At 37.7% G+C, this 57,671-nt stretch carries 51 protein-coding genes and 3 tRNA genes (1 of these 54 running past the window's edge); 7 read left to right on the top strand and 47 right to left on the bottom strand.

The window, feature by feature from the left end; genetic code table 11:
* Positions 1-570, top strand: partial view of a glycoside hydrolase family 28 protein gene (locus KEM10_RS17940; RefSeq protein WP_212217539.1) — the final stretch only. Its footprint begins 822 nt before the window's first position; the window shows 570 of its 1,392 coding nt (coding positions 823-1,392); its start codon lies beyond the left edge, outside the window; the stop codon is at positions 568-570.
* A 338-nt stretch (positions 571-908) separates the two neighbouring features.
* Positions 909-1,232 (top strand): hypothetical protein, encoded by a 324-nt coding sequence (locus KEM10_RS17935; RefSeq protein ID WP_212217536.1) that lies wholly within the window; start codon positions 909-911, stop codon positions 1,230-1,232.
* A gap of 188 nt (positions 1,233-1,420) precedes the next feature.
* On the opposite strand, the gene KEM10_RS17930 is transcribed toward KEM10_RS17935, so the two are convergent.
* The 16 genes from KEM10_RS17930 to nuoE all read right to left on the bottom strand — a co-directional run bounded on the left by KEM10_RS17930 (position 1,421) and on the right by nuoE (position 17,128).
* The gene (locus tag KEM10_RS17930) at positions 1,421-1,897 is read right to left on the bottom strand and encodes an NADH-quinone oxidoreductase subunit NuoE family protein (RefSeq protein ID WP_212217533.1); all 477 of its coding nucleotides are present in this window, start codon (positions 1,895-1,897) and stop codon (positions 1,421-1,423) included.
* 104 nt (positions 1,898-2,001) lie between these two features.
* Positions 2,002-3,768: an NADH-dependent [FeFe] hydrogenase, group A6 gene (locus KEM10_RS17925; RefSeq protein WP_212217530.1), complete on the bottom strand. Its 1,767-nt coding sequence runs from the start codon at positions 3,766-3,768 to the stop codon at positions 2,002-2,004.
* A gap of 36 nt (positions 3,769-3,804) precedes the next feature.
* A complete protein-coding gene (locus tag KEM10_RS17920) occupies positions 3,805-5,598 on the bottom strand; it encodes an NADH-quinone oxidoreductase subunit NuoF (protein WP_212217527.1) in 1,794 nt (597 codons plus the stop codon).
* Between the two features lie 12 nt (positions 5,599-5,610).
* Entirely contained in the window at positions 5,611-6,018 is a 408-nt protein-coding gene (locus tag KEM10_RS17915; protein WP_212217525.1) for a (2Fe-2S) ferredoxin domain-containing protein, read from the bottom strand.
* Positions 6,019-6,095: 77 nt separating this feature from the next.
* On the bottom strand, positions 6,096-6,638 hold the full coding sequence (locus KEM10_RS17910) for a sensor histidine kinase (protein WP_212217522.1): 543 nt from the start codon (positions 6,636-6,638) through the stop codon (positions 6,096-6,098).
* Positions 6,635-7,378, bottom strand: a complete 744-nt coding sequence (locus KEM10_RS17905) for a PHP domain-containing protein (RefSeq protein WP_212217519.1) — start codon at positions 7,376-7,378, stop codon at positions 6,635-6,637. Before KEM10_RS17905 ends, KEM10_RS17910 begins: the two co-directional genes overlap by 4 nt.
* A gap of 1 nt (position 7,379) precedes the next feature.
* Complete coding sequence (locus tag KEM10_RS17900; protein WP_212217517.1) at positions 7,380-7,715, bottom strand: DRTGG domain-containing protein; 336 nt, start codon at positions 7,713-7,715, stop codon at positions 7,380-7,382.
* A complete protein-coding gene (locus tag KEM10_RS17895) occupies positions 7,702-9,084 on the bottom strand; it encodes a [Fe-Fe] hydrogenase large subunit C-terminal domain-containing protein (protein WP_212217514.1) in 1,383 nt (460 codons plus the stop codon). Before KEM10_RS17895 ends, KEM10_RS17900 begins: the two co-directional genes overlap by 14 nt.
* Positions 9,085-9,093: 9 nt before the next feature.
* Positions 9,094-9,510: an ATP-binding protein gene (locus KEM10_RS17890; protein ID WP_212217511.1), complete on the bottom strand. Its 417-nt coding sequence runs from the start codon at positions 9,508-9,510 to the stop codon at positions 9,094-9,096.
* A gap of 6 nt (positions 9,511-9,516) precedes the next feature.
* Positions 9,517-9,861, bottom strand: a complete 345-nt coding sequence (locus KEM10_RS17885) for a hypothetical protein (RefSeq protein WP_212217509.1) — start codon at positions 9,859-9,861, stop codon at positions 9,517-9,519.
* 252 nt (positions 9,862-10,113) lie between these two features.
* Positions 10,114-11,304 carry a SpoIIE family protein phosphatase gene (locus KEM10_RS17880; RefSeq protein ID WP_212217507.1) on the bottom strand — a complete coding sequence of 397 codons (1,191 nt, stop codon included), beginning with the start codon at positions 11,302-11,304 and terminating at the stop codon, positions 10,114-10,116.
* On the bottom strand, positions 11,288-13,147 hold the full coding sequence (locus tag KEM10_RS17875; protein WP_212217504.1) for a [Fe-Fe] hydrogenase large subunit C-terminal domain-containing protein: 1,860 nt from the start codon (positions 13,145-13,147) through the stop codon (positions 11,288-11,290). Before KEM10_RS17875 ends, KEM10_RS17880 begins: the two co-directional genes overlap by 17 nt.
* 12 nt (positions 13,148-13,159) lie before the next feature.
* A complete protein-coding gene (locus tag KEM10_RS17870; RefSeq protein WP_212217501.1) occupies positions 13,160-13,420 on the bottom strand; it encodes a (2Fe-2S) ferredoxin domain-containing protein in 261 nt (86 codons plus the stop codon).
* A gap of 219 nt (positions 13,421-13,639) precedes the next feature.
* Positions 13,640-15,430, bottom strand: a complete 1,791-nt coding sequence (locus KEM10_RS17865; RefSeq protein WP_212217499.1) for an NADH-dependent [FeFe] hydrogenase, group A6 — start codon at positions 15,428-15,430, stop codon at positions 13,640-13,642.
* A 17-nt stretch (positions 15,431-15,447) separates the two neighbouring features.
* The gene (locus tag KEM10_RS17860; RefSeq protein ID WP_212217497.1) at positions 15,448-16,629 is read right to left on the bottom strand and encodes an NADH-ubiquinone oxidoreductase-F iron-sulfur binding region domain-containing protein; all 1,182 of its coding nucleotides are present in this window, start codon (positions 16,627-16,629) and stop codon (positions 15,448-15,450) included.
* A 19-nt stretch (positions 16,630-16,648) separates the two neighbouring features.
* Entirely contained in the window at positions 16,649-17,128 is a 480-nt protein-coding gene (gene nuoE, locus KEM10_RS17855) for an NADH-quinone oxidoreductase subunit NuoE (RefSeq protein ID WP_212217494.1), read from the bottom strand.
* A gap of 263 nt (positions 17,129-17,391) precedes the next feature.
* Between nuoE and KEM10_RS17850 the strand changes: the two genes are divergently transcribed.
* Positions 17,392-18,075, top strand: a complete 684-nt coding sequence (locus KEM10_RS17850; RefSeq protein ID WP_317196690.1) for an AlbA family DNA-binding domain-containing protein — start codon at positions 17,392-17,394, stop codon at positions 18,073-18,075.
* Here the strand turns inward: KEM10_RS17850 and KEM10_RS17845 are convergent.
* The 21 genes from KEM10_RS17845 to fbaA all read right to left on the bottom strand — a co-directional run bounded on the left by KEM10_RS17845 (position 18,072) and on the right by fbaA (position 40,942).
* Positions 18,072-20,951 carry a glycoside hydrolase family 3 N-terminal domain-containing protein gene (locus KEM10_RS17845; RefSeq protein ID WP_212217491.1) on the bottom strand — a complete coding sequence of 960 codons (2,880 nt, stop codon included), beginning with the start codon at positions 20,949-20,951 and terminating at the stop codon, positions 18,072-18,074. The genes KEM10_RS17850 and KEM10_RS17845 overlap by 4 nt on opposite strands.
* 12 nt (positions 20,952-20,963) lie before the next feature.
* A complete protein-coding gene (locus KEM10_RS17840; RefSeq protein ID WP_212217489.1) occupies positions 20,964-22,130 on the bottom strand; it encodes an exo-beta-N-acetylmuramidase NamZ family protein in 1,167 nt (388 codons plus the stop codon).
* 52 nt (positions 22,131-22,182) lie between these two features.
* Positions 22,183-22,509: a DUF3467 domain-containing protein gene (locus KEM10_RS17835; RefSeq protein ID WP_212217486.1), complete on the bottom strand. Its 327-nt coding sequence runs from the start codon at positions 22,507-22,509 to the stop codon at positions 22,183-22,185.
* Between the two features lie 71 nt (positions 22,510-22,580).
* Positions 22,581-26,855, bottom strand: coding sequence for a DNA-directed RNA polymerase subunit beta' (rpoC, locus tag KEM10_RS17830; protein ID WP_212217483.1), 4,275 nt, complete (start codon positions 26,853-26,855; stop codon positions 22,581-22,583).
* Between the two features lie 77 nt (positions 26,856-26,932).
* Positions 26,933-30,742, bottom strand: coding sequence for a DNA-directed RNA polymerase subunit beta (gene rpoB, locus KEM10_RS17825; RefSeq protein ID WP_212217481.1), 3,810 nt, complete (start codon positions 30,740-30,742; stop codon positions 26,933-26,935).
* A gap of 101 nt (positions 30,743-30,843) precedes the next feature.
* Entirely contained in the window at positions 30,844-31,221 is a 378-nt protein-coding gene (rplL, locus tag KEM10_RS17820) for a 50S ribosomal protein L7/L12 (protein WP_212217479.1), read from the bottom strand.
* A gap of 33 nt (positions 31,222-31,254) precedes the next feature.
* Positions 31,255-31,773, bottom strand: a complete 519-nt coding sequence (gene rplJ, locus KEM10_RS17815) for a 50S ribosomal protein L10 (RefSeq protein ID WP_212217477.1) — start codon at positions 31,771-31,773, stop codon at positions 31,255-31,257.
* A 29-nt stretch (positions 31,774-31,802) separates the two neighbouring features.
* A complete protein-coding gene (gene rplA, locus KEM10_RS17810; protein ID WP_212217475.1) occupies positions 31,803-32,498 on the bottom strand; it encodes a 50S ribosomal protein L1 in 696 nt (231 codons plus the stop codon).
* A 19-nt stretch (positions 32,499-32,517) separates the two neighbouring features.
* Positions 32,518-32,961 (bottom strand): 50S ribosomal protein L11, encoded by a 444-nt coding sequence (gene rplK, locus KEM10_RS17805; protein WP_212217473.1) that lies wholly within the window; start codon positions 32,959-32,961, stop codon positions 32,518-32,520.
* 103 nt (positions 32,962-33,064) lie between these two features.
* A complete protein-coding gene (gene nusG, locus KEM10_RS17800; RefSeq protein WP_212217471.1) occupies positions 33,065-33,610 on the bottom strand; it encodes a transcription termination/antitermination protein NusG in 546 nt (181 codons plus the stop codon).
* A gap of 24 nt (positions 33,611-33,634) precedes the next feature.
* The gene (secE, locus tag KEM10_RS17795; RefSeq protein ID WP_212217469.1) at positions 33,635-33,829 is read right to left on the bottom strand and encodes a preprotein translocase subunit SecE; all 195 of its coding nucleotides are present in this window, start codon (positions 33,827-33,829) and stop codon (positions 33,635-33,637) included.
* Positions 33,830-33,889: 60 nt separating this feature from the next.
* Positions 33,890-33,962: transfer RNA gene (locus KEM10_RS17790), tRNA-Trp, on the bottom strand.
* A gap of 47 nt (positions 33,963-34,009) precedes the next feature.
* Complete coding sequence (tuf, locus tag KEM10_RS17785) at positions 34,010-35,197, bottom strand: elongation factor Tu (RefSeq protein WP_212217466.1); 1,188 nt, start codon at positions 35,195-35,197, stop codon at positions 34,010-34,012.
* Positions 35,198-35,313: 116 nt separating this feature from the next.
* Positions 35,314-35,386 (bottom strand) — tRNA-Gly (locus KEM10_RS17780).
* A 21-nt stretch (positions 35,387-35,407) separates the two neighbouring features.
* Positions 35,408-35,493 (bottom strand) — tRNA-Tyr (locus KEM10_RS17775).
* Between the two features lie 195 nt (positions 35,494-35,688).
* On the bottom strand, positions 35,689-35,988 hold the full coding sequence (gene hpf / locus KEM10_RS17770) for a ribosome hibernation-promoting factor, HPF/YfiA family (RefSeq protein ID WP_212217463.1): 300 nt from the start codon (positions 35,986-35,988) through the stop codon (positions 35,689-35,691).
* Between the two features lie 17 nt (positions 35,989-36,005).
* The gene (locus KEM10_RS17765) at positions 36,006-36,890 is read right to left on the bottom strand and encodes a tyrosine-type recombinase/integrase (RefSeq protein ID WP_212217460.1); all 885 of its coding nucleotides are present in this window, start codon (positions 36,888-36,890) and stop codon (positions 36,006-36,008) included.
* 80 nt (positions 36,891-36,970) lie between these two features.
* Positions 36,971-37,162 carry a 30S ribosomal protein S21 gene (gene rpsU, locus KEM10_RS17760; protein WP_212217458.1) on the bottom strand — a complete coding sequence of 64 codons (192 nt, stop codon included), beginning with the start codon at positions 37,160-37,162 and terminating at the stop codon, positions 36,971-36,973.
* A 176-nt stretch (positions 37,163-37,338) separates the two neighbouring features.
* The gene (locus tag KEM10_RS17755; RefSeq protein WP_212217456.1) at positions 37,339-38,394 is read right to left on the bottom strand and encodes a helix-hairpin-helix domain-containing protein; all 1,056 of its coding nucleotides are present in this window, start codon (positions 38,392-38,394) and stop codon (positions 37,339-37,341) included.
* A gap of 61 nt (positions 38,395-38,455) precedes the next feature.
* Positions 38,456-39,772: a sodium-dependent transporter gene (locus KEM10_RS17750; RefSeq protein ID WP_212217454.1), complete on the bottom strand. Its 1,317-nt coding sequence runs from the start codon at positions 39,770-39,772 to the stop codon at positions 38,456-38,458.
* 93 nt (positions 39,773-39,865) lie between these two features.
* Positions 39,866-40,942 (bottom strand): class II fructose-bisphosphate aldolase, encoded by a 1,077-nt coding sequence (gene fbaA / locus KEM10_RS17745; RefSeq protein ID WP_244825989.1) that lies wholly within the window; start codon positions 40,940-40,942, stop codon positions 39,866-39,868.
* 361 nt (positions 40,943-41,303) lie between these two features.
* Here fbaA and KEM10_RS17740 point away from each other — a divergent pair, with 361 nt between their 5' ends.
* A complete protein-coding gene (locus tag KEM10_RS17740) occupies positions 41,304-42,299 on the top strand; it encodes a class II fructose-bisphosphate aldolase (RefSeq protein ID WP_212217452.1) in 996 nt (331 codons plus the stop codon).
* 64 nt (positions 42,300-42,363) lie between these two features.
* On the opposite strand, the gene tamL is transcribed toward KEM10_RS17740, so the two are convergent.
* Positions 42,364-44,715 (bottom strand): translocation and assembly module lipoprotein TamL, encoded by a 2,352-nt coding sequence (gene tamL / locus KEM10_RS17735; RefSeq protein WP_317196688.1) that lies wholly within the window; start codon positions 44,713-44,715, stop codon positions 42,364-42,366.
* Positions 44,716-44,845: 130 nt separating this feature from the next.
* On the opposite strand from tamL, the gene KEM10_RS17730 reads away from it, so the two are divergent.
* On the top strand, positions 44,846-45,607 hold the full coding sequence (locus KEM10_RS17730) for a TrmH family RNA methyltransferase (RefSeq protein WP_212217450.1): 762 nt from the start codon (positions 44,846-44,848) through the stop codon (positions 45,605-45,607).
* A 317-nt stretch (positions 45,608-45,924) separates the two neighbouring features.
* On the opposite strand, the gene KEM10_RS17725 is transcribed toward KEM10_RS17730, so the two are convergent.
* From KEM10_RS17725 to purL, 5 genes are all read right to left on the bottom strand, one after another.
* The gene (locus tag KEM10_RS17725) at positions 45,925-47,502 is read right to left on the bottom strand and encodes an NAD(P)/FAD-dependent oxidoreductase (RefSeq protein ID WP_212217448.1); all 1,578 of its coding nucleotides are present in this window, start codon (positions 47,500-47,502) and stop codon (positions 45,925-45,927) included.
* Positions 47,503-47,572: 70 nt separating this feature from the next.
* Entirely contained in the window at positions 47,573-48,298 is a 726-nt protein-coding gene (porT, locus tag KEM10_RS17720) for a type IX secretion/gliding motility protein PorT/SprT (RefSeq protein WP_244825987.1), read from the bottom strand.
* Positions 48,299-48,345: 47 nt separating this feature from the next.
* Positions 48,346-49,074: a bifunctional demethylmenaquinone methyltransferase/2-methoxy-6-polyprenyl-1,4-benzoquinol methylase UbiE gene (gene ubiE, locus KEM10_RS17715; RefSeq protein WP_212217445.1), complete on the bottom strand. Its 729-nt coding sequence runs from the start codon at positions 49,072-49,074 to the stop codon at positions 48,346-48,348.
* A gap of 154 nt (positions 49,075-49,228) precedes the next feature.
* Complete coding sequence (locus tag KEM10_RS17710) at positions 49,229-49,750, bottom strand: TlpA family protein disulfide reductase (RefSeq protein WP_212217442.1); 522 nt, start codon at positions 49,748-49,750, stop codon at positions 49,229-49,231.
* A 21-nt stretch (positions 49,751-49,771) separates the two neighbouring features.
* Complete coding sequence (gene purL / locus KEM10_RS17705) at positions 49,772-51,997, bottom strand: phosphoribosylformylglycinamidine synthase subunit PurL (protein ID WP_212217438.1); 2,226 nt, start codon at positions 51,995-51,997, stop codon at positions 49,772-49,774.
* A 237-nt stretch (positions 51,998-52,234) separates the two neighbouring features.
* On the opposite strand from purL, the gene KEM10_RS17700 reads away from it, so the two are divergent.
* A complete protein-coding gene (locus tag KEM10_RS17700) occupies positions 52,235-52,993 on the top strand; it encodes an SDR family oxidoreductase (protein ID WP_212217436.1) in 759 nt (252 codons plus the stop codon).
* Positions 52,994-53,059: 66 nt separating this feature from the next.
* On the opposite strand, the gene KEM10_RS17695 is transcribed toward KEM10_RS17700, so the two are convergent.
* The 3 genes from KEM10_RS17695 to KEM10_RS17685 form a co-directional block, all read right to left on the bottom strand.
* Entirely contained in the window at positions 53,060-53,617 is a 558-nt protein-coding gene (locus KEM10_RS17695) for a hypothetical protein (protein WP_212217433.1), read from the bottom strand.
* 19 nt (positions 53,618-53,636) lie between these two features.
* Positions 53,637-54,554 (bottom strand): DUF6588 family protein, encoded by a 918-nt coding sequence (locus KEM10_RS17690; protein ID WP_212217430.1) that lies wholly within the window; start codon positions 54,552-54,554, stop codon positions 53,637-53,639.
* Positions 54,555-54,702: 148 nt separating this feature from the next.
* Positions 54,703-55,452: an NADPH-dependent oxidoreductase gene (locus tag KEM10_RS17685; RefSeq protein WP_244825985.1), complete on the bottom strand. Its 750-nt coding sequence runs from the start codon at positions 55,450-55,452 to the stop codon at positions 54,703-54,705.
* Positions 55,453-55,555: 103 nt separating this feature from the next.
* Here KEM10_RS17685 and KEM10_RS17680 point away from each other — a divergent pair, with 103 nt between their 5' ends.
* A complete protein-coding gene (locus KEM10_RS17680; protein WP_212217427.1) occupies positions 55,556-56,581 on the top strand; it encodes an alpha/beta fold hydrolase in 1,026 nt (341 codons plus the stop codon).
* A 54-nt stretch (positions 56,582-56,635) separates the two neighbouring features.
* On the opposite strand, the gene KEM10_RS17675 is transcribed toward KEM10_RS17680, so the two are convergent.
* A partial coding sequence (locus tag KEM10_RS17675; protein WP_212217424.1) for a fasciclin domain-containing protein occupies positions 56,636-57,671 on the bottom strand: 1,036 nt, incomplete at its 5' end.

The following is a 57,671-nucleotide window of genomic DNA, read 5'->3' as shown; positions in this document are numbered from 1 at the left end:
ATAAACTCCGGAGATGATGCTATTGCAATAAAATCAGGAAGGGACAATGATGCATGGAGAGTAAACCGCCCTTCAAAAAATATTGTAGTACGAAACTGCATTGCTGAAAAAGTATTGCACGGCATTGCATTTGGCAGTGAAATGTCTGGAGGAATTGAGAGTATCTATGTTGAAAATATTGCATTAAAGCATGTAAGAGGTAAAGCAATTCAGTTTAAGTCAAATAAAGACCGGGGTGGTTATATTCGCAATATATTCATTGATGGTGTTTACATTGATACTACTCGTATAGCATTGTATTTTACCAATGATTATCATAGTTATGCCGGGGGAAATTCCCCTGCTGATTATCATCACATAACTATAAAAAACCTTATTTGCAATTATGCTACCGATAATTCATTAAACATTAAAGGATTGGATGAACAACCAATTCATGATGTTTTTCTTGAGAACTTTTTAGTACTAAAAGAAAATTTAAAATCTAAGATTAATAATGTAAAAGATTTTAATTGCAAAAATGTAATTATCAGTGGAGAAGCATTAGAAAGTATTGTCAAAAAGCAATAAAACTCAAACTATAATTTTATAACCAAAACAGTCTTGATTATAAAAATGGCAGAAGTTGTAGCCTCATTAAGTATTATTAGAGTATGATAATGCAGAAAAAAGGAACCTCCAACTTCTCTCATATATGCTAATATATGCAAGTCAAAACACTAAACAACATGATACATTTAATCTGGTCAAGTATCAATTTGATAATTCTTTTATACTTTTTTTATTTGATAATTTGTTTTATTACCAAGGGTAAGAAATTCTTTAATACCCAAAGTAAAATATTTTCAATTATTTTAATAATCGTTGGTATTTTTAAAATCATATCTACAAGTATATCAGATAAATCCATGAACCAAATTGTTTTCATCTATGAACGAGACTCCATTTGTAATGTAGAAACAAAGTCACTAAAACTTGAAGACCATCTAACTCTTGATATAGAAATGTTCGCTACTTTTTGTAGAGATCAAAATAACATAAAAGCAATTGATTCATATAGTGAAATCTCTGGATTTGTAACTGGTTTTGATTGGAAATATAAATCTGCTGAAATTTATAAAAACAATACAAGTGGCAAAATAGAATTTAATGTTAACGGCTTATTGAAATGGAATATTTTTGGAATTACTATATATAATCAATCAAAGACTTTTAAGGGCTCCTTTAACTAATATCTGCGTACAATATTAGAATTAGAGCATAACTACATTAATATATTCATTACCAAACACAAAAAACCGCTCCCAAGGTAAGAAAGCGGCTTTTCTCTTCTATTTTTAACAGTCTTATTTTATCTAATAATCGACAAATAGGAACATTAGTAATCGTGTAATCAAAACTACTGACCAATAACTAACGATTACAAGTATTCTTCAATAATTCCTTTTACATCCTCTGGAGCAACACGTCCGTAAACGCGCTCACCAACCGTCACCACTGGTGCCAATCCACAGGCACCAACACAACGCAAGCAACTGATCGAGAATTTACCATCATCGGTAGTTTCACCAACTTTTACATCCAGGTGTTTTTTAAACTCATCCAATACCTTTTCGGCACCACGCACATAACAAGCAGTTCCCATACAAATGGAAATAGGATGCTTTCCTTTAGGTATCATCGAAAAGAACGAATAGAACGTAACCACACCATAAACATGAGCTACTGATACGTTCAGCTCATTAGCCACCAATTCCTGAACTTCGGCAGGCAGGTAACCAAACATTTCCTGTGCTGCATGAAGTACATTAATAAGTTCTCCTCCATCATTATCGAACTTTTTACATACTTCCTTTAGTTCATCAACTTTTGCAGCGGGTAATTTTATATTTGCCATTTTTGTTTTTTTAGTAGTGAGTAGTCAGTAGTGAGTAGTCAGTAGTGAGTACAATTGTCTTTGCAATATATACTCATTACTACGTACTCAATACTTTGTACTAATCAGATTTCAACCTTCTTTTTTTTATCGTAATAATGCGTATGCAGTAACTCATGCGATTTATGTCCACAAGGCTCACCTAAGAACTCAGCATACAATTTTTGTATAAACGGATTCTCATGTGACTTACGCAAGGTCTTTCCTTTATCCTCTTCATAAATAGCTTTCTGACGTTTTTTCAGAATTTCCATATTACCGTGATGATATGGCTGACCACCACCACCAATACATCCACCTGGGCAAGCCATTATTTCAATAGCATGAAATTGTGATTTACCTGCCTTGATGTCTTCAAGCAGTTTGCGAGCATTACCCAAACCATGTGCTATTCCAATATTGATTGGAAGACCATCAAAATCAATCGTTGCAGAACGAATACCTTCCATACCGCGCAACTCTTCAAAATCAAGGCGTTCCAATGGCTTTTTAGTATGCACCTCATAGGCAGTACGAACAGCAGCTTCGATCACACCACCCGTTGTACCAAAAATAACCGCAGCGCCGGTTGATTCACCCAGTGGATTGTCAAAATCATCTTCTTCTAAGGCCTCAAAATTAAGGTTGGCATTGCGAATCATTTGTGCCAACTCTCTTGTTGAGATAGAAATATTCACATCCGGATCGCCATCAACAGCAAACTCATCGCGCGAACACTCATATTTCTTAGCCAGACACGGCATTACCGAAACCACCACTACATCTTCACGTTTTTCCTTTAACTGATCAGCAAAATACGTTTTAGCAATAGCACCAAACATCTGTTGAGGTGATTTAGCCGTTGAAGGTATATCAATCATTTCAGGGAACTGGTGCTCGAAGAAATTCACCCAGCCCGGACAGCATGATGTAAGGATAGGTAATTTCACTTCTTTATCTCCAGCCAGATGCTTACTTAAACGGTCTAATAATTCAGTACCTTCTTCCATAATGGTAAGATCGGCAGCAAAATCGGTATCAAACACATAGTCGAACCCAAGCTTACGCAATGCTGAAACCATTTTACCAGTAACCAAAGTGCCAGCTTCCATTCCAAACTCTTCACCTAAAGCAGCTCTAACAGCTGGCGCAGTCTGAACTATCACTTTTTTCTTAGGATTTACAATGGCGTCCATCACTTTCGATGAACTATCGCGCTCGGTTAAAGCACCGGTAGGACAAACTGCTACACACTGACCGCAGAAAGTACAAGTTGAGTGATCGAGATCCATCTCGAAGGCTGGTGCCACAACCGATTCAAATCCTCGATTAATTGCTGACAACACACCTACAGTCTGCACTTCATTACAGGCTGTTTCGCAACGACGACACATTATACATTTATCCATGTCGCGAATAATAGCAGGAGACTCATCACCTTTGTAAGTACTTTTAGCACCGGTATATTTAATCTCACGAATACCCAAATTCTGAGCCAAACTCTGCAATTCACAATCACCCGACTTAGCGCATACCAAACAATCAAATGGGTGATCAGAAAGTATCAATTCCATTACGGTACGACGAGCATTTACCACTCTCACCGAGTGAGTATTCACCATCATACCCTCGGTACATTCGGTTTTACATGCCGGAGCCAGATTACGACGTCCTTCGACCTCTACAACACACACACGACATCCTCCGGGCTTATTCTCAAAATTGGTGTCTTCCAGCTTCATATGACAAAGCGTAGGCACATCCACCCCTATTGTCTTTGCCGCTTCTAAGATGGTAGTGCCTTTCTCAACAACTACCTTTTTATTATCTATGGTTAATTGAACGATATCCATTTCTTATCTTTTTCTGTTCAAAACTAATTGTGTAAATTATTGGATGCTAATAGCTCCAAACTTACATTTCTCAAAACACGCTCCACATTTAATACATGTTGTAGGGTTGATAACATGAGGTGCTTTTTTATCACCTGTAATTGCATCAACCGGACAAACACGAGAACACAATGTACAGCCCACACATTTTTCTTCGCTGATTATGTATTGCATCAACGATTTACACTGTCCGGCCGGACACTTATCTTCTTTAACGTGTGCCATGTATTCATCCCAGAAATTTTCCATGGTAGATAAAACCGGATTAGGAGAAGTCTGCCCCAAACCGCAAAGCGATGTATCTTTAATTACATTACTCAGGTTACGCAAATTACTTAAATCTTCTTCGGTTCCTTTGCCTTCTGTTATCTTATGAAGCATTTCATACAAACGCTTGTTACCGATTCTACAAGGAGCACATTTACCACATGACTCTTCCACTGTAAAATCGAGATAGAACTTAGCCATAGACACCATACAATCGTCTTCATCCATTACAATCATACCACCAGACCCCATCATAGATCCGCTGGCAATCAGGTTATCATAGTCGATTGGAATATCCAGATGCTTTTCTGTTAAACATCCGCCTGACGGTCCACCAGTTTGAACAGCTTTAAATTTTTTACCGTCTTTAATACCTCCGCCAATATCAAAAATTACTTCGCGAAGAGTAGTACCCATAGGTACTTCAATCAGTCCCACATTATTAACCTTACCGGCTAAAGCAAATACTTTAGTTCCTTTACTTTTTTCGGTTCCAATGCTGCTGAACCACTTGGCACCTTTCATTAAAATAACCGGAATATTGGCATAGGTTTCCACGTTATTTACATTGGTAGGCTTTCCTTTGTATCCACTTTCCGAAGGGAATGGAGGTTTAACCGTTGGTTCGCCTCGTAAACCTTCCATCGAGTGTATCAATGATGTTTCTTCACCACATACAAAAGCACCAGCTCCATAGCGTAACTCAACATCAAAATCAAACCCAGTACCAAATATATCTTTACCTAGCAGACCATATTCACGAGCCTGCTGAATAGCAATCTTCAATCGTGAAATTGCCAATGGGTATTCGGCACGTATATAAATTAATCCTTGATTGGCACCTGTACAATATCCATTGATAGCCATAGCTTCAAGAACTGAATGAGGATCACCTTCAAGAATAGACCGGTCCATAAAAGCACCCGGATCACCTTCATCAGCATTACAAACCACATATTTCTGGTCAGATTCTACCTTTCGGGTAATATCCCACTTTAAGCCGGTAGGGAATCCTCCTCCACCACGACCACGTAATCCTGAATCAATAATGATTCTGATAACCTCTTCAGGCTTCATCTCAGTAATAGCCATACCTAACGATGCGTATCCATCACGAGCTATGTATTCATCAATATTTTCGGGGTTGATAAAACCACAGTTTCGTAATGCAATTCGAATCTGCTTTTTATAAAAACCCATATTTTTCGACTCCGATACGTGTTTCTTCGTTTCCGGATCGGTGTATAATAATCTTTCTACCTGCCGACCTTTTACCAAGTGCTCTTTCACTATCTCCTCGGCATCATCAGGACTAACCTGTACGTAAAACGTATTGTCGGGAACCATTTTTACTACAGGACCTTTCTCGCAGAATCCGAAACATCCTGTTCTCACCACCTGAACTTCCTGTTCGAGGCCATTTTCCTCGATGACACGATTCAGATTGTATACAATCTCTTCTCCTTGTGAGGCGCGGCATCCTGTACCACCACACACAAGAACATGATTTTTATATTTTGCCATAACGTATTAATCCTAGTCTTTCTTTTTTTCGTTAACTGTCTCGTAATTTACGGGTATGATACCGTCCACCAGTTCACCTCTGATTATGTATCTTGAGATTATTTCACTGGCTTTTTTGGTATCAACATAACCAAAAACAACCGGACTGGAGTTAGGCAATGTTACTTCAATAGTAGGCTCGGCATAGCAATAGCCCATGCATCCGGTTTGGGTAACCACTGCTTCAATAGCCTGTTGATCCAATTGGTCAATCAGATGGTTCATCACTTCTTTGGCTCCTGATGCAATTCCACAGGTGGCCATCGACACTTTTACCTGAACAAGTTGATCAGGATGATCGCCTTTTTCTCTTAGCTGGACTTTGTTTGCCATCTCCTCCTTCATTTTTCGAAGATCGGCAAGGGATTTCACTTTAGTCATAGCAACTGGATATTATTATTACACATTTTTGTTTAGCTGACATGTATTTAAATAGCTCATTAGCTACAGAATACACTTTATAAGTTTACTTTTATCTCTTTTAAATTTTCATCAATCATTTCTTTTAAAAAACTTGTTACCTGTGGCATCCTGATATCCATACCATCCAACGCCTCTTTTACTTCTCTGCTATCGAGAGAAAATTCACTATCACTTTTAATATATTTAAATACCATATCCACATCCGGATTGCCTGTTATGATCATAGCCACTGTAGAAGGTAAATCTCCCATGGGCGGACGATCGATATGATTTAATCCCATCACAACCTTTACTTCTGTTCCTTTGCCCAGCTCTGAAAAGATAACTAAAGAACCTCCGGTCATTTCGGCATTTTGCTTGAATAAGGGTAATCCAAGCCCAACTTTCCGAGTTGTTCGTGAGGTAAAAAAAGGATCTGTAACCTTTTTAACCGTTTCTTCATCCATTCCGGTTCCATCATCCTCAAAAGTAAAAATGAGCCAATCCTCTTTCTCTTCAATGGTTAGCTGAACCAATTTGGCTTGCGCTCTAACTGAGTTCTGAACAATATCAGTGATATGCATTGATAAATCTCTCATACCAACTCTATTACTTTTCTATTATTCTTCTGATGAAGAGCCATTCTCACTTCCTGAAAAGAACCTTCTTCCAGTTCAAAAACAGTGTAATGTTCACCAATCGCATTCGGGAAATGTGCATCAGATGAACGAAGAATAGTTAGCTCTTTTAGTTCAGGATGCAAATCAATCATCTTATCCACTTCAGCTCTATAAGTCATACCTACGGCATCAGGTTTTAAATCAAATGGCATAAATCCCAATTGACTATAAAGACTGAAACGTCCCCTATCAACATGAGCCGGTATAAATAATCCATCAAGGCTTCTTACTTTCGCTTCTACCTCATCAATGCTCTGATCGATGGCACTAATCAACAAGCGCTTTTCTTCACCCAAAATATTTTCATCCTCGTCCACCCATACCTGATGGCCAAACATCTCAGTATCATTAGGAATATTCGGCAGAAATTGATCTAAATAATGTTGAAAGGTTTCAAGTTTTTCAAAATTTTCAAAGAACGTTAGGCAATGCACCTCTTCTTTTGTAGTAACTTCTGCTCCACAAAGCACTGCCAGACCATTTTTATTGGCTAACCTCACCACTTCTGTACATTGTAATGTAGAGTTATGATCTGTTATACCAATGATATCAATGCCTTTACTCAAAGCACTTTCCACAATCACCTTTGGACTCATCTCCAGACTTCCACAAGGAGACAAAACCGTATGAATATGCAGATCGGCTTTGAACAGTTTCATATTACTCGTGTAATATCTGATATAGCTGTCCTGATAACTCGAACGTTTCAAGATCAGAACTTAACAGCGGAATGCCTTCATCGTTACTTTGACTGATGGTACTCTCTTCAGCCTCCAAACCCTTTACAATAATTACGGCTGCTACCTCTTTCAACGATGCCACAGCCATTACATTTCGGTGTGTTTGTAAAGTAATCCATACCTGACCTTCATCGGCATTCCCCATCACATCACTTAACAAGTCTGAAGTATAGCCTCCTGTGACCTCGTTATTTAAGCCTTCCTCTCCGGCGATTACTTTTAAATTCAATTTTTTGATTATATCAGATACCTTCATTTTTTGCTCCTTTTTTATAACAATCCTTATCCAGTCGGTCTTTGCCCCATGTCTTTTCGATAATACGGATCGAATGCTGTGGATCGAGCTTCTTACTTTTTTCCATCATGCGTTGCATAAACACACAGTTTGATAGGTTGGCATCTTTTAGCACAATATCGCGTGCCAAGCCCTCGCAACTAGGCGAACCACAAGCTCCACAGTCAATACCCGGCAAAAAGCACATGATACGACGAACACGCTCCATTTTTTTAATAGCGGTAGCCATATCATTATCCAGCCCCATCATCGATCGCGGCTTAATGGAATTAATAGTCAACTTTTCTTTGATAAATTGCTGATGATCAAAACTTATTTCATTGGGCACAAGCTGCAATTCTTCCAAATGTTCTGCACGCTTTTTCATCCGTTCCACCGTAAGAAATCGGTTTTCACTAAGCAAAACTCCTCCAGCACAACTCTGATCGCAAGCTCGTAATTCCAAAAAATCAACATTGATTATTTCATCGTTCTCTACTTTATTAAGAAACTTGATAACATTATGAATTTCGTCGATAGCCAGACATCTCCCTTTCATATTGGTCGATTCTCCTTCCGTCAAGCTCCATTTTAATGCTTTGGGGCTAATAAATTCAAGGTTATAGTTATCATTATCCTTAATGTCTTTATTTCGGTTATTTAAAATATGGAATACTTTATTGTAAAGAAAATCCATATTAATTACACCATCAACCGATGAATTATCCTGACCTTCAGGTGACTTTACCGTTGCAATTTTAGATGCGCATGGTGTTACATAAAATATTCCAATCTCATCCGGATTTTTTCCTTCATCAATTAGTCTTTTACGATAATAGGTAGCCGTGCTATCAATGGGTGGCGATATGGGAAGAATATTGTTCACCAATCCGGGAAATCTTATTTGTATCAACCGAACGATAGATGGACAAAAAGTCGTAATCAAAGGTTTTTCTACTTCTGAATCATAGGCTTCCAACATAGCCTGATTAATGACATCAACGGTTGCCTCGGCCGGAATGATATGTGTAAAACCTAAACCATGCAACACTTCTATTATTTCTTCAACGTTTATCTGTTTTGAAAACTGCCCAATAAAAACTGAAGGTAATATAGCTACCCTAAATTTATAATTGAAGATATCATCAAAGTCATCCTGCTCTACATAGATAGCATCTACCGGGCACGCCTTCATACATTCGCCACAATCAATGCACCAATCCTTTCGAATAGTAGCCACACCATCCCTTATGCGGATTGCATCTGTTGGACATTCATTCATACAATGAACGCATCCAAAGCACTTGTCTTTATCGACTTTTAAAGCATGATAAAACTGTTGTTCGCTCATACCATTGTTTTATTTCTGCAAATAAGTGGTTAATTCCACCACTGTACCTTTGCCTACTGTACTTGAAATATTTAAAGAGTCAGCGTTTCGTTTCATATTAGGAAGTCCCATTCCGGCACCAAATCCCATTTCTCTCACCATAGCTGATGCTGTTGAATAACCAACCTGCATCGCTAAATCAATATCAGGTATTCCGGGACCTTCATCTTTTATTTCAATAATAATTCGTTCGGTGTCAATATCTACCCTGATATTACCTTTATAAGCATGGGCCACTACATTAACTTCACCTTCGTACAAGGCTACTACCACGCGTTTTATTACCTTGGGATCCACATTCAGCTGCTTCAGCACCTTTTTAACATTACTTGCTGCATAACCTGCCTTTGCGAAATTCCCGCCTTCCACTTCGTAGTTAAAATCCATACCTTATCAGTACACTGGATTTAATCCAGCCTGGAACAATTTTCCTATTGCATTAAACATCGAATACTTACACTCTACCAGAACCATATCATTTTCTTTGGCAACCTCAATCATTTGCTCAGTCACATGCTTATCGCGCACAAAAACAATGCAGTTCACATCAGCCATTTCTGCAGTTCTGATTACTTGCATATTGGCTAAACCGGTAATCAAAACCAGCTGCTCTGAATCGAGGGTTAAAACATCGCTCATCAGATCACTGGCAAAACCACAACATATCTCTTTGTCAATGTCGCTTTCGCCACAGACTATTTTGGCGTCTATAATTTCTGCTATCTCTTTTATTTTCATTCTTGATTACCTGTTAAATTACATTCAGAAATAACCAAATTGATTAAAGAAAAAATTCCTGATTCTTTAACAAATGAAGACTAATAATATGAAAAAAAAAAGGGAAGATCTTGATTTTATGTAATACATATCAAATCTAAATTAACATTTATTAATACATTATTACAACAGCCTTAATCGCTTATAAAATATATGCATAGACAGCTCAATAATATTGATTTAATACAATTATGCATCTATGATTTATATCAACTACATATACTCAACATCCACTTCTTTAAGGAATTTTTCTTCCAATAAACGAACAATGCGTTTAACCACCGTTCTGCGAATTTCCAGTTCCACCGGCAAATTCGGATCCTGATGCGCAACATTTATCCTTGTTCCATTAATAATATGAATTTTATCGCTCTCGAACAGCATTTTAATGATCTGATCAGCCGGACCTTTCCCCAATCTCGAATCCATATTGTATTTTTCAAGTAAACGAGCTACTTTACCCAAAGTAAGAATACCTTCGGTAACCAGATTTATTTCCTGCATAAATGAGATGGGTGGTAAATCCGGATCGTCAGATTCCAGACCAGCATCAAATTTTAAGGCCAGCTCTCTGGAGATAACTTCGGCTGTAGTACCTCCGGCAATTATCTTCTTACCTTTAAAATGTTGAACCTTTAATGCAAAATCAAAATCCTTACTATCTTCAAATGGAGGTCCGGTAACCAATAATAACTTGCGCGGCTCCCGAAAATAAATTACTCCACATGAAGAATCATCCTTTGGCTTGTCTCCATCATGCATTAAAGCAATATTTAGAACCTTTTGAGCCAATTTCCCTGATGATGCGAAGGGAGTGTATCGCACTAAACTCTTTACATAATCGCACATACCTTCTTCACCCCAGCCAAACGGAAAAGCTTTAGTACCCATGCCTGATTGCATAATGCCATCTGACCAAAAGAAAATACGGTCTTCACGACGGGCAATAAACTTACAGGTTCTAATTTTCTTTCCTTTGTTTTGCTCACTTTCCAATTCTATAAAATGCCATTTTGGATCGTATAAATCTGCTCCTCTGGTAATAGTACAAGTTGGATTATCGTATTCTACAATGGTTGTTGTGCCATCATCTTCAATGTCAATAATGGTGAATGTGCTGTAGCTTACTTTGCGTACACTACAAACCGGTAGCGTATTCATAATAATTTCTGCCGTCTTTCGAACTTCACGATGCTCAACCGTAAAATTTAAAGCCATAGATGCTGTTAAAGTTGCCAATACATTGGCTTTTACACCACTACCCATTCCATCGGAAAGCACAGCAATAGTTCTTCCCTCCTCCTTAATTCTTTTAGAGAGAAAAACATCGCCACAGATTAACTCACCTATGTGGTTATTTTGGCGACATTCAATATCAATGTAGAATTTATTTTCCTGATTCATTGGCCTCTCCCAGCTGCTGAGCTTCTATAATACTATTGAGTGTTTTTTCGGTTTTGGAAGCACTTTCACCCAATAAAAAGGCTATTTGCTGAACCGTTTGCAGATTTTCCTTAATCACATCGCGGGCACGTTTTATCACCTCTTCTTTTCTCACTTCAGGAGTTACCAAATCGCGGATAATACCTCCGACAACCTCATTTTTTTTGATGGTAAATACTGAAACATTTAATATAGAATTACCATAGGTGACATCTCTGTCTAAAACATCCTGCCCCGATTGGAGAACGGTGGTAAACACTTTATGAAAATCAATCAACTTGGTTAATTCTGCTCCTTTCAGTCCGGGTATCAATTCTGCAATATCTCTGGCATCATCCCCCAACATTTCGATAAAACGCCGATTGGCTTCCACTACTTTTAAATTAGTATCAACCATTACCACTCCTGCCCTTAACTTATTAAGCATGGCAGTTGTTGTTTCTGCAGCCTCGCGCGCAGCTTTCTCTTCATTTCGCGCTTTCTCTTCGCTCTTCATTAGCGCATCCTGCGATTGCTTGTATTTTTCTTTTGAAGCATTTAGTTTATTCACATAACTACGAAGTGAATTGATTGAATATGTATAACACTGCTCATAATTAGTTAAGCCCTGCAGATGAGCAACAGCAAATTCGCGGCAAGTAGGGTAACCACAAGCTCCACACCCCAACTGATCTTCCCGCTTGCCTTTCCCCATCTCCACTAAAACCTTATCAATCTCTTCTTCTTTTGGTTGCAACAAACGCAAATCAACCTGTTTAAATGACCTTGTCAAATCCAGTGACTTAAACTCTTCAATATCTAATCGCCATTGATACACATCAATTGCTTTCATTCTTTTATCAACATAATCAATTACCTGCGACCTACGGGTAAATTTCTTTCCACCCGGCGACATTCCCGGCCCCATAATACACCCTTTACAATAAAACAGATCAAGGTGCTGATTCATTTCTTTTTCTTCCTTGAATTCCTTGATGGATTGTAAAAAATTGGTTCTACCCTCGGTTATAAGAATATTACCTTCCAATAAGCCTTGATTGATGTCAACTGCCTGAAATAAACCATGTGAAATGGGAAATAACCCACCTTTTCGTCCTAGTGGTGGATCAAATTCACTATATTCAACTGTATTCTCTGTGATTCGCTCTTTTTTGAATAATTTTCTCAACTCAAGAAAGGTCAAAACAACATCAATTGCTCCGTCAGTGCCGTGAAAACGCCTTGTGTCATCTTTAGCTGCCGTGCAAGCACTGATATAGATAATCTTTGTATCCTGTCCGTATCTTTTATGCACCAGTTTACTCATAGCAATATATGGCGGTACAATTGTTGCGAGATTCTCAACTAAATCAGGCTCATGTCTTTCGATATATTTTACTGTTGCCGGACATTTACTGGAAATAAAGTGCTTGCCCTGAAAGTTATCAACTAAATCCTTGTAACGATAGGCCACCAAATCAACAGCAAAGGACATATCTGTTACCAGATCGAAGCCTAAGGCCCTTATCATTGCCACAAATTTTCTGTAATCAGATACATCATTGAATTCGCCCGAAATAGCAGGATCGCAAATAGCAGCAACTTTTTGTTTCGACCTCAATAACTCCAGTGCAATTGTTTGTTCATCGCGATAACTAATAGCCTCTTGCGCACACATTGCAACACAATGGCCACAACCTATACAACGATCTGGCAAAATTTGTGCATGTCGGTTTGCAATTTTAATAGCTTTTGACGGACAAACTCTAACACAAGTATAACTCAGGTTACATTTATCTTTATCAGCAACAATCAATTGAGCCATGGAATGTATTTTCTACAAATTATCGTTAATATCAAAATAGCTGCGAAGGATTTCGTAAACATTATCAACACTAACCTTTGAATACAGAGTATTATCTATTTTCAATACAGGTCCTTCTGCACACCGCCCACCGCATAAATCGCCATGAAAAAACACTTGATCAACGAGATTATGTTCTTCCAGAAACTTTTTAATTACCTGAAGAACTTCTTTATTTCCTCTCGAAAAACAAGAACTTCCTAAACAAATAGTAATTTCACTTTTGCTATCCATGACTTAGCAATATTATTTAATCTCAAAATAGATAATTTTATCCTTAATTAATATGGTTCTCTCTTTTCAGTTGATAATTTATATCAAAACTAAATAGCTGAAAACCATTAAAGCTGGTTTAATTCATAAAAAAACCGGGAACTCGTCCCGGTTAAATTGCAATTGTAACCCTTAACAATTGCTTATTGAAACGACCAAGTTAATGAACCATAGTGCGATTTAGTATCTGTTTCTTTCGGTATAATGAGTATGCAACAGTTCGTGCGATTTTTCACCCAAAGGCTTTTTAAGGAATTCCTCATAAATTTGTAATACCTCAGGATTCTCGTGTGACTTACGAATTGGTTTCATACTATCCTCGCGATAAATAGCCTGACTTCGTTTTTCTCTGATAGCGGGCGAAGTTGGAATCGGTTGACCTCCACCACCCAAACATCCACCAGGACAAGCCATTATTTCGATAAAATGGTAATCTACCTTACCTTCCTTAACAGCCTCCATTACCTTTTTGGCATTGCTCAATCCATGAGCTACACAGGTTTTTAATTCAACACCATCAAGAAAACTCCATTCAGGTAAAGGATTTTCAATCTTAACAGCTGCTTCCTTAATTTCCTCCATTCCTCTGACAGGTGTAATATTTAAATCATCAAATGGAACTTCTCTGCCTGTAACTACTTCATAAGCCGTTCTTAAAGCAGCCTCCATCACTCCACCTGTTGCACCGAAGATTACAGCCGCTCCGGACGATTCTCCCATAAAGCTGTCATATTCATCCTCTGGCAGTGAAGCAAAGTCAATACCTGCCTGTTTAATCATCAAAGCTAATTCGCGTGTGGTTAGTACAAAATCCACATCTTTATATCCACTGCTCCGCATCTCGGGTCTATCGGCTTCATATTTTTTAGCAGTACACGGCATTACAGATACACTTACAATATCATCAGCTTCGACTTCAATCTTTTTAGCATAATAGGTTTTGGCCAGTGAGCCAAACATCTGCTGAGGTGATTTCGCAGTTGACACATTATCGAGATATTCGGGAAATGTATGCTCGATAAATTTAACCCAACCTGGCGAGCATGATGTTGTCATAGGTATCTTAACCGATTTGTCCCCATCTACCAATACTTTTTTGAGTCGTTGAAGTAATTCGTTTCCTTCTTCAATAATGGTAAGATCTGCTGTAAAATCAGTATCCAATACAGAATCAAAACCTAATCTGCGTAAGGCAGATACCATTTTACCGGTAACAATCTCACCGGCCGGCATCCCCAGGGCTTCACCCAAAGCAATACGAACAGCAGGTGCGGTTTGAACTACTACATGTTTCTTTTCATGATTGATAGCACTCCAAACTTGTTCCAGATAAGTCTTTTCTGTTAAAGCACCGGTAGGACATCGGTTAACACACTGTCCACAGTTAGTACAAACCACTTCATACATCGGCTTTTCATAAAAAGAGGATATTTTCATATCTTTTCCTTTGTAAGCCACCGTTAAAGCGCCTATATTTTGCAGTTGATCGCAGGTTCGAACACAGCGTTGACATCTGATGCATTTACTATCATCTTTTATAATTGACGGCGAAAAATTATCAATGGTCAGCACCTTCAATGGAACCAAATCAATAAACCCATTTTCACCAATGATATATTCAGATGCAAGCTCCTGCAATTCACACTTTCCGTTTTTGTAACAGCGGGTACAATCAGCACGATGTTCGCTCACCAACAACTCTATAATTTGCTTTCGAGCACTCCGAACCTTTAAACTATTGGTTTGTATTTCCATTCCTTCGGAAACAGGCATTGCACAGGATGGGAGTAAACGATCCGATCCTTTTTGCTCTACCATACAAACTCGACAATTACCAGCCACACATAAATCCTCGTGATGACATAAGGTAGGTATTCGAATATTTACTTTTCGGGCTGCTTCCAATATTGTTGTACCTTCTTCAACACTTACAGCTATATTATCGATACGTAAATTAACTTTATCTGACATGATATTCACTTTTAGGGTTAGTAGATCATTTCTTCTTTAAAATTCTCCACAATTGAAGAGAATGAATTGGCTACTGACTGACCTAATCCACATTTGGCAGTTATACGCATAGCTTCAGCCAACTCCATTAATTTATCGAGGTACGAAGAGGGTTGATCTCCCTTTTTAACAGCTTCAATACCTAACAACAATTGTTGCGTTCCAACCCTACAGGGAGTGCATTGGCCACAGGATTCTTCAACAAAAAAGTCGAGATAATTATGAAGTACGTTGTACATCGACCGGGAGGAGTTAAAGATCATCATAGATCCTCCGGTTGGCAAAGAAGTACCTCTTAATTTTCCCTGATAACCAATCACTGTCTTTTCAAATTTTTTTCGCGGCACACAAAAGCCCGAAGCTCCTCCAACCTGCACAGCTTTAGCATCGCCGTCGGCAAAATCATCAACAAACTTTTGTAACGACATACCAAATTCTAACTCATATATGCCCGGTATTGGAGTATCACCTGAAACAGAAAACACTTTAGATCCTCTGGAATCCTGTACTCCTAAATCCTTGAATTTATCGGCCCCATATTTAAATATTGAATATGTATGGGCCAGTGTTTCCACATTATTAATAACTGTAGGTTTACTTTTATATCCCTGTTGTGTAGGAAAAGGTGGTTTATTACGAGGTTCTCCCCTTTTACCTTCCATACTTTCGAACAAGGCGCTTTCCTCACCGCATATATAAGCTCCGCTACCAAGGAAAATTTCAACTCTAAAGTCTAATCCTATCTTATCTAATAACTGATGAAATTCGTTAATTACTTCTAACAATTGTGGTCGCAAAAACACATATTCACCTCTCAGATAAATATACCCCTGACGAGCTCCAATTAAACGGGCACATACAGCCATACCGGCTAAAACTTTATGTGGAACCCTTGATAAAATCTCACGATCTTTAAAAGTACCTGGTTCTCCTTCATCGGCATTACAAATTATATACTTAGAGTCGGTTTCTTCCTCTGAAGCCAACTTCCATTTTAATCCGGTCGGAAACCCTGCTCCTCCGCGTCCTTTAAGGCCGGAGCTAATAAGGTCATTAATTATTTCTTCGTTACTTTTACTGAAGGTTTTGGTTAGAATTTCTTCTATATCATGCTCATTTTTAAATATGAGATCTAAACGTTGCAACTGTTTCTTTGTCATAGCTGAAAGATTTTAATGGTTAATTAACTCGTAACTCCTTGTCACGATACATCATTATAATCTCTCTCACCTTATCAGGAGTAAGCTCAGTATACGGTGTGTCATTTATCAGCATTGCCGGTCCCTTATGGCATTGTCCCAGGCAATTGGTTTCAAGTAGGGTGAACTTGCCATCATGAGTTGTCTCCCCTAAATTGACTTTTAAAACCGCTTCCAGCTCTTTTATTATTTGGTTTTTACCATGCATCATACAGGTGATGGTTTTGCAAACACGAATAACATACTTGCCGAGTGGTTTGGTGTTTAAGAATGAATAAAAGGTTGCAGTTCCGTAAACATGAGCTGCCGAAATATTCAATTCCCTGGCTACTTCAATCATCGCATCTTCGGAGATGTGTTGCTCTTTGGTGACAATTCCTTGCAGAATCGGTAACAGACTTTCCTGGCTTCGTCCAAATTGATCAGCCAAGTCCTGTACCAGTTGTTTTACTTCGGTCATTGTTGAGGATTTAAAGGTGATCACTACTCTAATTTATTAGAGATATTTTTCAGTAATTTAATATTTTTTAACGATTTTACAGCATGATAAATATCATTTTTGGCCTATTTAAGTATTATAAAGACTTATTCTTAATAACTACTTTTCAATACATTAGTAACTATTAGGTATTTTATCGACCTGCTAAGGCTGTAAAACCTCTAATACAGCAATATTTCGCTTATGAGAACTTTTTTACGACCTTTGCACAAAATATTTTTGTTGTGGAAGCGAAGGAACTTTTAGATATGATTGCCGAAGGCGAGCATCAAACTCAGGATTTTAAATTTGCAGTTAATGACTCAAAAAAGATTGCTCGTTCATTGTCGGCTTTTGCCAATACCGATGGAGGAAGACTATTGTTGGGTGTAAAAGACAATGGCAAAATTGCAGGTGTGGAATCTGATGAAGAATATTACATGATTGAAGCTGCTGCCAAAATTCATTGTAAACCCAATGTTCCGTTCGAAACCAGAAAATGGGAAGTAGAAGGCAAAACGGTATTGGAAATCATCATTCCTAAAAGCAAAAAGAAACCACATAGTGCGCCGGATAAAGAGGGTAAACCCAAAGCATATGTTCGTGTAAAAGACCAAAATATTATGGTCAACCGCATTTTAATTGAAGTGTGGAAAAAGGAAAGAGAAGGAAGCGGTGGTATGTTAAAAATAAAATATGCCGAGAGTAAGCTTCTTACATACCTTGAAATAAATGGCTACATCACTTTTTCGAAGTTTTGTGGAATGGCACGTATTAGTCCACGTAAAGCGGAGAAGATTCTTATTAACCTGATTCATATGAAGGTGTTGGTAATGGATATTACCGAGAAACAAATTTTCTATAAGATGAATCCAAATCCTGTTGAACCTATAATAGGTGGCGAACAGGAATTACCTGAAGGATTCTAATTAGCTTGCTTTATTGCATCGTAAAATACCTGCTGAATTGAAGGTCGAATATTCTTTTGATACAGCAAACGGTTATCGCGCGTTGGATGTACCCGGTTTGATAAAAAGATATACAACATATTGTATTTCGGGTCCATCCACACAAACGTGCCGGTAAAACCACTATGACCAAAACTTTCAGGGCTCACACCCGGAGCCGGATACGATTGCTCGATAGTTAAGGTATCATTTCCAAATATTGGTTTATCAAATCCAACACCCCTCCTGTTTTCGTTCCCTCGAAATTGAACTTTCCTAAATTCCTCAACAACTTCCTCACTCAAATATCTTCGTCCTCCATATTCACCTCTTTGAAGATACATCTGCATCAATTTGGCCAAATCATCAGCTGAAGCAAATAAGCCAGCATTTCCGGAAATACCGCCCATTACAGCCGCAGCTTCATCGTGCACACGACCTTTACTGAGTTTATGCCTGAAATTATTATCCATTTCAGTCGGAACAATTCGAGTTATGTCCACCTTGGTTAAAGGATTATACCTCAAAGAAGACGCTCCCAACGGTTTAAAGAACTCACTGTATAAATACTGTTCGTAATCCTGATGAAACAGATTGCTTAACAACTCGGGATAAATCATAAACGATAAACCGCTATACTTGTATTTATGCTCATCCAATAAAGGCGATTTACGAATTGCTTTATAGATCTTCTTTTTAAAAGACGTTTTCAAGTACAAGTGATCATCTATTTGTAATGAATATTTTTCGGAGAAATGATCATCGTAGTATCTCTTTCTGTATTCACCATCCTTCAATGTAAAAGGATAATAATTAATGTAAGGCGTTAAAGCGGCCTGGTGTGTCAAGACTTCTCTAAAGCTCAAACCCTCCTTGTTAGATGGATGAAAAAGCTTCTTTTGCCAGTCGGGCCAATAAGCAGAAAAAGGCTGATCCAAATCAATTAAGCCTCCATCCACCCCTTTCATTATCAATGGCAGCGGCCCTGATATTTTGGTGACCGATGCTAAATCATACACATCATCGGCTTGAATCGCTTTAATACTATCATAGGTATGATAACCATAACACTTATTGAAAATTACCTTTCCATCGATGGCCACAAAAACACGGCACCCGGGAAAAGCTTTCATTGTCAGTCCTGCATTTACAACAGAATCAACTTTTGTATTGATATAGCTTGAATTAAGCTGTAACGCTTCCGGTTGGGTGTAACTCAACCGCCCCAATGATTGTAAATCAATCCCACAGCCAACTTTGTATTTATCACTTATTGATACCGGTAATTTTCCAGTAGCTGGTATGGCACCAAAAATCAATTGGTTTACCCAATCGCGTGTAATGGTATTATTTTCGTAGGTAAGAATGATACTATTAGCCTGATCAAAGTTTTCAATATCAGCTAACTTGTATTGATTTCCTTGAAATACTAAAATACAATTATTGGACGATAGATATTTGTCATACTGTGTCTTATACTTTTTGTATGTTTTAATATTTGGTAACAATAAAAGCTTTGTAGATTGATCTTCTCTAATGAAAGATTCCTTAGTTCCATCTATTATTTTCACATCTAAATACCTGCGAAAATTAGCTTTCCATTCTTCCTTATTTTCGAAACAAACCACTGATAAATTGAGTTCTTCCAAGTTTTTAAATGGTATATCAGCTTCATTTTTAATAACCGTGATTGCTTCCTTGTATAGTTGCTTTTTTAAATATCCTGCTTTAGCTAAATCTATTTCAGTGATTTCGTTACTTTTTAAACCACACTCATATTTTGCCAGTAATGCCTTTTTACATTTCTCCTCCAGTAATTTTCGTGGTAGTTTACCTGTCAAGAGAGCTTGCTTAACAACAGTGATTGATTTTTCGATATCGGGGCTAAACTCAATAATATCGTTACCAGCCAGAAGTGCTAACAATTCGTTTTGCCCTACTCCGGCATAATCCGAAACACCTTTCATGTTCATGGCATCTGTAATCACTAAACCATGAAACTCCATTTGCTCTTTAAGCAGATTTGTAACAATATTCTTTGATAAGCTTGATGGCAAATTTTTATTTTCCTCCAACGAAGTAACCGCTAAATGAGCCGTCATCACACCTTTTATTCCTTTATCAATTACATATTGAAACGGTACTAACTCAATACTATCTAATCTCTCTTTGCTGTGTGAAATAACAGGTAAAGTAAGATGTGAATCTTTATTGGTATCACCATGCCCTGGAAAGTGCTTAGCAACTGCAATTATTCCGGCATCTTGCAATCCCTTGGCATAAGCCCACGATTTTTGTGCAACATTTAGCGGATCTTCACCAAAAGAACGCTTTCCTATTACCGGATTATTAGGATTGTAATTAACATCTACAACAGGTGCCATATTAACATTAATCCCCATATCTTTCATTTGGCAACCAATCTCATATCCCATCTTATACAAAAGGCTATCATTCTGAATGGCACCCAAAGTCATTTGATAAGGAAATGACAGACCATCTTTAATACGCATACCCAATCCCCATTCTCCATCAATAGCCACCATTAATGGCACTGAAGAAACACCTTGAAATAGATGGATTAATTCACGAACTTCATCCTGTGTACTTTTAAAAAAAAGAACACCTCCGGGTTGAACACGACTAATTAAATCTTCATTTTGAGCCTGAACTTTTGAATTATTAGTGTTTTCAATGGCAATCCAAAACAACTGAGCTATTCGCTGATTATCAGATAAACGCTGATAAACACTATCCACCCAAAATTGTGCTTGCTTTGAATTGTTAAATAGCGAGTTGGTTTGAGCCGATGCAGACAATGTAATCATCAAGGCAAAAACCAGTAAAATATATTTCATAGGATTATCTTCTTAAGGATATAATAAGTATTTCTGCCTCATCTTAGTATAATCATCCAATTCCTTCTGCCAGCTTTTCTTGATACGATCTTCAGTCCATCCTTCTTTTATTTTCTTTAAAAGCGTATCATTACCTGCCAACAGGTTAAACCAGTTTTCTCTATCGATTAATGAATCTGCAGGAACGCATTTATTCATCAAATCGATGAAATATTGCAATGTAAAACGATGTGATAAATCTTCCTTTCGTAAATCGACTCCATAGCAGAGCTGATCTTGCTGAGGCGGATATTTCGACATCCCTTCTATGGAAACAGGTGTAAAAGTAAAATCTCCCATGCAATAATCGGGATAACCAATTACCTGAAACGGCATATACGTTCCGCGACCAATACTAATGGTAGTTGCTTCAAAAAAGCAAAGTGAAGGATACAAACGAATAGAAATATCATTCGGCAGATTAGGCGAAGGTTTGACAGGCAAAGAATAAGGCGTTTGATGCGTATAATGTTTCATTGGTATTACTGTCAGATTCACCATGACACTATCCTTTAACCAATGTTCCTGATTGATCATCTGAGCTAATTCTCCAACCGTGCATCCATGCACAACAGGTATGGGATGCATTCCAACAAATGATTGAAATTCTTTTTGCAGAACAGGTCCATCGCAATAGTCTCCATTGGGATTTGGTCGATCCAACACAATGAATTTTACACTATTCTCGGCACATGCTTCCATCATGTAATGCATCGATGATATATATGTATAGAAACGACATCCCACATCCTGAATATCGAAAATTACCACATCAATGTCTTGTAACGATTCTGCTGATGGCTTTTTACTTCTCCCATACATCGAAACAATAGGAATACCCGTTTCAACATCCACATTGCTTTTTATCGGCTCTCCGGCATCAGCCTTCCCCCTGAAACCATGTTCAGGAGCAAATACTTTTTGAACATCAATATTTAATGATAAAAGAGTATCTAGTAAGTGAGTTTGATCTACCAGCGAAGTGTGATTAACCAACAAACCAACTTTCTTATCTTTTACTAGAGGTAGATAAGATTCGAACTGTTCTGCTCCAAGTACAATCTCTTCCTTTTTTGTTTGAGCAGAAGTACATGAAACAGTCAGTAATAAGAAAATCCAGAATAATAATCGAGTGGGCATTTATTTTTTTCATAAAAATAAAAAAAACGGAGCAGATTGCCCCGTTTTATCTTTATGCTTGTCCGGTTGGACCAAAATTCATTGGCATTACGGGGCCTCCATCGGGACCTTGTGGTGCTGAATTTTTAATTGGTCCATGTATTGATTCGTATCGTTTGATGTTATCCATCAATGCATTCATTAAACGTTTGGCATGTTCTGGTGTAATAATTACACGCGATTTAACCTGTGCTTTAGGTACACCTGGCATTACACGCACAAAGTCTAATACAAACTCTGAAGGAGAATGAGTAATAACAGCAAGGTTTGAGTAAACACCTTGTGCAACATCCTCTTTCAGCTCGATATTCAATTGATTTTGATTCTTCTTGTCTTCCATAGTTATATTTTTTCGAAAAAGGGGAAGTCACTAACGTGCTCCCCCTCTCTCCTTATCTCAAAATAATTTGTTTAGTCCTGATTCTCTTCAACCACCTCTTTACCAACAAGGCGATCGAATTCTTCTCTGGATCCAACTACAACTTTGTTGAAAGTACGCACACCTGTACCGGCAGGAATCAAGTGACCACAGATCACATTTTCCTTCAATCCTTCTAATCTATCGATCTTACCTTGGATTGCAGCTTCGTTCAACACTTTAGTCGTTTCCTGGAAGGATGCAGCAGACATAAAGCTCTTAGTTTGAAGTGCGGCACGGGTAATACCCTGTAGTACCTGACTTGATGTTGCCGGAATAGCTTCACGAGCTGTAACAGTTTTCAAGTCACGACGCTTCAACTGAGAGTTTTCATCACGCAAACGACGGGCAGTAATGATCATGCCAGGTTTCAACGATTGTGAATCGCCAGCATCTTCAACTACTTTTTTACCCCAGATATTGTCGTTCTCTTCCATGAACTCAATCTTATCAACGATTTGTTTTTCCAGGAATTTAGTATCACCCGGATCAGCAATGTCAACTTTACGCATCATCTGACGCACAATAATTTCGAAGTGCTTATCGTTGATTTTTACACCTTGTAGACGGTATACATCCTGAACTTCGTTCACAATATATTCCTGTACAGCTGTAGGACCTTTAATGCTCAAGATATCGTTTGGTGTAGTTGCACCATCAGAAAGAGGTGTACCTGCACGTACGTAATCGTTCTCCTGAACAAGGATCTGTTTAGAAAGTGACACTAAGTATTTCTTAACTTCACCGATCTTAGAGGTTACCATGATTTCGCGGTTACCACGTTTGATTTTACCAAACGTCACCTCTCCATCAACCTCAGAAACTACAGCAGGGTTACTTGGGTTACGTGCCTCAAATAACTCGGTAACACGTGGAAGACCCCCTGTGATATCACCTGCTTTACCAACAGCACGTGGAATCTTAGCAAGGATCTGACCCATTTTAACCGCTTCACCTTCTTCTACTGAGATGTGAGCACCTACAGGTAAGTTGTATGTTTTAAGAATTTCTCCATCATCGCTTAATACACGTAATGAAGGGTTCTTAGTTTTATCACGAGTTTCAGTAATTACTTTTTCTTTGAAACCAGTTTGCTCATCCGACTCCTCTTTATAAGTAACACCGTCAATCATATTTTCAAAAGAAACCTTACCGGTTTTTTCTGTAATAATCAAGGCATTATATGGATCCCATTCACAAATTACATCGCCTTTCTTAATATCGGCTCCGTTTTTAATGCGAAGTTTAGCACCATAAGGAATTGGGTGTGTTGTTAAGGAAATATTCGTATTCTTATCGATGATACGCAATTCTGCCAAACGACCAATTACCACATCTACTTCATCTCCTTCTTCAGTGGTTGTTGGCACACTACGTAATTCATCAATCTCAACAACACCATCGTATTTAGCATTGATACTGTTTTCTGATGTGATGTTACCTGCGGTACCCCCTACGTGGAAGGTACGTAGTGTAAGCTGTGTACCCGGCTCACCAATCGACTGAGCAGCAATTACACCAACTGATTCACCCATTTGAACCATGCGACCTGTTGCCAGGTTACGTCCGTAACATTTAGCACAAACACCTTGCTTAGACTCACATGTTAATACTGAACGAATTTCTACACGCTCGATTGGAGAATCTTCAATCAATTGAGCTTGTGCTTCTACAATCTCTTCACCAGCACTTACTAGTTTTTCACCAGTACTTGGGTGATAAATATCGTGAACAGAAACACGTCCTAAAATACGTTCATATAGGGAAGCAACTACTTCTTCGTTATTCTTAATATCGGTTGCAGTCAAACCTCTTAAAGTACCACAATCTTCTTCCAGAATAACCACATCCTGAGATACGTCAACCAAACGACGAGTAAGGTATCCCGCATCCGCAGTTTTAAGTGCGGTATCCGCCAAACCTTTACGAGCACCGTGAGTAGAGATAAAGTACTCTAACACCGACAGTCCTTCTTTAAAGTTCGAAAGAATTGGGTTTTCAATAATCTGACCACCTTCAGCACCTGATTTTTGAGGTTTAGCCATCAGACCCCTCATACCTGATAACTGACGAATTTGTTCTTTAGAACCCCTCGCACCAGAATCAAGCATCATATATACTGAGTTGAAACCTTGTCTGTCTGAACTAATCTGGTTCATCAAAGTTTGAGTCAATCGAGCGTTAACATGCGTCCAAATATCGATAATCTGGTTGTAACGTTCGTTGTTGGTAATGAAACCCATGTTATAGTTATTCATTACTTCCTCTACTTCGTCGTATCCTTCCTGCACTAAAGTTTCTTTTTCAGCAGGAATAATAACATCACCTAAGTTAAACGACAATCCACCTTCGAAGGCCATGCGATAACCTAAGTTTTTAATCGCATCAAGGAACTGAGCCGTACGTGGAGCACCACATACTTTGTGAACATTTCCAATAATATCACGCAATGCTTTTTTAGTTAGCACTGTGTTGATATAACCTGCTTTTGAAGGAACGAACTCATTAAATAAGATACGTCCAACAGTGGTTTCAATTATAGTTTCATAGATTTCACCTTCCTCGTTAACATCATTGGTTTTCACCTTAACGATAGCATGAAGATCTACACGTTTTTCATTAAATGCAATTTTGGTTTCCTCTGGCGAATAGAAAGTTAATCCTTCACCTTTCGCACCTTCACGTGGCTTAGTCATGTAGTACAGACCCAAAACCATATCCTGAGAAGGTACAGTAATAGGAGCTCCGTTGGCAGGGTTCAAAATGTTTTGAGAACCTAACATCAACATTTGAGCTTCCAAAATTGCGGCATTACCTAATGGCAAGTGAACCGCCATCTGGTCACCATCAAAGTCAGCATTAAATGCCGAACAAGCCAATGGGTGTAATTGAATCGCTTTACCTTCAATCATTTTTGGCTGGAAAGCCTGAATACCTAGACGGTGAAGCGTAGGAGCACGGTTTAACAGTACCGGATGACCTTTCATTACGTTTTCCAAAATATCCCAAACTACAGGATCTTTACGGTCAACGATTTTCTTAGCTGATTTTACAGTCTTAACCACTCCGCGTTCAATCAACTTACGGATAACAAATGGTTTAAACAGCTCAGCGGCCATATCTTTTGGAATACCACACTCATGCATATTCAATTCAGGACCTACCACAATAACCGAACGAGCAGAGTAATCAACACGCTTACCTAACAAGTTCTGACGGAAACGTCCTTGCTTACCTTTCAAACTATCACTTAATGATTTTAAAGGACGGTTTGAATCGGTTTTAACAGCATTTGATTTACGTGAGTTATCGAATAATGAATCAACAGACTCCTGTAACATACGTTTTTCGTTACGTAAGATTACTTCCGGAGCTTTGATTTCGATTAATCGCTTCAATCGGTTATTACGGATAATAACACGACGATACAAATCATTCAAATCGGAAGTAGCAAAACGACCACCATCCAATGGTACCAATGGACGTAATTCCGGTGGTATAACTGGTACTACTTTTACAATCATCCATTCCGGACGATTGATACCTTGTGAATCACGGAACGACTCAACAACCTGTAGACGCTTTAAAGCCTCGTTCTTACGTTGCTGTGAAGTCTCGGTATTTGCTTTGTGACGTAAATCATATGATAGAGCATCCAAATCAATTCGTCCAAGCAACATATGTAATGCCTCAGCACCCATTTTTGCAATAAACTTGTTTGGATCGTCATCATCTAAATGTTGATTATCTTTTGGAAGAGTTTCAAGAATATCTAAATATTCCTCTTCTGTTAAGAAATCCATTTTATTGATACCATCTTCAGCTTTAACACCAGCATTAATAACAACATATCGCTCGTAATAAATGATAGTATCCAATTTTTTGGTTGGTAAACCAAGTAAGTAACCAATTTTATTAGGCAACGACTTGAAATACCAAATGTGAGCTACAGGAACTACCAACGAGATATGTCCCATTCTCTCACGACGCACCTTTTTCTCGGTTACTTCCACACCACAACGGTCGCAGACAATACCTCGGTACCTGATACGCTTATATTTACCACAGTGACATTCATAATCCTTTACCGGACCGAAAATTCTTTCACAGAATAATCCATCGCGCTCAGGCTTATATGTACGGTAGTTGATAGTTTCAGGTTTAAGCACTTCCCCACTCGACATTTCCAGAATTTCTTCTGGTGAAGCCAAGCCAATAGTGATTTTATTGAAACTAGTCTTTGCTTTCTGATCTCTTCTAAATGCCATATAGCGTAGAGTATTTGAAAATTATAAATATGGATATCAAGAGAATGATGCGAACACCATCCTCTTCGATCAGACTATTAATCTAAGTTTACGCTTAGTCCAAGACCACGCATTTCATGCAACAATACGTTTAATGATTCTGGAATACCTGCCTGAGGTAAACCATCACCCTTAACAATTGCTTCGTAAGCCTTAGCACGTCCGATTACATCATCCGATTTAACAGTTAAGATCTCTTGCAGGATATTAGCAGCACCAAATGCCTCTAATGCCCATACCTCCATCTCACCAAAACGCTGACCACCAAACTGTGCTTTACCACCTAATGGCTGCTGCGTAATTAATGAGTAAGGACCAATCGATCTGGCGTGCATCTTATCTTCTACCATGTGACCCAGTTTCAGCATGTAAATAACACCTACTGTTGCTGGCTGGTGGAAACGCTCACCTGTTCCTCCATCGTACAAATAAGTACGACCATAACGAGGAATACCTGCTTTATCGGTCCAACCGTTCAAATCATCCATTTTAGCACCGTCGAAGATTGGAGTAGCAAACTTAACTCCAAGGTTTTTACCGGCCCAACCAAGTACAGTTTCGTAAATCTGTCCAAGGTTCATCCTTGATGGTACACCTAATGGGTTCAATACAATATCAACTGGCGTTCCGTCTTCCAAGAAAGGCATATCTTCAGCACGTACAATACGCGATACAATACCTTTATTACCGTGACGTCCTGCCATCTTATCACCCACTGTAATCTTACGCTTTTTAGCGATGTAAACTTTAGCCAATTGTACAATACCAGCTGGAAGCTCATCACCAATAGTAACATTGTACTTCTGGCGCTTTTCAACAGCTTCTAACTCTTTGTACTTTTGACGATAGTTATGAATTACCTTAGAGATAAGTTCATTTTTATCTTTGTCTGTTGTCCAATTGTTAGGATTAACATTCAAATAATCAATGTCATTAAGGATTTTTTGAGTAAACTTAGTACCTTTAGATACAATATCAACTTCTAAATAATCCTTAACTCCCTGAGAAGTTTTACCGTTTAATTGAGTAAATAATTTATCAATCAATCGTCCTTTTACTTCTTCAGCTGATCTTTCAAAATCCTCATCAATTTTCGCAATCATGCTCTTTTCTGAAGAACGTGACTTACGGTCTTTGATATTTCGAGAGAACAACTTCTTGTCAATTACAACACCTTTTAATGATGGAGAAGCTTTTAATGATGCATCTTTAACATCACCTGCTTTTTCACCAAAAATGGCACGCAATAGTTTTTCTTCCGGAGTTGGATCACTCTCACCTTTTGGTGTAATCTTACCAATTAAGATATCACCTGGCTTAACGTGTGCTCCAATTCGGATCAAACCATTCTCATCTAAATCTTTAGTAGCCTCTTCACTAACATTTGGAATGTCAGAAGTTAATTCTTCCAATCCACGTTTTGTGTCACGCACTTCCAAAGAATATTCATCAATATGAACAGATGTAAAAATATCGTCGCGAACTACTTTTTCAGAAATTACAATCGCATCCTCAAAGTTATACCCTTTCCAAGGCATAAACGCTACTTTAAGGTTACGTCCCAAACCAAGTTCACCTTTTTCAGTTGAGTAACCATCAGACAAAATCTGACCAGCTGCTACTCTCTGACCCTTTGTTACCAATGGCTTAACATCGATACTTGTGTTCTGGTTTGTTTTCTGATATTTAACTAATCGATAACGTTTAGTTTCACCTTCAAAGCTAACAAAACGCTGATCTTCAGTTTGATCGTAACGAATAACAATTTCATCAGCATCAACATACTCAACAACACCATCACCTTCGGCAACAACCTGAGTACGTGAATCCTGAATTAATTTACCTTCCAATCCGGTTCCAACAATAGGTGATTCAGGACGTAACAATGGTACAGCCTGACGCATCATGTTAGATCCCATCAATGCACGGTTTGCATCATCATGCTCCAAGAAAGGAATTAAAGATGCCGCAACAGATGCAATCTGGTTTGGAGCAACGTCCATCATGTGAACTTCGTTCGGTTCTACAACCGGGAAGTCACCTTCTTCACGAGCCTTAACTTTGTCATTAACAAAGTTACCATCGTCTTGTAAAGGAGCATTTGCCTGAGCAATTATTTTTTCTTCTTCTTCCTCTGCAGTAAGATAAGATACTCCTTCGTTTGATAAATCAACTTTTCCTTGTTCTACCTTACGGTAAGGAGTTTCGATAAATCCAAGGTCATTAATCTTAGCATACACACATAATGAAGAAATCAAACCAATGTTTGGACCTTCAGGTGTTTCAATCGGACACAAACGACCATAGTGAGTATAGTGTACGTCACGAACCTCGAAACCTGCACGCTCACGCGACAGACCACCAGGACCTAATGCTGACATACGACGTTTGTGTGTAATCTCAGCCAATGGGTTTGTTTGATCCATAAACTGAGACAAAGCATTCGTTCCAAAGAAACTATTAATTACAGAAGACAAAGTCTTACTGTTTATCAAGTCAATTGGAGTAAATACTTCATTATCGCGTACGTTCATACGCTCACGAATGGTACGAGCCATACGCGCTAAACCAACGCCAAACTGATTAGCCATTTGTTCACCAACGGTTCTTACACGACGGTTACTCAAGTGGTCAATATCATCTACGTCGGTTTTTGAGTTAATCAACTGAATAAGGTGCTTGATAATAGCGATAATATCTTCGCGTGTAAGTACTTTATTTTCCCAGTCGGTACTCAAATTTAATTTTTTATTCAATCGATAACGTCCTACATCTCCTAAGTCATAACGCTTATCAGAGAAGAACAATTTATCGATGACATCACGAGCGGTAGCCTCATCAGGCGGCTCGGCATTTCTTAATTGTCGATAGATATGGACTACAGCCTCTTTTTCAGAGTTACATGGGTCTTTCTGAAGAGTATTGTAGATAATTGCAAAATCGGAAAGGTTAGTATTTTCCTTGTGCAATAGAATGGTTTTAGTACCAGAGTCAATAATTTCCTCTACGTGCTCGTCAGTGATAACAGTTTCACGATCGATAATAACTTCGTTACGTTCGATCGAAACTACCTCACCAGTATCTTCATCTACGAAATCCTCAATCCATGATTTAAGAACACGGGCAGCCAACTTACGGCCAACCACTTTCTTCAGGCTTGATTTATTGACTTTAATTTCATCAGCAAGGTCGAAGATTTCAAGAATATCCTTGTCACCTTCATATCCAATTGCTCTCAACAACGTTGTTACCGGAAGCTTTTTCTTACGGTCGATGTAAGCATACATCACGCTGTTAATATCGGTAGCAAATTCGATCCATGAACCTTTAAATGGAATTATACGGGCTGAGTAAAGCTTTGTACCGTTCGCATGAACACTTTGGCCAAAGAATACACCAGGAGAACGGTGTAACTGACTTACAACAACACGCTCCGCTCCATTAATGATAAAGCTACCTTTATCGGTCATGTAAGGAATTGTGCCCAAATATACATCTTGTACCACCGTATCAAAGTCCTCGTGCTCAGGATCGGTACAGTACAACTTTAATTTGGCTTTTAGAGGTACGCTAAAAGTTAAACCTCTTTCTATGCACTCTGAGATGCTATATCGTGGTGGATCGATTGAGAAATCAAGAAACTCAAGAACGAAGTTGTTTCTTGTATCCGTAATGGGGAAATTCTCATTGAAAACCTGATATAACCCCTCCAATTTCCGCTCTTCTGGGGTAGAACCCATTTGGAAGAATTCGCGGAAAGATTTTAATTGAACTTCCAGTAAGTCAGGGTAATCTAACTTATTCTTTATGGAAGCAAAACTAATCCTTTCGGTAGTATTTGGAGTCATCTATCAACAAATTTATTGAACCTAAAATATTAAAGCACAAAAAGGTTTAGGAGCCCCGCTGCGCGGGATTCCTAAACCGTAATCCTTATATAGGAATTAAATTACTTAAGTTCAACTTCTGCTCCTGCCTCTTCTAATTGAGATTTTAATGCTTCAGCTTCTTCTTTAGTTACTTTTTCCTTCAATGGAGCTGGTGCTTTGTCAACTAATTCTTTAGCTTCTTTAAGACCTACTCCAGTCATTTCTTTCACTAACTTAACGATAGCTAATTTTGAACCACCTGGTGACTTTAAGATTACGTCAAACTCAGTTTGTTCAGCAGCAGCACCAGCATCACCACCAGCAGCAGGACCAGCTACAGCAACAGCAGCAGCTGCAGGTTCGATACCATACTCCTCTTTTAATACTTCAGCTAGTTCGTTAACTTCTTTAACAGTCAAATTTACTAATTCTTCTGCAAGCTTTTTGATATCAGCCATTTTTCTATCTATTAAATATTGTTTCTACTTTAATTATTCTTTTTCTCCTAATGTTTGTAATAATCCGTGAATAGTCGATCCGCCTGATTGAAGAGCAGACACAACATTTTTCATCGGAGACTGTAGCAATGCCACAACTTCTGCAAGAACTTCGTCCTTAGACTTGATGTTGCACAATGCTTCAAGTTGATCTTCGCCAATGTAAAGAGATTCTTCTACATAAGCACTTTTTAGAGTTGGTTTTGCGTTAGCTTTACTAAACTCTTTAATCAACTTGGCAGGAACGTTACCTGTGTTGGAGAATAAAACAGCAGTTGTTCCTTTGAATGTTGCGTACATATCACCGAATTCACCTTCTACTTGTTCCAAAGCTTTCTGTAAAAGGGTGTTTTTAACCATCACCATTTTTACTTCTTTCTTGAAACACTCACGACGCAGGTCGCTACTTTTTTCAGCGTTTAAACCACCTGCTTCAGTTACGTAAAAGTGACTGTACTCGTTAATACTTGCAACTAAATCATTGATAACCGTATTTTTATCTTCTTTTCTCATGATTCCTTCTTCTTTTTAAAGATTAAACATTAAGCATCAACCGATTTAGGTTCAATGCGAAGCCCAGGACTCATAGTACTTGAAAGACCAATACTTTTAACGTAAGTTCCTTTAGCCGAACTTGGCTTAAGTTTCATGATTGTACTCATGAATTCTCTTACGTTATCAACGATTTTATCTTCACTAAATGATACCTTACCAACTGATGTATGTACAATACCATAGCGATCTACTTTAAAGTCGATTTTACCGGCTTTAACTTCGTTAACCGCCTTAGCAATGTCCATGGTTACAGTACCACTCTTAGGGTTTGGCATTAAGCCACGAGGACCTAAAATACGCCCTAGAGCACCTACTTTCGCCATTACACTTGGCATGGTTATAATCACGTCCACATCGGTCCAACCGCCTTTGATTTTCTCAATGTATTCGTCTAGTCCAACATAATCGGCACCTGCTGACTTTGCTTCCTCTTCTTTGTCAGGAGTACATAACACTAAAACACGTGTTACTTTTCCTGTTCCGTGAGGCAAAGTCACAACACCTCTTACCATCTGATTCGCTTTACGTGGGTCAACACCCAAGCGAACATCGATATCAATAGATGCGTCGAATTTAGTAGTGGTAACTTCCTTTACCAATTTCGCAGCTTCCTCAACAGAGTATTGTTTAGAGGCATCGATTTTTTCTAACGCTAACTTTTTATTTTTTGTTAGTTTTGTCATTTTCGCAAAAAGGTGTTAATTAGTTACTACCTGGGAATTCACCCGATACGGTTACTCCCATACTTCTGGCGGTACCGGCGATCATCCTCATTGCAGATTCAACTGTAAAACAATTCAAGTCAGCCATTTTATCTTCGGCAATAGCTTTCACCTGATCCCAGGTTACAGAACCAACTTTCTTACGGTTAGGTTCTGATGAACCTCCCTTAAGCTTAGCCGCTTCCATAATTTGAACAGCTGCCGGTGGTGTTTTAATAACAAAATCAAAAGATTTGTCTTTATACACCGAGATAACTACAGGTAAAACCTTACCGGCTTTTTCCTGTGTTCTGGCATTGAATTGCTTGCAGAACTCCATAATGTTCACCCCTTTGGCACCCAATGCTGGACCTACCGGAGGTGAAGGATTCGCTGCACCACCTTTTATCTGAAGTTTGATAAAAGCTTCTACTTCTTTAGCCATTGTAGCAATTCGTATTTATTAATTATAAATATAGATAAGTAAAGATCATCACTTGTAGTATGCAAACAAAATGTTTACATGGAAGCTGGTTTCTACTAAGCAACTACTCTTTTTCTACCTGCATAAAACTTAATTCTAATGGTGTTTTTCTTCCAAAAATTTTCACCATTACTTTTAGCTTCTTCTTCTCTTCGTTTACTTCTTCAATCAATCCGTTGAATCCACTAAAAGGTCCGTCAATTACTTTTACTGTTTCACCAACAAAGTAAGGAACGTTAATTTCTTCATCAGTTTCATTCAGTTCGTCAACTTTTCCTAAGATACGGTTAACTTCTGATTGGCGCAATGGAATCGGATTTGAATCATTGTCACCTAAGAAACCTATTACATTTGGTATATTGCGTAAGATGTGAGGTATCTCTCCTACCATGGCTGCTTCAACCAATACGTAACCTGGCAAATAAGGACGCTCCTTACTTACTTTTTTTCCATTACGAATTTGATAAACCTTCTCAGTAGGAATCAGAACCTGACTTACATAGTCAGTTAGTTTCAAGCCAGCAATCTCGCTCTCAACATATTCTTTTACCTTTTTTTCTTTTCCACCGATTGCTCGGAGTACATACCATTTTTTATCGACTTCGGCCATTTATTAAAGTCCTCTATATAGTGATTAGTAAAGTCGTTTGTAAACCCAATCAATAACATTATCAAAAGCAGAATCCATGCCAAAGATAATTGCAGCAATAATCAATGAGGCTACCATAACAACAATTGCGCTGTTAGTTAATTCAGGCCATGTTGGCCATGATGTTTTATTTACTAACTCGTTATGAACGTCCTTAAAATATGCTGTTAATTTACTCATAATCTTGTTTCATTAATGTGCCGGTTTCATTACTTATTGTTTTGAAACCGGCTTTTTAAGCACGGGAGGAGCGACTCGAACGCCCGACACCTGGTTTTGGAGACCAGTGCTCTACCAACTGAGCTACACCCGTAAAAGAACCGGAAACTTTCGCTTCCGGTTTTATATGCTAATCAATGATTAGTCAAGAATTTCAGTTACCTGACCAGCACCAACTGTACGACCTCCTTCGCGGATAGCGAAACGAAGACCTTGGTTCAATGCTACTGGGTAGATCAAATCTACAGTGATAGTTACGTTATCACCAGGCATTACCATTTCAGTTCCTTCTGGAAGAGAGATCTCACCAGTTACGTCCAATGTACGTAAGTAGAACTGAGGACGGTATTTATTATGGAATGGAGTGTGACGTCCACCTTCTTCTTTTTTCAATACGTAGATCTCACCTTTAAATTTAGAGTGAGGAGTGATTGATCCTGGCTTAGCCAATACCATACCACGCTTGATTTCTTGCTTGTCGATACCACGAAGTAATAAACCTACGTTATCACCAGCTTCACCACGGTCAAGAATCTTACGGAACATCTCAACACCAGTACAAACAGTTTTCTTACCTTCTGCACCTAGTCCGATGATTTGCATTTCTTCACCAGAGTTGATTACACCAGTTTCGATACGACCTGTAGCAACAGTACCACGACCAGTAATCGAGAATACGTCCTCAACAGGCATTAAGAAATCTTTTTCAACATCACGTGGAGGAAGTGGAATCCACTCATCAACAGCGGCCATCAATTCCATTACTTTAGCAACCCACTCAGCTTCACCATTCAAGGCACCTAGAGCAGAACCCATGATTACTGGAGAATCATCACCTTCGAACTCATAAAAGCTTAATAGATCACGAACTTCCATTTCAACAAGCTCTAACAATTCCTCATCATCAACCATGTCAACTTTGTTCAAGAAAACAACGATTTTAGGAACGTTTACCTGACGACATAATAGGATGTGCTCGCGAGTTTGAGGCATAGGACCATCAGTAGCAGCACATACAAGAATTGCTCCGTCCATCTGAGCAGCACCAGTTACCATGTTCTTTACGTAATCCGCGTGACCTGGACAGTCAACGTGTGCGTAGTGACGGTTTTCTGTTTGATACTCAACGTGAGCAGTGTTAATAGTAATACCCCTTTCTTTCTCTTCAGGAGCGTTATCAATTTGATCGAAGTCTCTTGCTTCACTCAATCCAGCTTCTGCTAAAACTTTTGTAATAGCAGCAGTTAAAGTAGTTTTACCGTGGTCAACGTGACCAATGGTACCGATATTAACGTGAGGCTTCGTCCTTTGAAATGTTTCTTTAGCCATAACTCGAAATATTAGACAATTAGATATAAATTGAATCTTAAACTAACTCTATTTTTTTGCATTGTCAATTTTTTAACAATACAAAAGGGAACTTCATTCTTATCACTTATAAAGTGAGCGGAAGACGGGGCTCAAACCCGCGACCCTCAGCTTGGAAGGCTGATGCTCTATCAACTGAGCTACTTCCGCAAAAAAGAATTAAAATTCCTTTGGTGGGGAGAGCAGGATTCGAACCTACGAAGTCGTAAGACAGCGGAGTTACAGTCCGCCCCAGTTGGCCACTTTGGTATCTCCCCAACATATATTATCAAAATGTTTTTCAATATTAAAAACCACGTTTGGTTTCTCTTTTTCATTTCAATAGGCCGATCACCTTGGTCAATCAGCCTATTAAGTTCATTTTCAAGCAGCACAGTCTGTACTATCCTAAAAACGGTGTGCAAATGTATAATTTATTTTCAACAACACAAAAAAAACGCTTTTTTTTTTGGCTATTTGGCACGCACCTTTTCCTTCCATTTTATCAACTGTTTACGTAAAGCATCAACACATAAGTCTACACCTTCTTCAAAACTTTTTGTTTGCTTTTTGGCAAACAAATCTCCACCTGGCACATTTAAACTTATTTCTGAAACTTTATTTTCAGTTGAGTCTGACTTTTCTACTTTTAAAATCACTTCGGCAGATACAATACCATCAAAAAACTGATCCAACTTATTTACTTTTTGTTGGATGAACTCTTCCAATTGTTCGGAAGCGGTAAAGCGTACAGATTGAATTGTAACATTCATATGCAATCCTCCTTCTTTTAGGCTCTCGGATGAGCCTGTTTATAAATCGAATTTAACTTCTCGTAAGAATTGTGGGTATAAACCTCCGTAGCGGCCAAATTTGCATGCCCCAACAATTCCTTTATCGCATTTAAGTCGGCACCTTTATTAAGCAAAGCTGTTGCAAATGAATGCCTAATAACATGCGGACTTTTTTTGGTGACCGTAGACACTTGACTAAGATAGCGATTTACTACCCTATAAACCAACTTTTGATACACCGGATTTCCTTTATCAGTAAGAAAAAGAACTTTATTTTTTACTTCCGGGAAAGTTTGTTTTCTCTTATTAATATAACTAACTAATGCCATCTTTAGTTCTTTGGTAACAGGAACAATTCTTTCTTTATTTCTCTTACCTAAAACTTTAATTACTTCATTAGAGAAATCAATTTGAGAAATTGTTAATTCTACCAACTCTGAAAGTCGCATTCCGGTAAAATAAAACAGATCAATTATGGTTTTATTGCGCACCCCCGAATAATCTTCTCCAAAATCGATTTGATCCAATAGAATATCCATTTCGGTTTCTTTCACAAAAATCGGCAATCGCTTTGGAATTTTTGGTGTGGTAACTTTATCTGTTGGATTACTCTCTAACACTTCTTCCCGGATGAGAAAACGGAATAACACTTTAAGTGTTGAGATTTTTCTTGTGACCGTTCTGGCAGATACACCTTGGTCAAGCATTTCAACCATCCACTGGCGGATGATTTTTGCAGTAACTTTTTGCCAGTTGTTTATCTCCTTTTCTTCAAGATAATCACAAAACTGACCAACATCGTTCTTATAGGCAGTCAGCGTATGAACTGAACTGCGCTTTTCGAACTCAAGATATTTATAGAATGAATTTATATTTTGCATCAACAGAGGGTGCCTTTTTACGCTCTAACGAATATACGAAAAAATCAGCAATAAACCGACGCCCTCTTCCGCAAAAATATCTATTCAGCTTCGCGCTGCAACTGCTCAATATATGCAGCTTTCTTAACTTCTTCTCTTCTAACTACAGAAGGCTTGGTGAATGCTTGACGAGATCTTAACTCACGCATTGTACCTGTCTTTTCAAATTTTCTTTTGAACTTCTTCAAGGCTCTCTCAATGTTTTCGCCTTCTTTAATTGGAATAACTATCATAACGCTTTCTTTAATTTTTTATTTAGGCTGCAAAAGTACCCATTAAATCGCAAAAAATCAATCTTATCGGAAGCAATTACTATTTACCTTGAAATTTTGCAGGTGCAAAGAAAAGGAAGTTTACTGATTACAACAAATTTTGCGACCCTTTTTTAGCAGTTTTTAATACACTTTTATTAGTTATCGGTAAAATATTGTCGAATCCTGTTTTTATCAGCTGCATCAAACGATTTATTTTGAATGATATCATCCAAAACAACGGATGATTTATTTCTGGCTTCGTAAATATCTTTAGCCTGATAAAAGTTCATATAAGGATGATCTTTCATTCTTTTAAGACTGGCCCTATTAATATTAACCTTTTGAACCAACAAAGTATCAACTATAATATACTCCTTATTGTCATTAATAACAATGGGAGAAATTCCTTCAACTTCACCTAATTGATCAATATTATAAAATCCTCCTAACTTTTTTCTGTAATAAACAATCCTACGCGCCAACACCTTACCTATTCCTCTAAGCAAGCGTAGTTCAGCTGTATCAGCTGCGTTTAGTTCAATCTGAAAGTGCTCTGTAAGAACTTTTTCCGAATGCTTTTTTATCAATAAAGTATCTTTTGCATTGATCCAATCCTGAAAATTCCAACTTTGCAATACATTAACAGATATTCTTTGATTGAAGTAATAGGATTTTTTGACTCTTAAAATATCACCACCTATTTGTGAGTTAATTTTAAGCTGATGCAACTTTGCTGAATCCTGTATATTTAAATCAATTTTATAATCGTAGTTAGAATATGCTTGCGTAGATTGTTTCGCAACTTCCTTCTCATTAGTCTTAAAAACGAGGTAGGGCTTTATCTCATTCAAATGAGCCGAATCCATTCCATAAATATGAGAGAGCTTTTCAAAATCTTTTATCTTCCCTCCTGCTTTTCGGTACTTTATTAGGTTATTGGAGGCGTAATCAGAAAATCCCAAAAGAATTAACTCCTCTTTTGAAACCAAGTTAGGGTTGAAAGAAAAATACTCTATACTTTTTGCTTTAGGTTGAATAACCGCATTTGATTGATTCATTTTGTGAATCCATTCCTGCAGTTCTTCATCAACCTCTTCGGGTTGAAAGGAAGGTTTAACAAAAAGAAATCCGGTAAGAACAATAAGTATAAAGAACAGGCTGAATACTCCAACCTGCTCTCGTTTTGTTAATGTTAAAAGTTCGCGCCACATAATAAACAGTTTAAAAGCCTAACCTCTTCCACTGTTCATCTGCACACGGCTTTATGTCATATTATAAAATGCCAATACCATTAAGAAAGACTAGTCCAATAGCAATTGGTGCAATAAATTTAAGAATAATCATGATTACACCAATCATTCGCACTTTACCTCCATGAGCTGAAAGTTCTTCTTTTGCTTTTAGCTTACCCAAGATCCAGCCAACAAAAATCGAAATTAAAATTCCACCTAATGGTAATAAAATATTAGCCGTAGTATAATCGAAGAAATTAAAAATACTTGAACTAAAAACGGCCATCAAGCCAAATAAGGTAATTGAAACTGTAGCCACAATGGTTGCCCAGCTTCTTTTCATCCCTAACTCTTCAGAGAAATATGCCACCACCACTTCAAGTAATGAAACAGATGAAGTAAGTGCTGCTATCACTAATAAAAAGAAGAATGCAACAGAAAATATATAACCACCGGCCATATGTTTAAATACATTAGGTAGAGTTTCAAAAACTAAACCGGGTCCTGCTGTTGGATCAATTCCAAAGGCAAATACGGCTGGAAAAATGGCAACACCAGCTAAAACAGCAATTAAAGTATCGGCCATAGAAACAGAAACAGCTGTCTCTAAAAGATTTTCTTTTTTCTGAATATAAGATCCATAGGTAGCAATAACTCCCATACCTATACTTAATGAGAAAAAGGCCTGCCCCAATGCTTCCAGAATAACATTACCGGTTACTTTCGAAAAATCTGGTTTAAATAAAAACGCGAAGCCTTCCCCTGCTCCTTCTAAAGTTGCTGATTTAATACCTAAAACAACAATGATTACAAATAATACCGGCATTAATATTTTGGTATAGCGCTCAATCCCCTTTTTAACGCCACCAATAACAATTGCACCTGTCAACAACATAAATACAACCATCCAGATGACGGGTCCTGTTTTTGATTCAGAAAACTCCTTAAAGAAAGTTGATAATTCGGAAGATGACATATCCAATAAGTTATTACCTACCGCTAGGTATGTATATTCAAGAGTCCAACCGGCCACAACAGAGTAAAATGCTAAAATCATAAAAGCAGCGCCAACTCCCATAATCCCTACAACCATAAAAACCGGATAATTGGGCGCCAATGATTTAAAAGCACCAAATACATTCTTTTGCGCTCTTCTACCTATAAGTAATTCTGATAACATTACCGGAATACCTATTGCCAGAATGAATAATAAATAAACTAATAAAAAGGCTCCTCCACCGTTTTCTCCCACAACATACGGAAACCTCCAAATATTACCCAGTCCTACGGCAGAACCGGCAGCAGCAGCAATCACACCAAATTTTCCGGTGAAGCTATCTCTTGTATCGATACTCATCTTACTTAATACTTTGAAATTATATACCTACAATAAAAAAGAGGCACAAGATACAAAACCCGTGCCTCTTTTAAGTATAAGTTTCTTAAAATATTATAAACGATCTATACAGTTAAGATCTTCAAAAGCAACTTTCAAGCGATCAACCAAAGTTACTTGTCCTGCACGTAACCATACGCGAGGATCGTAATATTTCTTATTTGGTTTATCATCACCATCAGGATTACCAATCTGACCTTGAAGATAATCGTGGTTTTCAGCTTCGAACTTACGAACACCATCCCAAGTAGCCCACTGAGTATCAGTATCGATATTCATTTTGATAACACCATAGCTGATTGCTTCACGAATTTCTTCCAAAGTAGATCCTGATCCACCGTGGAATACAAAGTTTACTGGTTTTTCAGCTGTATTGTATTTGTCTTGAATATACTTTTGAGAAGCATCTAAGATAGAAGGCTTCAACACCACGTTACCTGGCTTGTAAACACCGTGTACATTACCAAATGAAGCAGCAATAGTGAAGTTAGGAGAAATTTTCAACAACTCTTCGTATGCGAAAGCAACTTCTTCAGGTTGAGTGTAAAGTAATGCGTTGTCAACATCAGAGTTGTCAACACCATCTTCTTCACCACCAGTAATACCTAATTCAATCTCTAAAGTCATACCCATTTTACTCATACGAGTTAAGTATTCTTTACAGATTTCGATATTTTCTTCCAATGGCTCTTCAGAAAGATCTAACATATGTGAGCTGAACAATGGCTTACCAGTCTCAGCAAAATGTTTTTCACTTGCATCTAACAATCCGTCGATCCAAGGTAATAATTTTTTAGCAGCGTGGTCAGTGTGCAAGATAACAGGTACACCATAAGCTTCAGCAATAGTGTGAACATGCTTGGCAGCAGAAACAGCACCTAAAATTTGAGCTTCTTGCCCGTCAAGTTTCAATCCTTTACCTGCGAAGAAAGCAGCACCACCGTTTGATAGCTGAATCATTACAGGAGAATTCACCACTTTGGCAGCTTCTAAAATAGCATTAATAGAATCGGTACCTACAACATTTACTGCAGGCATTGCAAAACCTTCAGCTTTTGCTACTGCAAACAATTTACTTACGTCGTCGCCAGTTACTACACCTGGTTTTACCACGTCTAAAACTTTTCCCATAATTCAAATATTGAAATTTAGAATAAATAATTAATCACAAATTTAATGAGAATACTATTGGAAATCCATATAAAATAATCTATCCAGATCCTCAAGAATATTGAACCGGTAAAGTTACTAAATGTTTACGGCTAATCAGAATTTCTTTCCTCTTTATTTAGAATGAAGAAAAATATCTTTAAATATTCTAAAATAGACCAAACAACCACCTATAAATATTGGATAACAATAAACTAATGTTTACTTTTGCCGCCTCAAACTTACACTTAACTATAAATACACAACATGCTTGTTTCAATTTAATATCAAACAAGGTGTTTTTGTTGTAAAATTATTAGTTACAATTTATAAATACAGACAAATGGCAATTAATTACAAAGAACTAGGGCTTTCAAGTACGCCTGAATTGTTCAAAAAAGCGGTTGCTGGCGGATACGCTATTCCTGCTTACAACTTCAACAACCTTGAGCAGATGCAGGCAATTATTCAAGCTTGTGTTGAAACAAAATCACCAGTTATCTTACAAGTTTCTGCAGGAGCAAGAAAATATGCTAATGCTACTTTATTAAGAAACATGGCTAAAGGTGCTGTTGAGTATGCGAAAGAGCTAGGATACGAAATTCCTGTTGTTCTTCACCTTGACCACGGTGATACTTTCGAACTATGTAAAGATTGTATCGATAACGGTTTCTCTTCAGTAATGATTGATGGATCGCACCACTCATACGAAGAAAATGTTGCCTTAACTTCAAAAGTAGTAGAATATGCTCATGCTCATGGTGTAGCTGTTGAAGGTGAGCTTGGAGTATTAGCAGGTGTTGAGGATGATGTAGTTGCTGAAGAATCAACTTACACAAGACCTGAAGAAGTAGAAGATTTCGTAAAAAGAACCGGTGTTGATTCATTGGCTATTTCAATCGGTACTTCTCACGGTGCTCACAAATTTACTCCTGAGCAATGTACTAAAAACGAAGACGGAGTATTAGTTCCTCCTCCATTGAAATTTGATATTTTGGAAGAAATCGAAAAAAGAATCCCTGGATTCCCTATCGTTCTTCACGGTTCTTCTTCAGTACCACAAGAGCACGTTGCTACTATTAACGAATTTGGTGGTGCATTAAAAGCTGCTATTGGTATTCCTGAAGATCAATTACGTCAGGCTGCTAAATCAGCTGTATGTAAAATCAATATCGACTCTGATGGTCGTTTAGCAATGACTGCTGCAGTAAGAAAAGTAATGGCTGAAAACCCAGGTGAATTCGATCCTCGTAAATACTTAGGTCCTGCTCGTGATATATTGAAAGATCTTTACATGCAGAAAAACATTAACGTTTTAGGTTCAGCTGAAAAAGCTTAATTGTAAACGTTTTTATATAATACAAAGGAGGCTCAAAAGGCCTCCTTTCTTTATTTCTTGTAGTTTAAAACGGATATCCTATGGCAAAATTAAATGCGGTATCATCCCAGGTTAATGCTCTTCTTCCTAATATCCACCTATCACCTTTTTGTAATGATGGATCACGAGCTTTCAGCCCCATATCTAACCTGAAAACAAAATAATTAAAATCAAGGCGCAATCCGGTGCCCACCCCTACTGCTAATTGCTTATAAAACTGGTTAAATTTAAACAGACCATTTGCATCACGCACCTCGTCACCTGTACTTGTAATATCCCAAATATTTCCAACATCAAGGAATAAAGCCCCTTCCAACAACCAAAATAGTTTATAGCGATACTCTGCATTGAATTCCAGCTTAATATCAGCTGTCATGTTATAGTAGTTGATCACACTCTCTTTATGCGAACCAGGCCCTAAACCTCTTACCGGCCATGCTCTAACGCTATTAGCTCCACCTGAGAAGTATTGCTTCACAAAAGGCATAGTTTGGGAATTGCCATAAGGATAAGCCACACCTGCAAAGAAGCGATAAGCAAAAGAATTGATTCGGTTTACATTAAAATGATAACGGATATCAATATCTGACTTAAGGTATTGTGCGTATCTAATACCAAGCAATTCCTTATAGTCACCACTACCACCTAAATTAAACAGATTGGTAAACCCGTTTAAAATATTACCGGCAACTTCAATATTAGACTGGAAATACCAATAATTTTTTTCTCCCGGAGAAAGCTGTTCATTATAGATATACGAATAAGAAGTACTACTGATCAGCTGATCCTGATAACTGTATATTAAATATGTCGGCTCAATTCTATCATAAAATTCGGGATCGATGTATGGTACATTTATCAAACTCAACTCAAAAGGTGAAAGATAATGAGTTACCAATGGATTTGATTTCCAATTATAACTTAAACGACCATTGATAATAATTCGCGTATAATCCGGACGACGCTGATAGTTATAGGCAGCCGATATACCGGTACGAGGATTATATCTTTTTCGAAAACTTTCAATTTTAAATGGCACTAAAAATTTAGGTATGGTCACTGATGTTTCAGTCCCAAACTCAAATGTATTAAAACTAATTTTCTCCACACCTTGGGTTTGTCTTTCGGTTGCTGTCCTTATCCCAAACTCAAAAACCTCCCCTCCACGAGCAATATTTTTGTGTTTATATTTAAAGCTTCCTGCTGCTCCAAGGTTACCCGATGAGTTGGTACCTTCTATTTCAAAGGTATAACTCTGTGTTTTTGATGCTGACAATTGTATATAACAATCAAGCTGCTGATTTCCTTCTTCATCCAGCATTTGGTCGGCTACTTTAAATCGAATATTTATAAACCTAAACAACTGAATATCTGAGAGCAGGTTTTGAGTTTTATTCACCAACTCTTCCTTATAAAACTGTCCCGGAAAAATATAATTCGAATTGATCAACACATCAGCTCTGAAATGAAGATCTTTGTTATATAAGATATGACAACCTTCATACATTAATGTATCAAACTGCTGAAAATAGGTTTCCTGGTGCTCCAATGCCTCTTGTGCATCAAATCCAACCACAAAATAAACATCCTTTATTTTCGACTTGCGATGATTAATAAGGGTATCCTTGTCTTTATTCAGACTAATAAGATTATTGGCTATAATTAATGAGTCGTTTACACTGTAATTATTCAAGGCACTATCAGCCCAAAAATAAATGTAATCCTTCCTAAAGTCGAAATAGCCATTATTACGTACCTTTTTAGTTATCCTTTCCCGCTCCTTGTCATGCATTCTGGCATCAAAAGGCTTACCCCTTTTCAACAAGGTCTTCACCGAATCTTCGTAAACCAGTTCTTCAATATTAGGATCGTCAATTCGGTATGATACATTATTTAAGTTATACCTGTTACCAGGTTCAATGCTATATTTAACTTTAACTTTTTTAGATGATGTTTGAATAACAGTATCCCTAACATGAGCATTAAAATAACCCTTATTGCGAAGGTAAAGGCTCAGCTGTTCATTCGATTTCATTTTAAGTACCTCATCGTACAACACTGGCTCCTCACCAATTCTTCGTAACCATTGGTTAAAACCTTTTGATCCATCTTGCCCCGAAAGATTATACAGCCCTAAATGAAACCGCCAAAAACCCAGAATTTTTATATTTCCCTTCTGACGTAAATATCCTTTCAGTTCTTCTTTAGATACATCTTTGGCTGAATTTTCTATTTCAACCTTATTAAGTAAATAGGATCCTTCCGGCACATATTTGGTTGTACTACATCCCCAAATAAACACCAAAGCGAAAATTATGCAGAGTTTAATATATATTGCTTCGACATTTCTTACCAACGCCCAGTATTTTTTTTGCACTCCTCTCAATATAATTTAAATAGGTAATTGAACCATCAGATAAATGGTTGTTTGAAACAAACTTTGGATAAAGATATTTAATTCGGTTGATAAGCTCTAACTTTACGGCCAACATTCATCAATTTTAGTTATGCTGAGTAAGAATAAGCAAAAATTAATTACTTCATTAGCCCGAAAAAAACATCGCGATCAGGAACAATTGTTCGTTGCCGAAGGACATAAATTAGTAGATGATCTGCTTACCACATCACTAAAATGTAAAATTCTGATTGCAACAGATGAGTGGTTGAACAGCAATAAGAATTATTTAAATAATACCGAAATAATAAATGCAAGCTTAAACGAAATTAAGAAAGTATCGTCTCTCAAAAGCACCCCTCCTGTGATGGCTGTTTTTGAGCAACCTGCAACTAATTTCGATTACGAACAACTATCAACAAAGCTAAGTTTATTTTTAGATGATATTCAGGATCCCGGCAACTTGGGTACTATTGTAAGAATGGCTGACTGGTTTGGTATAGAAGATGTCTTCTGCACCAAAGGATGCGCTGATATATACAATTCCAAAACGGTTCAATCTACCATGGGGGCCATTGCAAGAGTGAAAGTTCATTATATTGAAGCAGCAAACTTTTTTGACTCGATTGACAATGTAGAGATTTATGGAACTTTTCTGGAAGGTGATAATCTTTACCAAACCGATTTAAAGGCTAATGGTATTATTGTAATGGGTAACGAAGGAAATGGCATTAGTAAGGAGGTTGAAAAGTATGTGAGCACCAAAATAAATATTCCGAATTACCCACCCGAATCAGCCACAAGTGAATCATTAAATGTGGCAGTAGCAACCGCTATTACCTGTGCTGAATTCAGAAGACAATTGGCTTTTTGATTTTTTAATCCAACTTTTCTAATCCAGTTTAATACACTTTTTGATCAGAATAAGAGCCTTTTAAAAAATGATGCGCATCTTATTCTCCGGAGATACGCATCTAATGGTGTATCAGATACGCATCTCATCACATATGAGATACGCATCTCGCATACCTTTAGATATGCATCTCACGACCTTTTGATGCGCATCTAATTTCATTTTGATAAAATCTGTATCAAAAACCAATCGTACGATGTTCTAAAGAGTCAAATTAGAAGATTGTGGACAAACAAAATTATGATAGTCGACTAAAGGTTTAATCAAGACACCCTTACTTATTCATCAATATTTTTTCCGGTGATGAATTCAAAAGCTTTTTCGGCACACCTCTCTCCATCAATAGCTGAAGAAGCAATTCCTCCGGCATATCCGGCACCTTCTCCACAAGGATACAGACCACTGATTTGCACATGCTGAAAAGTGTTTCTGTCACGCGGAATTCGAACCGGTGATGATGTGCGACTTTCCACTCCTAGAATCAATGCTTCGTTCGTAACAAATCCTTTTGCCCGCTTACCAAAGTAAGCAAAACCATCCTGTAGCCTTTTACCAATATGCTCGGGTAACCAAAAGTGCATAGGAGAAGCAACGGTTCCGGGCACATACGAAGACTCGGGCAAATCAAACGAAAGCTTACCGGCAACAAAATCGGCTAGTCCCTGAGCGGGAGCTACTACTCCCTGACCTCCATTAATGCAGGCAAGACGCTCCAATTCTTTTTGAAACTCCAAACCACCTAACACCCCTTTATTTTTGTATTCACCAATATCATCTGGTCGTATTTCAACTACAATACCACTATTTGCAAAAGGTGAATCTCGCCTCGATGGTGACATTCCATTTACAACCATCTCATCGGCATCAGTCATGGCTGGAACAATAAATCCACCCGGACACATACAAAATGAGTAAACACCTCTTTCTTCAATCTGGCATGATAAGCTATAACTTGCAGCAGGCAAATACTGTCCTCTTCCGGCCGGTGAATGATATTGTATTTGATCAATCAGTTCCTGCGGATGCTCCACCCTAACACCCATGGCCCATGTTTTGGCTTCGAGTTGAATAGCCCGGTCATGTAAAAAATAATATACATCTTTTGCAGAATGGCCAGTTGCCAAAACCACAGATCTCGCCAGTATTTTTTCTCCCGATTCGGTTTCAACACCAGTAACTTTGGTGTCCTCCACTAAAAGATCGGTCACCTTAGTATTAAATAAAACTTGACCACCCGCCTTAATTATAGACTCACGCATTGATTTAATAACCCCGGGAAGCTTATCGGTGCCTATGTGCGGATGCGAATCAATTAATATTTCTTCACTGGCCCCATGAAAAGCAAATACTTCAAGCACTTTTCTAAAATCACCCCTTTTGGTACTACGGGTATATAGTTTTCCATCAGAAAAAGTACCAGCACCACCTTCTCCAAAAGCATAATTAGAGTCGGTATCTACCTGTATGTTACGATTCAACAAAGCCAAATCTTTTTTGCGCTCACTAACACCTTTTCCTCTTTCCAGCACTATAGGCTTTAAGCCCAATTCAATCAAACGCAAAGCAGCAAAATAACCTCCTGGTCCGGCACCAACCACAATTACCTCATCGGCATTACTAACATCGGGATAATTAAAAGTGATGGTTTTCGGTTTTGGTGGCTTTGTATTGGCATATGCTTCAATATGCAATTGTACCACAACAATTTTCTTACGAGCATCAATCGATCGCTTAACCACTTTAATATAGGTTAACTTCTCAGGTGCTACTTTAAGTTTCTTAGCTACCAAAGGTCGATAGAACTTTTCATCAGAAGCCTCTTTGGGAGACAAGCGCAGTACAATTTCACGTTTCATTCGCAACAAATCATTCGATATGGCTTCGAATATTCAAAGCCAGGTTATTTATTGCACAAAAGTAGTTGAATTATTCGAAATAAAAGGTAAGATGAAAAATACGAGACTTAAGCCCACTCAATGCGTCGGTATATTGCTGATCCAATAAATCGCCTGTTCCAGCCGGATTTAAGATATTTGCCAACCCAATGGATGCTTTCAGTTCCACAGACAGTCTGAAAAAAGTCATATAAAAGTCAAAACCAGCACCAAATTCTATATAACCGTCCAAAGATTTTAATAACAATCGATCTTGTACATCCTTAGCCAAATCGTATCGAGCATTAAAACCACCTACCAAATAAGGTTTTGCATTATGCATACGTAAAGCACTGTATTTAATTAACAGTGGAAACTCCAGAAAGGTAGATTTAATTTGTAAAGGAGATGATTCTATTTTTTCTTTTTCATCTTCAGGAAAATTCTCTGTATAGTACATCAAATCACGCTGTCCAAAGCTAATTCCGGGTAAAAAACGCAAATTTAAATTTGGACGTAATCGATAACTGGAAACAATTCCAATATTTAATCCCGGCCTTAGATTAACAACATCAGCATAAAGCATCTCTCCATTATCACCAATAGCTTCTCCGGTATTATAAACGCGAAAATCCATTGTATTCATCCCGATTAAAAATCCAAAATGCAATGGTTTTTCATCAAAAGGACGCAAATTAGGCACCTTTTTCTTATTATTTTGCCCCAGTAGCGGCAAAGATATAATCAAAGCTAATAAGAGTAATCCTGAAATTTTCAATGCTAATTTATTTTGATGTACACTGTTTAAACTTAATTATTAAAATTTTATTGTTGTTTCTCCGACAAATAAATCGTTGCGATTCCCATTGTTTGCTTATATCTCTTAACAGGATTCATTCCGGCATTGATCAATTCTTTATCAAACTGTTCTCCATCCGGAAAACTAAGTACTGACTCGGGCAAATAAGTATAGGCAGCTTTGTCTTTTGAAATAACGCCACCCAACCATGGAAGTATATATCTAAAATAAAACAGATACAACTGCTTAAAAGGGAAATATGCGGGCTTGGAAAATTCGAGCACCACCATTTTTCCACCAGGCTTTAATACCCTGCACATTTCAGTTAATCCTTTACCCAAGTTCTCAAAATTTCGAACGCCAAAGGCCACCATTACCGCATCAAAACGGTTGTCTTCAAACGGAAGATTTTCTGAATCACCTTCTTCAACAGAGATCCAATCAGTAAGGCCACGTTTCTTTAATTTCTCATCGGCAACTTTTAACATTTCAACCGAAATATCAACTCCTGTCACCTTACATTTCAGTCTCTTATTGGCTTCAATGGCAAGATCACCTGTTCCGGTTGCGACATCCAACACCAACGGGTTGGGTATATCTTTTAAAAGATTAATGGCCCTCTTTCTCCAAATCTTATCAATTCCCATTGATAAAAAGTGATTTAAGAAATCGTACTTGGCTGCTATATTATTAAACATACCGGCTACCTGAGTCTTTTTAGATCCGGCTTCAGATTGATATGGCTTAACTGTCATTCGTTAATTTGTTTTTGGCAAAAATACAATTGTTGGCGAAATATGTAACATAGATTAGCATTCTATTGTCTGTTAATAAAGTATGATACGACAAAAAAATAAAGGGAATAAAGCATTTTAGCCTTATCCCCTTTATTATTAGCTTGTATATTAACTACTTCAATTTGTTCTTAAGTAGCTGAATCATCTTATTAAATTCTTTATCACTGTACCCCACAGCGCTATAAATTATAGTACCATCTTTATCAACAATAAAATTGCGAGGTATATTTTGTTTTGCAAATTTACTAAACACCTCTCTTTCAGGATCCGGATAAAAAGGTAAATTCAAACTTTTCTTTTGAGCAAAAATATCTATTTCCTCTTGCGAATGCTCTCTTCCCACTACAAGTAAAGCAAATTCTTCATTATTTTTAAATTCTTTCCATACTTCCTTCTCCAAATGGGGTAATTCTTTTACACATGGACCACACCACGTTGCAAAAAAGTTAATCAAAACCACTTTCCCTTTCAAACTTTCGGCAGATACAGAAGATTCAATACCTTTTAACTCAAAAGCCGGAACTTTATCACCCACTTTCACATAATCTACTTCATCAGAATTAGCCCACGCAATAGATGTATATCCACCAATAATTACGGCAAGGGCCAGGATCACTTTCAAAACAATCTTCATAATACTATTCAAATTCAATATTTATTTACCTTCAACCCAATTTCCTAATCTTTGTTCGAAGGATTTTTTTAATTCATCAATATAGCCGTACGATTCATCGTCAATTCTAATTTCACCCTTGGTAACATGTCCTAATATTGAAAAAGGAACTCCTGTTTCCATCATAAAATCCACAAAATCATCTTGTTTTTCAGATGACACAGACACTACGACTCTACTTTGCGATTCTCCAAATAAAAATGCCTCCTTCCTTATTTCAGCATCGGATGTAATATCAAAGCCAAATTCTAATGGAATACCACATTCAAGCAAAGTAAAAAACAAACCACCGTTTGAAACATCATGCACAGAACGAACCAGATCTTTTCGAATCATTCCTGATACAGCATTCTGTAAATCTTTTTCTTCATCCACATAATAAAATGGCGGAATAGATTTTTTAATATTTAGAATGCTGGTAGCAAATTCAGATGAATTAACGTCGTTTCTTGATTTTCCAACCAAAAAGATCATGTCTCCTTTGTGACGAAACGATAACGTACAATGATGGTGCTTACTTTCAAGCAAACCAACCATGCCAATTACGGGAGTTGGCGTAATAGGTTTCAATTGTCCTTCCTCGGATCGTTGATTAAAGAAACTAACATTACCGCTAAGTACCGAAACACCATAGTCGTTACAGGCTTTTGTAATTCCTTTAATTGAGTCGATAAAAGTACCATATATTGATTTATCATTAGGATTACCGAAGTTTAAACAGTCTGATACTCCCAAAGGAATTCCGCCACCACAAACAATATTTCTACAGGCTTCGGCAACAGCTATTTGCGCTCCTTTAAATGGATCAGTTGTCATATAGGATGGATTACAATCAACACTTATGGTTAAGGCTTGCTCTGTTCCTTCCAAATCCACATAGGTTGCATCTGAAGGATATTTAAAGTAATCGCCATCAGAACAAAGTGACTGATCGAATTTATCACTCATCCAATTCTTAGACACTACATTCAAATTATTCATCATTTTCTTAACCACATCCGGATAATGATCCGGTTCATCAAACTGATCAAGATTAATATTTGTAGTATCCATTCCATCTGATGAATATTCGAGATCGTAAACCGGAGCTTCTCCACCTAATCCTACATATCGGGCCGGAATACTGGCGACCAATTCATCTTTATAAAAACATTCTACCGTTTCACCTTCATCTACTTCACCTACCACTCCCATTGACAAAGAATGCTTATCTGTAATTTCTTTTATTCTTTCTATTTTATCAACTTCTACACAAACCATCATTCTCGACCAGCTCTGAGCCAGCATTAAGTCTCTTGCTGTTAAGCCTTCTTCACGAGTTGGAACCTCTTCCAAATGCAGCTTTATAGTTGAATCACCCCGCGCAGCCATTTCACATGCTGTACCTATAATACCATGAGAAGCAATATTTTCGGCACCTAATAATAAATTCTCTTTATTCATTAAAAGGATAGCATCCTGTAATTGCTTTTCAACACTAACATCCATTAGCAGCTCAATAGGCACAGGCTTGGTATCAACACCAGCCAAACTATCGGAAGTAAAAACATCATCATCAATTCCATCTTTACCTGTAGGAGCGCCAATAACCAATACAACATTGCCTTTTCCTTTAGCTACACCGGAAAGAATTTTATTGCTTTCAACAACACCCACAACGTAATTATTAATAACAGGACTGGAATTATAGCCTTTTGAAAAATAAGTCTCCCCACCAATAATCGGTACCTGATACCCTTTTTCAAATTCACACATCCCTTTAGAAATTTCATCAAACAACCACCTAGCAGTATCCCTTTTTCCATCTCCCAAACGTAATGAATTAAGGATAGCGACAGGTTTGGCTCCCATAGAGGCTACATCACGTGTAACAATGCGCAAACCGGTATTAGCACCCAATCTTGGCTGTATAGCACAAGGATGATTATGTGATTCTATTTTTACCACACATGCCAAACCATTTCCAAGATCAATGGCTCCGGAACTTTCTTTACCAGCTCCAACCAACACTTTTTCGCCTTGAGTAGGAAGCGTTTTTAACCATTTAAGAGAGTTTTTATAACTGGCATGCTCAGACCATAACAATGAAAAAACTTCAAGTTCCAATGCATTAGGAGATCGCTTTAAGATTTCTCTAATCCGATCAAATTCATTTGACGTAAGGTTCAATTTTTCGGCTTCAGCTAATGTTGGGATAGATGTTTCCATAATTGTCAATTTTTATTTTCTCAATGAAAACTAAACTCTGTTTTTTGATATCTAAAAAAATGGTGTTTGATAATGATGAAAGTAAATAAAATAACCCACATTGCAAACAAAAGTCCTAAATTTAGCGCCATTCAGTAAGTTTCAATTGGCAGATATATAAGCAAAATTTTACCTTGCATATGATTAAGTTTATATTGAATAATTATTGAAATCTGAACACAGATTAAAGTATATACAATGACAAAAACAGCATTAATAACCGGAGCAACATCAGGAATAGGAGAAGCTACATCAGTAAAATTAGCTCAACTACACTATAACCTCATACTTACCGGAAGACGAAAAGAACGCTTAGAAAATTTAAAAAGTAAGTTAGAGAGTGAATATTCTGTTAAGATACTGACTCTTTGCTTTGATATAAGAGATAAGAAAGCCACCGACGAGGCTGTTCTGTCACTAAATGATGAATGGAAATCCGTTGATATATTGATTAACAATGCAGGCCTAGCTGCAGGGGCTGATCCGGTTCAGGAAGGAGACTGGAGCGATTGGGAACAAATGATAGATACAAATATTAAGGGATTGCTTAATATGTCGAAGCTTATTATTCCGGGAATGATTGAGCGCAAACAAGGTCACATCATTAATATTACATCTATTGCCGGCAAAGAGGTGTATGCCAACGGAAATGTTTATTGTGCTACCAAGCATGCTGTTGATGCCTTAACTAAAGGAATGCGCATTGATTTATTACCTCACAACATTAAAGTGGGATCAGTTGCACCCGGCATGGTTGAAACCGAATTTTCGATTGTGCGCTACCATGGTGATAAAAATAAAGCTGACGATGTGTATAAAGGATTAACCCCACTTTTTGCAGATGATATTGCAGATACGATTGAATTTATGGTTACAAGGCCCGCTCATGTTAATATTAACGATGTATTAATAATGCCTACAGCTCAGGCCTCTGCCGTATATAATCACAGAGACTAGAATAATAAAAGGCGCGATAAGAATTGTACCTATCACGCCTTTTAATTCTTTTCACTAAATAACTTTCTACATTCCTACTTCGGTGGTATATACAACAGTTGCATTAACAAATACTTCAACTGTTACATCCACTTCACTACCTTCAGGTGTAGTTTCACCAACAGCCTTAAAAGCTACATCTCCACTACTCATTCCTAAAGCTATATCGTTAATCTGTTTCTTTAAAGCCAGAACTCCTTCCGGAACCAACTCATTAAGAAAAACTACTTTACCATCCTTAATTTCAAACTCATAATCGTGCAAAATATACAGATACTCATCAGAGCCACTTTCTTTAATCATTAAATCAATGGTTAATTCATCGGCTGTATTTCCACTATTTTCAGTAACCTCAAACCATAATCCTTCTAGCACAACCTGATCAACAGAACCTTCATCTTCAACCGCATCATTTACTTCATCACTTATAGCTGATGCATTTATGCTAGCATCATATTCAAAACCATCGGTTTTAATATTAAAGGTGGCACTTTCACTAAAGTTCGGATATAAAAACACTTCCTTTTCTTCACAGCTAACCAGTCCTACAACCAGTAGCAACGGAAATACTATTTTTTTAATCATATTGTTCATTTTAAAGTTATTATTTTTCATTTATTCCTATGCCAAGTCCTACAGCAAAAGTATTTTGCTTGGCCAGATTATAATCTCCATGTAATTTTACGGGTCCCAGATTAAAAGTTAACCCTACGGTAAAACGCATGGTATTGGCACCTTCCATATCAAATTGTATTTTCTCACCTTGTGAGATAGATGCTTCAGAAATATCTGCACCTTCATAAGTATATTCAACATGAACCTTACTGTTCTCGTAACCTAAACCTCCATAGAAAGTAATAATGGGTATTGAATAACTACCCTGCAGATTAATTACATTGGCCGAAGCATCCATGTAATCACCTACTTTAAATGTTTGATGATAATATCCTAAAGCCAAATCCAATGGTAATTTCTCAAGATATTGATCAATACTGTGTCTTAATCCCCATCCAAACACTTTAACTTTCCCTGCATCTTCAATATCTAAACTAACAAAGCGAGCTGTAAAATCAGTTCCAAAAACAGACCCAATTGTTATCTGAGGCATTGCCAATGGTACATAATCAATATCAAAACCACCCGGAAAGCTATATTCAAATAATCCTCCACTGGCTTCAATAGGTACAATTACGCCTTCAGTCGGACCAAAAATAGTTGGAACTTCATACGGCCCTTCCTTGGGAAATAAATCACTATCTGTATAAGCCATGAATGTTTTGGCACTTGATGGTATCATTGCCACCTGACTTACTACTCCTATATACAGTTGAAAACCCATTTTATGAATACGTGCATTATGAAACAAGCCACTGTTAAAATCAGCAGAAAAAGCATCAGCAAATGGTTGCAGATACATCTTACCGTTTTCTTGTGTGTATTTCGATAAGTAATCCTCCAACGACTGTGCCTGGATACAAACGGCTATCGATAATGCAAAAAGCATTATAGTAATCTTCTTCATCTATTTTAGGTTTTAATTAAGAATCTCTAGTTTATAACGCCAATATATAACAGTAGTTGAAAGAAGGCAATGCGACTTTGATAAACGCAGCAAAAATAAAGGCAAACACTTCTGTGTTTGCCTTAAAAGATTTGAAGGTATTTTAATCTTACTCTAAGAAACCTTGTTTTTTCAATACATCCAACAATACTTTACTGAAATGTTCATTGTCGGCTTTCTTATATCTTACATCTGTAAACACCTGTGCCAATGTTTCTTTTCCATTTTCTTCAACAAATGCCTTATTTTCGGCCAATGACTCTTTGTTTTTATATAGCTGATTAATACTATCTTCAGTAAAATCATTGTAGGACTCATTATGCACGACAGCCTCTAAAGGAAGGCGATCTACTTGTTCTGGCTCTTCATCAGAATATCCTAAAGTAACGGTTGCAACCGGAACTACTCCTTTGGGTAAGTTCAATACATCAATAATTTTATCAGCTGTGTACGTTACAGTGCCCAGATAACATATGCCCAACCCTTTGGCCTCGGCAGCTATACAAACAGTTTGTGCTACTAATAATGCATCAATGGCAGCTGTCATAAAAGATAAGAAATTATCATAGCCGGGTTCAGCATTGCGTTGCATGCACCAACGATTAAAACGATTAAAATCGGCACAGAAAGTTAAAGTAACAGGTGCATTTTTAATCATTGGCTGATTAAAATGACAAGGCGACAACTCTTCTTTCTTTTTCTCATCGCGGGTAACCACAATACTATAAACCTGCATATTACCCGTTGTTGAAGCTCTTGTTCCGGCTTTCAATATTTCATTCAGAAGCTCCTGTTCGATGTCCTGATTTTTATATTTTCTAATAGAACGACGCTGCGTTAATGTATCCAGTATATTCATTTCAATGAGTTTATTTTGTTTCTGACTTGCCTAAAGGGAAAGGTCAAAATTAAAAAAATGATATATTCACATCCTAAAATCAAACGAATTAATTTGCTTAACCATGAAAATCTTAAAACTAATTGCCAAAAGCATTGGTCTTCTATTTTTAGCATTAGTACTTTTTCTGTTCGCCACCTATTTATTTGTAAAACCTAAGTTTGAAGTAGCTAAGACTGTAGCTCAGGATACAAACATTCCACATATCACCCTCGACACAGTAACTTTTCATGCCGAATCATTTGGCCCCGACACAGCACAGGTTGTAATTGCTATTCATGGTGGCCCCGGACAGGATTACCGAACCTTGCTGCCATTAAAAGAATTGGCCGATTCATTTAAAGTTGTTTTTTACGATCAAAGAGGAACCGGCTTATCTCCCAGAGTTGCAACCAGTGAGCTAAGCCTTGAATCATCGTTGAGTGATTTAGATGCCATCATAAACTATTATAGTCCTGATAAACCTGTTTATTTAATTGGCCATAGCTGGGGAGCGATGTTGGCTTCGGGTTATATTGCTCAACATCCCGAAAAAGTATTAAAGGCCGTATTGGCCGAACCCGGATTTCTAACAACCGAAACCGCTCAAACCTTTATGGAACGAACCAATGGCATGATGCCTCCTATGACGCTTTCAACAGTTTGGAGAATGACGAAAGCTTTTTTAGAATCATTAAAAGTAGATGGTCCCGATGAAGAAGCAGGAATGGATTACCTAATGGCCAGAATTATTGGTATGACTGACATCAAAAACCATCCAATGGCTGGTTATTATTGCAATGGCATGATGCCTTCGTCTGACGAACTATTCTGGCGCCTAAGTATGCAGGCCTCTCAAGCCATCAGAAAAACAGGTGTAAACAGTAATGGAGAATTTGAAATTGATTTAGTTTCAGGCTTACAAAATTTTAATAACGAAGTTCTTTTTCTTACCAGTGAATGCAATCAATTGGTTGGAGAAGATATTCAGAAGAAACATATGACTTACTTCCCCCATGCCCAAATGAAGATTGTTAAAAATGCAGGACATGATATGATTAAAGAACAACCTGATGAAAGCCTGGATATTATTAGACTTTATTTTAAATAAATAATAAAGCCACTGCAGTAATTTCTACAGTGGCTTTATAAATATTTAGCTTATTTAATTGATAATTACTTTTTGAATTATTGAATTACCATTGCCTGCTATAGTAAAGAAGTAAACTCCGTTATTCAATTCTGAAACATCAATAGATGTTTGAGTTGAAACTAAGTTTATCACTTTCACTTGCTGCCCATTAATATCAAACACTCTCAATTCAGCTTCGTTATTAAATGCTGATCCTAACTGTATTTGAACAAAGTCAGTTGCAGGATTTGGAAAGATGCTTAAGTCTATCGTTTGATCTGAGTTAATATTGGTTGCTTCACCAGGAACCAAGACTGCGTTAATAATATGAACCACTCCGTTATCTGAACCAAAATCAGCCCCAGTAACCATCGCATCATTTATATAAACATCAGACTGGTTTATAGTTACTCTTATATCTTCACCTAGTAATGTTTCCAAATGTTGCCCATCAAATAATTCATAACTAAAAGCCTTTGCTGCAACAACATGGTATAAAAGCACGTCTCTTAAACCTTCATCGGAGCTTTTCAAAACACCAACTCCATTTTCTTTTTCCATTTGCATAAATGCTTCGTTTGTTGGTGCAAAAATGGTGTAAGGTCCACCTTCCTGAAGTGCTTCCCATAATCCGGTTTGTTTCAACAAGCCCTCCAAAGTAGATAATTCAGTATTCTCTTCAATCACATCACATACATCTGATGGTGGTAGCAATACAGCATCAATCACATGTACCACACCATTATCAGCTTCGATATCAGCTACGGTCACCATTGCTTCGTTGATGTATACTTTACCATCCATGATTTTCACCTCAACTTCTTTGCCTTGAAGGGTAACTATCATATCACCATCGCTTAGATCGGTACTCATGGCTTTGGATCCAACTACATGGTACAGTAATATTTGTATTAACGCACCTTCCGGATCTTCCAGCAATACTTCTACAGTGCCTTCAGGCAAGGCAGCAAAGACATCATCGGTTGGTGCGAATACGGTAAAAGGTCCGTCTCCCATTAAGGCTTCATCCAAACCTGCTGCTCCGATAGCTGCTTCCAAAGTAGTATGT

The organism is Carboxylicivirga linearis (assembly GCF_018271995.1).
GTDB lineage: Bacteria > Bacteroidota > Bacteroidia > Bacteroidales > Marinilabiliaceae > Carboxylicivirga > Carboxylicivirga linearis.
The sequence above is the reverse complement of the archived record's forward strand: the minus strand, read 5'-3'. Positions and strand labels throughout refer to the sequence as shown.

Coding starts and splice junctions, on each gene's coding strand:
- purL (WP_212217438.1), bottom strand. CDS start 51,997: ATGGAAACATCTATCCCAACATTAGCTGAAGCCGAAAAATTGAACCTT.
- nuoE (WP_212217494.1), bottom strand. CDS start 17,128: ATGACCGAAGTAAAACAACTGGTACAGGACTTGGCTGATCAATTTGGA.
- KEM10_RS17880 (WP_212217507.1), bottom strand. CDS start 11,304: ATGAATCAGGAAAATAAATTCTACATTGATATTGAATGTCGCCAAAAT.
- KEM10_RS17700 (WP_212217436.1), top strand. CDS start 52,235: ATGACAAAAACAGCATTAATAACCGGAGCAACATCAGGAATAGGAGAA.
- KEM10_RS17685 (WP_244825985.1), bottom strand. CDS start 55,452: ATGAATATACTGGATACATTAACGCAGCGTCGTTCTATTAGAAAATAT.
- nusG (WP_212217471.1), bottom strand. CDS start 33,610: ATGGCCGAAGTCGATAAAAAATGGTATGTACTCCGAGCAATCGGTGGA.
- KEM10_RS17845 (WP_212217491.1), bottom strand. CDS start 20,951: ATGAAATATATTTTACTGGTTTTTGCCTTGATGATTACATTGTCTGCA.
- KEM10_RS17895 (WP_212217514.1), bottom strand. CDS start 9,084: ATGAGCGAACAACAGTTTTATCATGCTTTAAAAGTCGATAAAGACAAG.
- rpoC (WP_212217483.1), bottom strand. CDS start 26,855: ATGGCATTTAGAAGAGATCAGAAAGCAAAGACTAGTTTCAATAAAATC.
- KEM10_RS17885 (WP_212217509.1), bottom strand. CDS start 9,861: ATGAAAATAAAAGAGATAGCAGAAATTATAGACGCCAAAATAGTCTGT.
- KEM10_RS17835 (WP_212217486.1), bottom strand. CDS start 22,509: ATGGAAGACAAGAAGAATCAAAATCAATTGAATATCGAGCTGAAAGAG.
- rplK (WP_212217473.1), bottom strand. CDS start 32,961: ATGGCTAAAGAAGTAGAAGCTTTTATCAAACTTCAGATAAAAGGTGGT.
- rplA (WP_212217475.1), bottom strand. CDS start 32,498: ATGACAAAACTAACAAAAAATAAAAAGTTAGCGTTAGAAAAAATCGAT.
- rpsU (WP_212217458.1), bottom strand. CDS start 37,162: ATGATAGTTATTCCAATTAAAGAAGGCGAAAACATTGAGAGAGCCTTG.
- KEM10_RS17690 (WP_212217430.1), bottom strand. CDS start 54,554: ATGAAGAAGATTACTATAATGCTTTTTGCATTATCGATAGCCGTTTGT.
- ubiE (WP_212217445.1), bottom strand. CDS start 49,074: ATGACAGTTAAGCCATATCAATCTGAAGCCGGATCTAAAAAGACTCAG.
- KEM10_RS17680 (WP_212217427.1), top strand. CDS start 55,556: ATGAAAATCTTAAAACTAATTGCCAAAAGCATTGGTCTTCTATTTTTA.
- KEM10_RS17935 (WP_212217536.1), top strand. CDS start 909: ATGAACCAAATTGTTTTCATCTATGAACGAGACTCCATTTGTAATGTA.
- KEM10_RS17910 (WP_212217522.1), bottom strand. CDS start 6,638: ATGAGAGATTTATCAATGCATATCACTGATATTGTTCAGAACTCAGTT.
- rplJ (WP_212217477.1), bottom strand. CDS start 31,773: ATGAGAAAAGAAGATAAAAATACGGTTATCAATGATTTAGTTGCAAGT.
- KEM10_RS17870 (WP_212217501.1), bottom strand. CDS start 13,420: ATGGATAGCAAAAGTGAAATTACTATTTGTTTAGGAAGTTCTTGTTTT.
- KEM10_RS17860 (WP_212217497.1), bottom strand. CDS start 16,629: ATGACAAAGAAACAGTTGCAACGTTTAGATCTCATATTTAAAAATGAG.
- KEM10_RS17925 (WP_212217530.1), bottom strand. CDS start 3,768: ATGGATATCGTTCAATTAACCATAGATAATAAAAAGGTAGTTGTTGAG.
- KEM10_RS17865 (WP_212217499.1), bottom strand. CDS start 15,430: ATGTCAGATAAAGTTAATTTACGTATCGATAATATAGCTGTAAGTGTT.
- KEM10_RS17765 (WP_212217460.1), bottom strand. CDS start 36,890: ATGCAAAATATAAATTCATTCTATAAATATCTTGAGTTCGAAAAGCGC.
- KEM10_RS17900 (WP_212217517.1), bottom strand. CDS start 7,715: ATGAAGGTATCTGATATAATCAAAAAATTGAATTTAAAAGTAATCGCC.
- tuf (WP_212217466.1), bottom strand. CDS start 35,197: ATGGCTAAAGAAACATTTCAAAGGACGAAGCCTCACGTTAATATCGGT.
- KEM10_RS17695 (WP_212217433.1), bottom strand. CDS start 53,617: ATGATTAAAAAAATAGTATTTCCGTTGCTACTGGTTGTAGGACTGGTT.
- KEM10_RS17740 (WP_212217452.1), top strand. CDS start 41,304: ATGGCAATTAATTACAAAGAACTAGGGCTTTCAAGTACGCCTGAATTG.
- KEM10_RS17915 (WP_212217525.1), bottom strand. CDS start 6,018: ATGACTAAAGTGAAATCCCTTGCCGATCTTCGAAAAATGAAGGAGGAG.
- KEM10_RS17840 (WP_212217489.1), bottom strand. CDS start 22,130: ATGCCCACTCGATTATTATTCTGGATTTTCTTATTACTGACTGTTTCA.
- fbaA (WP_244825989.1), bottom strand. CDS start 40,942: ATGGGAAAAGTTTTAGACGTGGTAAAACCAGGTGTAGTAACTGGCGAC.
- KEM10_RS17920 (WP_212217527.1), bottom strand. CDS start 5,598: ATGGCAAAATATAAAAATCATGTTCTTGTGTGTGGTGGTACAGGATGC.
- KEM10_RS17890 (WP_212217511.1), bottom strand. CDS start 9,510: ATGGATTTTAACTACGAAGTGGAAGGCGGGAATTTCGCAAAGGCAGGT.
- KEM10_RS17710 (WP_212217442.1), bottom strand. CDS start 49,750: ATGAAGATTGTTTTGAAAGTGATCCTGGCCCTTGCCGTAATTATTGGT.
- secE (WP_212217469.1), bottom strand. CDS start 33,829: ATGAGTAAATTAACAGCATATTTTAAGGACGTTCATAACGAGTTAGTA.
- hpf (WP_212217463.1), bottom strand. CDS start 35,988: ATGAATGTTACAATTCAATCTGTACGCTTTACCGCTTCCGAACAATTG.
- KEM10_RS17750 (WP_212217454.1), bottom strand. CDS start 39,772: ATGAGTATCGATACAAGAGATAGCTTCACCGGAAAATTTGGTGTGATT.
- KEM10_RS17930 (WP_212217533.1), bottom strand. CDS start 1,897: ATGGCAAATATAAAATTACCCGCTGCAAAAGTTGATGAACTAAAGGAA.
- rpoB (WP_212217481.1), bottom strand. CDS start 30,742: ATGACTCCAAATACTACCGAAAGGATTAGTTTTGCTTCCATAAAGAAT.
- KEM10_RS17725 (WP_212217448.1), bottom strand. CDS start 47,502: ATGAAACGTGAAATTGTACTGCGCTTGTCTCCCAAAGAGGCTTCTGAT.
- KEM10_RS17905 (WP_212217519.1), bottom strand. CDS start 7,378: ATGAAACTGTTCAAAGCCGATCTGCATATTCATACGGTTTTGTCTCCT.
- rplL (WP_212217479.1), bottom strand. CDS start 31,221: ATGGCTGATATCAAAAAGCTTGCAGAAGAATTAGTAAATTTGACTGTT.
- KEM10_RS17730 (WP_212217450.1), top strand. CDS start 44,846: ATGCTGAGTAAGAATAAGCAAAAATTAATTACTTCATTAGCCCGAAAA.
- KEM10_RS17755 (WP_212217456.1), bottom strand. CDS start 38,394: ATGTGGCGCGAACTTTTAACATTAACAAAACGAGAGCAGGTTGGAGTA.
- KEM10_RS17875 (WP_212217504.1), bottom strand. CDS start 13,147: ATGGCTCAATTGATTGTTGCTGATAAAGATAAATGTAACCTGAGTTAT.